This window comes from Agrobacterium rubi TR3 = NBRC 13261 (genome assembly GCF_000739935.1).
Lineage (GTDB): Bacteria > Pseudomonadota > Alphaproteobacteria > Rhizobiales > Rhizobiaceae > Agrobacterium > Agrobacterium rubi.
The window spans coordinates 1-52,489 of the sequence record NZ_BBJU01000018.1; the positions used below are offsets into that span (position 1 = coordinate 1).

The 52,489-nt window shown below is 58.0% G+C and carries 49 protein-coding genes; 22 read left to right on the forward strand and 27 right to left on the reverse strand.

Annotation, left to right across the window (positions count from 1 at the left end; all coding sequences use genetic code 11):
* Nucleotides 1–5: 5 nt before the first annotated feature.
* On the forward strand, nt 6–887 hold the full coding sequence (locus RRU01S_RS14965; protein WP_045231146.1) for a DMT family transporter: 882 nt from the start codon (nt 6–8) through the stop codon (nt 885–887).
* Nucleotides 888–1,105: 218 nt separating this feature from the next.
* Here the strand turns inward: RRU01S_RS14965 and RRU01S_RS14970 are convergent, their stop codons facing one another.
* On the reverse strand, nt 1,106–1,498 hold the full coding sequence (locus RRU01S_RS14970) for a cupin domain-containing protein (RefSeq protein ID WP_045231102.1): 393 nt from the start codon (nt 1,496–1,498) through the stop codon (nt 1,106–1,108).
* Nucleotides 1,499–1,750: 252 nt separating this feature from the next.
* Nucleotides 1,751–3,193, reverse strand: coding sequence for a DKNYY domain-containing protein (locus RRU01S_RS14975; protein ID WP_165572231.1), 1,443 nt, complete (start codon nt 3,191–3,193; stop codon nt 1,751–1,753).
* A 295-nt stretch (nt 3,194–3,488) separates the two neighbouring features.
* Between RRU01S_RS14975 and RRU01S_RS26210 the strand changes: the two genes are divergently transcribed.
* From RRU01S_RS26210 to vapC, 4 genes are all read left to right on the forward strand, one after another.
* Nucleotides 3,489–3,665, forward strand: a complete 177-nt coding sequence (locus RRU01S_RS26210; protein WP_164470674.1) for a hypothetical protein — start codon at nt 3,489–3,491, stop codon at nt 3,663–3,665.
* 99 nt (nt 3,666–3,764) lie between these two features.
* On the forward strand, nt 3,765–5,270 hold the full coding sequence (gene amn / locus RRU01S_RS14985) for an AMP nucleosidase (RefSeq protein ID WP_045231105.1): 1,506 nt from the start codon (nt 3,765–3,767) through the stop codon (nt 5,268–5,270).
* Nucleotides 5,271–5,333: 63 nt separating this feature from the next.
* Nucleotides 5,334–5,564, forward strand: coding sequence for a type II toxin-antitoxin system VapB family antitoxin (locus RRU01S_RS14990; RefSeq protein WP_045231147.1), 231 nt, complete (start codon nt 5,334–5,336; stop codon nt 5,562–5,564).
* Entirely contained in the window at nt 5,561–5,950 is a 390-nt protein-coding gene (gene vapC / locus RRU01S_RS14995; protein WP_045231106.1) for a type II toxin-antitoxin system VapC family toxin, read from the forward strand. The genes RRU01S_RS14990 and vapC overlap by 4 nt, the downstream gene beginning before the upstream one ends.
* On the opposite strand, the gene RRU01S_RS15000 is transcribed toward vapC, so the two are convergent.
* Nucleotides 5,951–6,853: a lysylphosphatidylglycerol synthase domain-containing protein gene (locus tag RRU01S_RS15000; protein WP_045231107.1), complete on the reverse strand. Its 903-nt coding sequence runs from the start codon at nt 6,851–6,853 to the stop codon at nt 5,951–5,953. It abuts the gene before it with no gap.
* 211 nt (nt 6,854–7,064) lie between these two features.
* Between RRU01S_RS15000 and RRU01S_RS15005 the strand changes: the two genes are divergently transcribed.
* Nucleotides 7,065–8,078 carry a glycosyltransferase family 2 protein gene (locus RRU01S_RS15005; RefSeq protein ID WP_045231108.1) on the forward strand — a complete coding sequence of 338 codons (1,014 nt, stop codon included), beginning with the start codon at nt 7,065–7,067 and terminating at the stop codon, nt 8,076–8,078.
* 3 nt (nt 8,079–8,081) lie between these two features.
* Here the strand turns inward: RRU01S_RS15005 and RRU01S_RS15010 are convergent, their stop codons facing one another.
* The 3 genes from RRU01S_RS15010 to RRU01S_RS15020 form a co-directional block, all read right to left on the reverse strand.
* On the reverse strand, nt 8,082–8,552 hold the full coding sequence (locus tag RRU01S_RS15010; RefSeq protein ID WP_045231109.1) for an OsmC family protein: 471 nt from the start codon (nt 8,550–8,552) through the stop codon (nt 8,082–8,084).
* 4 nt (nt 8,553–8,556) lie between these two features.
* Nucleotides 8,557–9,927: an aspartate aminotransferase family protein gene (locus RRU01S_RS15015; protein ID WP_045231148.1), complete on the reverse strand. Its 1,371-nt coding sequence runs from the start codon at nt 9,925–9,927 to the stop codon at nt 8,557–8,559.
* Between the two features lie 104 nt (nt 9,928–10,031).
* Complete coding sequence (locus RRU01S_RS15020; protein WP_045231110.1) at nt 10,032–10,943, reverse strand: diacylglycerol/lipid kinase family protein; 912 nt, start codon at nt 10,941–10,943, stop codon at nt 10,032–10,034.
* Nucleotides 10,944–11,174: 231 nt separating this feature from the next.
* Between RRU01S_RS15020 and RRU01S_RS15025 the strand changes: the two genes are divergently transcribed.
* Nucleotides 11,175–12,422 carry an MFS transporter gene (locus RRU01S_RS15025; RefSeq protein WP_045231111.1) on the forward strand — a complete coding sequence of 416 codons (1,248 nt, stop codon included), beginning with the start codon at nt 11,175–11,177 and terminating at the stop codon, nt 12,420–12,422.
* Nucleotides 12,423–12,458: 36 nt separating this feature from the next.
* Here RRU01S_RS15025 and RRU01S_RS15030 read toward each other — a convergent pair whose 3' ends face one another.
* Nucleotides 12,459–13,085 carry a TetR/AcrR family transcriptional regulator gene (locus RRU01S_RS15030; RefSeq protein WP_045231112.1) on the reverse strand — a complete coding sequence of 209 codons (627 nt, stop codon included), beginning with the start codon at nt 13,083–13,085 and terminating at the stop codon, nt 12,459–12,461.
* 79 nt (nt 13,086–13,164) lie between these two features.
* On the opposite strand from RRU01S_RS15030, the gene RRU01S_RS15035 reads away from it, so the two are divergent.
* The 4 genes from RRU01S_RS15035 to RRU01S_RS15050 all read left to right on the forward strand — a co-directional run bounded on the left by RRU01S_RS15035 (nt 13,165) and on the right by RRU01S_RS15050 (nt 16,133).
* The gene (locus tag RRU01S_RS15035) at nt 13,165–13,755 is read left to right on the forward strand and encodes an NAD(P)H-dependent oxidoreductase (RefSeq protein ID WP_045231113.1); all 591 of its coding nucleotides are present in this window, start codon (nt 13,165–13,167) and stop codon (nt 13,753–13,755) included.
* A gap of 299 nt (nt 13,756–14,054) precedes the next feature.
* On the forward strand, nt 14,055–15,428 hold the full coding sequence (mgtE, locus tag RRU01S_RS15040; protein WP_045231114.1) for a magnesium transporter: 1,374 nt from the start codon (nt 14,055–14,057) through the stop codon (nt 15,426–15,428).
* 97 nt (nt 15,429–15,525) lie between these two features.
* The gene (locus RRU01S_RS15045; protein ID WP_209806594.1) at nt 15,526–15,855 is read left to right on the forward strand and encodes a type II toxin-antitoxin system RelE/ParE family toxin; all 330 of its coding nucleotides are present in this window, start codon (nt 15,526–15,528) and stop codon (nt 15,853–15,855) included.
* Nucleotides 15,852–16,133 carry a helix-turn-helix domain-containing protein gene (locus RRU01S_RS15050; RefSeq protein ID WP_045231116.1) on the forward strand — a complete coding sequence of 94 codons (282 nt, stop codon included), beginning with the start codon at nt 15,852–15,854 and terminating at the stop codon, nt 16,131–16,133. The genes RRU01S_RS15045 and RRU01S_RS15050 overlap by 4 nt, the downstream gene beginning before the upstream one ends.
* A 33-nt stretch (nt 16,134–16,166) precedes the next feature.
* Here RRU01S_RS15050 and RRU01S_RS15055 read toward each other — a convergent pair whose 3' ends face one another.
* From RRU01S_RS15055 to RRU01S_RS15085, 7 genes are all read right to left on the reverse strand, one after another.
* Nucleotides 16,167–17,075 (reverse strand): homocysteine S-methyltransferase family protein, encoded by a 909-nt coding sequence (locus tag RRU01S_RS15055; RefSeq protein ID WP_045231117.1) that lies wholly within the window; start codon nt 17,073–17,075, stop codon nt 16,167–16,169.
* A 20-nt stretch (nt 17,076–17,095) separates the two neighbouring features.
* On the reverse strand, nt 17,096–17,785 hold the full coding sequence (locus tag RRU01S_RS15060) for an ABC transporter permease (protein WP_045231118.1): 690 nt from the start codon (nt 17,783–17,785) through the stop codon (nt 17,096–17,098).
* A gap of 9 nt (nt 17,786–17,794) precedes the next feature.
* Nucleotides 17,795–18,517: an ABC transporter permease gene (locus RRU01S_RS15065; protein ID WP_045231119.1), complete on the reverse strand. Its 723-nt coding sequence runs from the start codon at nt 18,515–18,517 to the stop codon at nt 17,795–17,797.
* A 15-nt stretch (nt 18,518–18,532) separates the two neighbouring features.
* The gene (locus RRU01S_RS15070) at nt 18,533–19,306 is read right to left on the reverse strand and encodes a transporter substrate-binding domain-containing protein (protein WP_045231120.1); all 774 of its coding nucleotides are present in this window, start codon (nt 19,304–19,306) and stop codon (nt 18,533–18,535) included.
* A 31-nt stretch (nt 19,307–19,337) separates the two neighbouring features.
* Complete coding sequence (locus RRU01S_RS15075) at nt 19,338–20,117, reverse strand: ABC transporter ATP-binding protein (RefSeq protein WP_045231121.1); 780 nt, start codon at nt 20,115–20,117, stop codon at nt 19,338–19,340.
* Nucleotides 20,118–20,303: 186 nt separating this feature from the next.
* Complete coding sequence (locus RRU01S_RS15080) at nt 20,304–21,140, reverse strand: undecaprenyl-diphosphate phosphatase (protein WP_045231122.1); 837 nt, start codon at nt 21,138–21,140, stop codon at nt 20,304–20,306.
* Nucleotides 21,141–21,285: 145 nt separating this feature from the next.
* A complete protein-coding gene (locus RRU01S_RS15085; protein ID WP_045231123.1) occupies nt 21,286–21,687 on the reverse strand; it encodes a winged helix-turn-helix transcriptional regulator in 402 nt (133 codons plus the stop codon).
* Nucleotides 21,688–21,790: 103 nt separating this feature from the next.
* Between RRU01S_RS15085 and RRU01S_RS15090 the strand changes: the two genes are divergently transcribed.
* The gene (locus RRU01S_RS15090) at nt 21,791–22,807 is read left to right on the forward strand and encodes a zinc-binding alcohol dehydrogenase family protein (protein ID WP_045231124.1); all 1,017 of its coding nucleotides are present in this window, start codon (nt 21,791–21,793) and stop codon (nt 22,805–22,807) included.
* Nucleotides 22,808–23,017: 210 nt separating this feature from the next.
* On the opposite strand, the gene RRU01S_RS15095 is transcribed toward RRU01S_RS15090, so the two are convergent.
* The 4 genes from RRU01S_RS15095 to RRU01S_RS15110 form a co-directional block, all read right to left on the reverse strand.
* A complete protein-coding gene (locus tag RRU01S_RS15095; protein ID WP_045231149.1) occupies nt 23,018–23,713 on the reverse strand; it encodes a pentapeptide repeat-containing protein in 696 nt (231 codons plus the stop codon).
* Nucleotides 23,714–23,918: 205 nt separating this feature from the next.
* Nucleotides 23,919–24,434 carry a GNAT family N-acetyltransferase gene (locus tag RRU01S_RS15100; protein WP_045231125.1) on the reverse strand — a complete coding sequence of 172 codons (516 nt, stop codon included), beginning with the start codon at nt 24,432–24,434 and terminating at the stop codon, nt 23,919–23,921.
* Complete coding sequence (locus RRU01S_RS15105) at nt 24,431–24,985, reverse strand: GNAT family N-acetyltransferase (protein ID WP_045231126.1); 555 nt, start codon at nt 24,983–24,985, stop codon at nt 24,431–24,433. Before RRU01S_RS15105 ends, RRU01S_RS15100 begins: the two co-directional genes overlap by 4 nt.
* A 24-nt stretch (nt 24,986–25,009) precedes the next feature.
* Complete coding sequence (locus RRU01S_RS15110) at nt 25,010–26,674, reverse strand: electron transfer flavoprotein-ubiquinone oxidoreductase (protein WP_045231150.1); 1,665 nt, start codon at nt 26,672–26,674, stop codon at nt 25,010–25,012.
* A gap of 412 nt (nt 26,675–27,086) precedes the next feature.
* Between RRU01S_RS15110 and RRU01S_RS15115 the strand changes: the two genes are divergently transcribed.
* The 4 genes from RRU01S_RS15115 (at nt 27,087) to RRU01S_RS15140 (ending at nt 30,514) form a co-directional block, all read left to right on the forward strand.
* Nucleotides 27,087–27,875 carry an SDR family oxidoreductase gene (locus RRU01S_RS15115; protein WP_045231127.1) on the forward strand — a complete coding sequence of 263 codons (789 nt, stop codon included), beginning with the start codon at nt 27,087–27,089 and terminating at the stop codon, nt 27,873–27,875.
* Between the two features lie 176 nt (nt 27,876–28,051).
* The gene (locus RRU01S_RS15120; protein WP_045231128.1) at nt 28,052–29,005 is read left to right on the forward strand and encodes a hypothetical protein; all 954 of its coding nucleotides are present in this window, start codon (nt 28,052–28,054) and stop codon (nt 29,003–29,005) included.
* Nucleotides 29,006–29,161: 156 nt separating this feature from the next.
* Nucleotides 29,162–30,232 carry a hypothetical protein gene (locus RRU01S_RS26215; RefSeq protein WP_165572232.1) on the forward strand — a complete coding sequence of 357 codons (1,071 nt, stop codon included), beginning with the start codon at nt 29,162–29,164 and terminating at the stop codon, nt 30,230–30,232.
* 78 nt (nt 30,233–30,310) lie between these two features.
* Nucleotides 30,311–30,514, forward strand: coding sequence for a hypothetical protein (locus tag RRU01S_RS15140; RefSeq protein WP_045231132.1), 204 nt, complete (start codon nt 30,311–30,313; stop codon nt 30,512–30,514).
* 1 nt (nt 30,515) lies between these two features.
* Here the strand turns inward: RRU01S_RS15140 and blaOXA are convergent, their stop codons facing one another.
* Complete coding sequence (gene blaOXA, locus RRU01S_RS15145) at nt 30,516–31,331, reverse strand: class D beta-lactamase (protein WP_045231151.1); 816 nt, start codon at nt 31,329–31,331, stop codon at nt 30,516–30,518.
* 237 nt (nt 31,332–31,568) lie between these two features.
* Between blaOXA and RRU01S_RS15150 the strand changes: the two genes are divergently transcribed.
* From RRU01S_RS15150 to RRU01S_RS15160, 3 genes are all read left to right on the forward strand, one after another.
* On the forward strand, nt 31,569–32,861 hold the full coding sequence (locus RRU01S_RS15150; protein ID WP_045231133.1) for an Hsp70 family protein: 1,293 nt from the start codon (nt 31,569–31,571) through the stop codon (nt 32,859–32,861).
* Between the two features lie 44 nt (nt 32,862–32,905).
* Nucleotides 32,906–33,781 (forward strand): uracil-DNA glycosylase, encoded by an 876-nt coding sequence (locus RRU01S_RS15155; RefSeq protein WP_045231134.1) that lies wholly within the window; start codon nt 32,906–32,908, stop codon nt 33,779–33,781.
* A gap of 150 nt (nt 33,782–33,931) precedes the next feature.
* A complete protein-coding gene (locus RRU01S_RS15160; RefSeq protein ID WP_045231135.1) occupies nt 33,932–34,120 on the forward strand; it encodes a hypothetical protein in 189 nt (62 codons plus the stop codon).
* Nucleotides 34,121–34,289: 169 nt separating this feature from the next.
* On the opposite strand, the gene RRU01S_RS15165 is transcribed toward RRU01S_RS15160, so the two are convergent.
* Complete coding sequence (locus tag RRU01S_RS15165) at nt 34,290–35,150, reverse strand: hypothetical protein (RefSeq protein WP_045231136.1); 861 nt, start codon at nt 35,148–35,150, stop codon at nt 34,290–34,292.
* Between the two features lie 274 nt (nt 35,151–35,424).
* Nucleotides 35,425–36,363, reverse strand: coding sequence for a DMT family transporter (locus RRU01S_RS15170; RefSeq protein WP_045231137.1), 939 nt, complete (start codon nt 36,361–36,363; stop codon nt 35,425–35,427).
* Between the two features lie 395 nt (nt 36,364–36,758).
* Between RRU01S_RS15170 and RRU01S_RS26700 the strand changes: the two genes are divergently transcribed.
* From RRU01S_RS26700 to RRU01S_RS15185, 3 genes are all read left to right on the forward strand, one after another.
* Complete coding sequence (locus RRU01S_RS26700; protein ID WP_045231138.1) at nt 36,759–37,868, forward strand: methyl-accepting chemotaxis protein; 1,110 nt, start codon at nt 36,759–36,761, stop codon at nt 37,866–37,868.
* A 291-nt stretch (nt 37,869–38,159) separates the two neighbouring features.
* On the forward strand, nt 38,160–40,808 hold the full coding sequence (gene pepN, locus RRU01S_RS15180; RefSeq protein WP_045231139.1) for an aminopeptidase N: 2,649 nt from the start codon (nt 38,160–38,162) through the stop codon (nt 40,806–40,808).
* 185 nt (nt 40,809–40,993) lie between these two features.
* Nucleotides 40,994–43,348, forward strand: coding sequence for a PAS domain-containing sensor histidine kinase (locus tag RRU01S_RS15185; RefSeq protein ID WP_045231140.1), 2,355 nt, complete (start codon nt 40,994–40,996; stop codon nt 43,346–43,348).
* A 67-nt stretch (nt 43,349–43,415) separates the two neighbouring features.
* Here RRU01S_RS15185 and RRU01S_RS15190 read toward each other — a convergent pair whose 3' ends face one another.
* From RRU01S_RS15190 to RRU01S_RS15215, 6 genes are all read right to left on the reverse strand, one after another.
* Entirely contained in the window at nt 43,416–44,534 is a 1,119-nt protein-coding gene (locus tag RRU01S_RS15190; RefSeq protein ID WP_045231141.1) for a metallophosphoesterase, read from the reverse strand.
* Nucleotides 44,535–44,662: 128 nt separating this feature from the next.
* Entirely contained in the window at nt 44,663–45,070 is a 408-nt protein-coding gene (locus RRU01S_RS15195) for a VOC family protein (RefSeq protein WP_045231152.1), read from the reverse strand.
* Nucleotides 45,071–45,108: 38 nt separating this feature from the next.
* Nucleotides 45,109–48,078 (reverse strand): bifunctional [glutamine synthetase] adenylyltransferase/[glutamine synthetase]-adenylyl-L-tyrosine phosphorylase, encoded by a 2,970-nt coding sequence (locus RRU01S_RS15200; protein ID WP_045231142.1) that lies wholly within the window; start codon nt 48,076–48,078, stop codon nt 45,109–45,111.
* A 67-nt stretch (nt 48,079–48,145) separates the two neighbouring features.
* The gene (locus RRU01S_RS15205; RefSeq protein WP_045231143.1) at nt 48,146–49,555 is read right to left on the reverse strand and encodes a sensor histidine kinase; all 1,410 of its coding nucleotides are present in this window, start codon (nt 49,553–49,555) and stop codon (nt 48,146–48,148) included.
* Nucleotides 49,556–49,564: 9 nt separating this feature from the next.
* Nucleotides 49,565–50,323 carry a response regulator transcription factor gene (locus RRU01S_RS15210; RefSeq protein WP_045231144.1) on the reverse strand — a complete coding sequence of 253 codons (759 nt, stop codon included), beginning with the start codon at nt 50,321–50,323 and terminating at the stop codon, nt 49,565–49,567.
* A gap of 258 nt (nt 50,324–50,581) precedes the next feature.
* The gene (locus tag RRU01S_RS15215; protein ID WP_045231145.1) at nt 50,582–52,144 is read right to left on the reverse strand and encodes a Do family serine endopeptidase; all 1,563 of its coding nucleotides are present in this window, start codon (nt 52,142–52,144) and stop codon (nt 50,582–50,584) included.
* Between the last annotated feature and the right edge of the window lie 345 nt (nt 52,145–52,489).

The window sequence follows — 52,489 nt, forward strand, 5'->3', positions numbered from 1 at the left end:
GCTACATGGATAACAGCCGGTCAACCGCCAAAGCGGCAGTATGGATGGTGGCATCTTTGTTGTTGATACTGCTAATGTCCGTTTCGGGGCGTATCATCACACTCGAGCTTGACGTCTTCCAAGTCATGGAAATGCGTTCCATCATCGCCTTTTTTATGCTGTTGCCGCTGGTTTATCGAGAGGGCGGAATCCGGGCGATGCGAACCAATATCCTGCCCAGGCACATCGGCCGCAACGTTGCTCACTACGTGGGACAATATGCATGGTTAATGGGATTGACGCTAATCCCATTGGCTCAAGTCATATCGATTGAATTCACTGCGCCTATTTGGGCTGCTTTCCTGGCTGCCATATTCTTGAATGAGAGACTGACATGGCGGAAGGGAATCGTCATCCTTTTTGGCTTGGCGGGCGTCGCGTTAATTGTGCGTCCGGGCGTAGCGCCTCTCAATCCAGGCCATTTGATAACGCTGGGAGCTGCCTTCGCGTTCGCAATCTCTTTCATCTCCACAAAGGCGCTAACGCGCTCCGACAGTGCTACAAAGATCATTTTTTGGATGCTCATAATCCAATCGATCATCGGCCTCGTTCCGGCACTGAACGTGTGGCTTTGGCCTTCGGCTTCAACATGGCCCTGGATATTCCTGTTCGCATTTGCTGGTTCATTTGCCCACTTTTGCATGGCGAAGGCCCTGGCTCATGCAGACGCCACAGTTGTGATGCCTATGGACTATCTGCGAGTGCCATTATCTGCCGTACTCGGGTATTTCTTGTATGCCGAGGCGATAGACGGCTTCACAGCAGTCGGCGCGGGTTTGATCCTGTTTGGTAATCTGTTCAACCTGCGACGACCTAACGCCGAGAGAATTGAATCCATACCGAGTTGATGGTTGAGAAATGCTGCGAAGTAAAGATCATCGCGGAAATGCCGACGCTTGTTCCCAATCTGAGTGGATCGCATACCATTCCTGTTGGCGGGCCATTCGCTTCAGCAAGGTAAGCCAAAAGAGGTCTCGGCGGCGATCTTGAGGTTTTTCGAAAGCATCTAGGCGACATTAGTTGGTGCGTTGACGGCGACAAGATGTCTGCTTTGGGCCAACAGCAGTCATCGAACCAGAGGCGTCTCAAGACCGTTCGGCAATGAAATCCATATGACGATTTGAGGCTCTGGCGAGTGCCGCGAGAGATGGCCCTTTCCGTGCGTGTCCTCCACCAGCACGAAGCTGCCAGCCGAAACGTGACGTACCTCGCCATCGCTGGTCTCGTACTCAACAGAACCGTCAAGTCTGACCGTCAACACGGGCTCGGGCACAGTGTGCCATGCGACCTCTCGCATTCCTGCCGGAATGTGCGTGATGCGGACGCGAGACGCTGGGTAGCTCGCGGTGACATCGAAAGGAGCGGCGTCTGGATGAACTGCCAGTTTAGTCGTGGGCAAATCGATTTCGTCGAAATGAGATTCGCCATCCGGCGAGGCGTAGATGCGCAGGCACTTCATCGATAGGCTTTCCTTCTCAAGGAAAATGGGCTTGCCAACGGGTATTCGTCTATCACGACGGGTGGACGGAATCTATTGCAGTAGGTCCAGAGCTGCTTCTGCCAAGCGTGGACGTTCCAACCATTTGGAAAAGTCTGCTTCACGACATATCAAAGTGAGACACCTTAGCATGGTGTTGATCGGCGGTTCATGCGGATATTGAGGTAAGGGTGGACGCCTGGGGAAACGAAACACAATAGCGTAGCGCTTTATTCAAAGCTTGTTTTTTCGAATTCTACCATCGTCGATCCGATAGCGAAAAGCTGCGTCCCTGGCGCCGCCGTTCTCGTCCGTCACCACAAAGGTTTTAGCATCTGTTGCTTTCTGTATGGCGCCGGTCACGAAGGAGAAAACCGCGTTCCCGTCGCTTCCCCAGAAGTCATTCAGTTTGACAAAGCTACGGCCCTCGATGCCGGAAACGCGTAGTGTGCCGTTGGATCGGTAAAGACCATTGTCGTCCGCGGCCCAGCAATTGGTCGGAGTTTCGCAGAGAAATCGGAAGCTGCCGACGTCCAGCTTTTTCTGGTGCTCGCCACGCAGATAGACCCGGCCAGCATCGGTGGCCCACACACCGCGCGCTCCGAAGGTTTGAAAACTTTTGGCATCAGCCTCATCAATAGCAACGAGGATGTCATCCGGGTACCCGAATGGCCAACTCGTACGGGCACACGCTTTGACGTAGACACGCTTGTGGTCCTTGGCCAACGGAACCACGGATCGGAGAACTTGAAAATTTCCCGGATCGGCGTGTTCGACCTTGTAACTGTTGAAATAGACGGCGTTTTTATCCCTGCCGAAAAAGCCTGTGATGGGTGTGAAGGACGCAATGTCCGCACCAGCAATCCGCCGCCAACGACAATATGCATTTTTTGCATCACGCCCATGATGGCTGTCCAACGGCTCGAAACTGGCTGCATCCGCACCACGCACGAGGTTGAAGGTCTCTTTGAACGTTCTTTGGGTGCCGGATGTCGTTTTGAAAAACACAGCGTTAGAGGTGCGATACCAGCCATCAGCTATCTGCTCGGCATCATCGGATTTGAACGGATAGTCAGGATGCCACCAGCCGATTGTATCGGGGCGGTGTTTGGCAAGCCAGTCCTTCAACAGCATGTTATGCTCTTTTAAGCGCGAAAACTGCACCCTTTCATGATGCTTGGAATTGTTGCTCAAACTCAATGTGTCGAACACGCAATATAGATCGTGCTTGTCTGTTACAAAGGCGCCATTGGCGATCAGACTGGCGGAATCGAGCCCATCGTAATGGAAAAAATGGGAGCTTGTTTTGACGTAAAGGCGATATTTGTCTTTTGCAAAATATTGGCTGATCTCCAAAAGAGAGAAACTGGACGGATCCGCCCCGGGAATGACCCGATCTTCGAGATAGACGTGGTCGCGATCCAGCCCGTAGTCCTCATCCAAAACACGAAATCCGTCGGCATCGCGTGTAACGAACTTCGCTTTTTTGTTGCGCTGGTGATACCACCAGATTCCTTTGATATCTCGCAGATATCCGGCAATCAGGTATCCGTCTCGAAACAGGCTGACGACCGCAAATCCCTGCGCTGAAACGCCACCCTTCACCTCGGTTGGCGCAACGCCTTCTTCTGCGCAAAACACGACTTTCCCTTGTTGGACGGCGAAGGTCGGGGGCATGATGGTCTCCGGCTTTTGGCTGGCATACTGTAAATGGCTTGGGTCGAAACGGGATGTCTGCAACTTGGGATGTATAATAAAAACACCCATGATCGGCAACGCCGCAATCCTCTGAACGCGTACTGGCGGCATACAAGCTTTGACGGGTGGATGTCTGTCATAGGTTGCCCAAGGCGAAGCACCCAGCCCCCATTAACCACCATGAACCCGACATGAACCTCCCCCTCAGCGTCGGTTCAGTCCCATCGTGGCAATGTCGTGTTCAAGATGAGGGAAGACCATGACGAAAAGGGGAATGGACATGACAATTCTGGTGCGCCGCTTTACGATTATCGTTGTGCTGATGGCGATTTTTGCCATGTCCTTTGCAGCCTTGGTGGTGAACCCCAACAGAAGCTTCCAGCGGGTCAATGTCGGCGCATCGATTGCCTGCCAGCACAGTCTCTCCAACCATTGCTCCATGACGCTGTAAACACGACGAGCAGCGGCTTCTGCTGAGGTTTTCCGCGTCTTTTTCAAATGCACATATTTCTGTCGCTTGCCTGTCGAAATTGGCTCTCTATAATAGGCCATGACAATAGCAAAGCACACAATCTCGCACCTCGCCTTCATCACGCCAGAGCCCATCGCGCCGCAGACTTTCACCGATCCGGTGGCCGCGGTGGACGCCTTGACAGCGCTTTATGAACGCAACACGAATTTCCTCATCAAGTCGTTCACCGACCTTGCACAGGGCGCGCAGATCACCGGCCGTTACCGCGCCTGCTATCCGCAGGTCAGCATCGAAACATCGAGCTTCGGCCACGTCGATTCGCGCCTGTCCTACGGCCACGTCACCTCGCCCGGCGTCTACACAACGACCATCACCCGGCCGCAGCTTTTCCGGCATTATCTGAAAGAGCAGCTCGGTCTTCTGATCAAGAACCACAGCGTTCACGTCACGGTCGCCGAATCGGCCACGCCCATTCCGCTGCATTTTGCCTTTGGTGAAGGCGCTTTCGTGGAGGCCTCTGCCGCGTCCTCGCTCGCCGATGTGCCGTTGCGCGATCTGTTCGACACGCCCGATCTCAACAACACCGACGACCTGATTGCCAATGGTGAATATGATCAAGTACCGGGAGAGCCTGCACCGCTAGCGCCGTTCACAGCGCAGCGCATCGATTATTCGCTGGCGCGCCTCAGCCACTACACGGCCACCAGCGCCAACCATTTCCAGAACTTCGTGCTGTTCACCAACTATCAGTTCTACATCGATGAATTTGCAGCATGGGCGCGCAAGTTGATGGCGGATGGTGGCGAAGGCTATACGGAATTCGTCGAGCCCGGCAACATCGTGACGTTGGCTGGTTCCGACCGCCCGATCACCGATATGACGCTGGGTCGTATGCCGCAGATGCCGGCCTACCACCTGAAGAAAAAGGGCCATGCGGGCATCACGCTTGTCAATATCGGCGTCGGTCCGTCCAACGCCAAGACGATTACCGACCACATCGCCGTGCTGCGCCCGCATGCGTGGCTGATGGTCGGCCACTGCGCCGGTCTTCGCAACAGCCAGCGGTTGGGTGACTACGTTCTGGCCCATGCCTATATGCGCGAAGATCACGTGCTGGATGATGACCTGCCCGTCTGGGTGCCCATTCCAGCCTTGGCTGAAGTGCAACTCGCGCTCGAAAGTGCTGTCGCCGAAGTCACCGGTTACGAAGGCTTCGAGCTCAAGCGCATCATGCGCACCGGCACCGTCGCCACCATCGATAACCGCAACTGGGAACTTCGCGATCAGGCGGGTCCCGTCAAGCGCTTGTCGCAATCACGCGCCATCGCGCTCGACATGGAATCCGCCACCATCGCTGCCAACGGCTTCCGCTTCCGCGTGCCCTACGGCACCCTGCTGTGCGTCTCGGACAAGCCGTTGCATGGCGAGTTGAAGCTGCCCGGCATGGCCACGGAATTCTACAAGACTCAAGTGTCGCAGCATCTGCAAATCGGTATCCGCGCCGTGCAGAAGCTGGCGGCTATGCAGACGGAGACGCTGCATTCGCGCAAGCTGAGAAGCTTTTACGAGACGGCATTCCAGTAGGATTTGCAGCACATAACGCCTTGGTGTATGATTTCGGCAATCGATACACCAAGGACGGTTGCCATGCGCACGAATATAGAGCTTGATGATATTTTGATGGCAGAGGCCATGGAGATGTCTGGCCTTTCCACGAAAAAGGCGATGGTACAGTGCGCTCTTGAAGAATACGTGCGCATCAGGAGGCAACACGACGCCATAGACGCTCTTCGCAGGATGGGATGGGACGGTGATATCGATGAGATGCGCGACGACTGGTCGCCCAGCGTCGATTGGGGCGTTGAAAACGGCAAATGATCGTTGTCGACACGTCCGTATGGATTTCACTCATTCGCCACGGAAGCAATGATGTCACGGAAAGGCTGCGCTCCTACATACCGCAGGGCCTGATCATGATTGGCGATATTATCTTGCTCGAAGTTCTTCAGGGCGCACAAAGCGATCGTCACGCTGAAATGCTGGAGCGGCAGTTTCGAGCTTTTCCCTGTGCGACCATGTCTTCACCCGCAATGGCCCTTAAAGCCGCGCAGAATTACCGGTACCTTCGTCAACGCGGAATCACCATCAGAAAAACCACCGATCTCATCATCGGCACTTACTGCATTGAACACGGTCACGTCCTGCTGCATTCCGACCGGGATTTCACACCTATGGCCGAACATCTCGGCCTGCGCATCGCCTGACTACCTGCGCATCGGCACGAACAGCGCCAGCGCCGTTCCAACCAGCGATGACAGCATCACCAGCAGGTGCACGTTGACTGCCGCCTGGCCAAGGGATGAGAGCGCCATTGGATCCGTCGATGCGCCAAAGCCGAGTGCGCCGGCGGTGATGCCGGCCGGGTAGGTTCCGACGCCGCCGGGTGCGTGAACCGGAAGTACGGAAGACAGTTCGCCACCCAGTGCACCGCCGAAGCCTGCGGGCAGGCTGATCTTGCCCATCAGCGTCAGGACCCAGGCCAGAACCGCGATCTTGACGAACCAGTTGATGATGGTGGCACCCCATGCCCGCATGAAGGCAACGCCATCGATGGGCAGTCCCGCCTGCATTTCATGGATAATGCCCTGCGCTTTTTTCGGTGCCATACGCCGCGCGATGTCGAAAATCCAATGTCTTATGGCGAAGGCGATAACGGGCAGAGCCAAGAACACGATCCACAGAGCCCACACCACCAGTGACCGCTTTTCCAACGCAAGTCCTACCCCTGCTGCCGCGAGAAGAGCGTGCAGATCGAACAGCCGCATCACCAGCAGGGCAGATGTTCCGCGCGCCAGTCGCACATCGAATTCCTTCCGCATCAGCAGCGGAAAGCTGGTCTCGCCCGAGCGAAATGGCAGCATGATGTTGAGAAGATTGTGGATCTGGACCACACGAAACAGGCGTGCGAACTGGCCGTGCGTTTCCTTCGGAAAATAATCGTAGATACGCCATGTCCGCAGGACGTAGGTTGACATTAGAAGTGCCAACGCAACACCGATCGCGCCGAGCCCCGCCTCCTGCCACAGTGCAAAAATCGTCCCCCAACCCCACATCCAGTTGATGAATGCGGCATAGATGGCGATGACGAACGCCGTGACAATGGTCATAGAGTGCCATGCGAACCGGGCAGGCTTCAATTCGAATTCCTATCACATTCCAACGCGGTCTCATCTCCGCATATTGTCCGCACTATTCTCTTCACTTGGCGTTGCAAACAAGACCTGCCGGCGAAACTTTCTGGTCTTTGTTGAAAATGCGGAAAAACGTCGTTAGGACAAAGCCCGAAATCCCGCTTCACAGACAAACGGAACCATTGCCGTGCCGATACCTGCCGCCATTTCAACAGAGGTTCTTGCGGCAGACGCATTGGAGCTTTCGCTGGTCGTGCCCATTTTCAACGAGCAGGAAAGCATCGTCCCGCTCATCGAGCGCATCATCGAAGCCATGGCGGACTACGCGCCGTCATGGGAACTCATTCTGGTGGATGATGGTAGCACCGATGCGACGATCGCCAATGCAAAGGACTTTCTGCAACGCACCGATCTCAGGCTCGAGCTGAAGATCGTCGCGCTTCAGCGCAATTTCGGCCAGACCGCTGCCATGCAGGCCGGTATCGACACGGCGCGCGGCCGGTTGATCGCCACGCTCGATGGTGATCTCCAGAACGACCCCAAGGACATCCCGATGCTCGTTTCCGAACTGGAGCGTCGTGAACTCGATCTTCTGGTCGGCTGGCGCAAGAACCGGCAGGATGGGCTGGTGCTGCGCAAGATACCCTCATGGATCGCCAACCGGCTGATCGGCAAAATCACCGGCGTGCGCCTGCATGACTACGGATGCAGCCTGAAGATTTACCGGTCATCGATCATCAAGCAGGTGAAGCTGATGGGTGAGATGCACCGCTTCATTCCGGCCTGGGTGGCAGGGGTCGTGCCCAGCACCCGCATCGGCGAAATGCCCGTCACGCACCATGCCCGCCAGTTCGGCGCATCGAAATACGGGCTTTCCCGCACGTTTCGGGTCATTCTCGACCTTCTCTCGGTCATGTTCTTCATGCGCTACAAGGCGCGGCCCGGCCACTTCTTCGGCTCTTTGGGGCTTGGGGTGGGCGCGCTGGCCAGCATTATCCTGACCTATCTCTTCATCGACAAGTTCATTCTCGGCAATGATATCGGCACAAGACCGATGCTGATGGTCGGCGTCGTGCTGTTGTTATCGTCGGTCCAGCTCATCACGACAGGCATTCTCGCGGAAATGATCGCCCGGCTGTATTACCGGGACGATCTGACACCGAATTACATTGTGCGCGAAACCTACCAGCGGCCAGAATAACGCCTATGCTTGTTTGACCGACGCTTCCACGCGGATCGGGAAATTCACGGAGTTGGCGATGAAGCATTTGTCATGGGCTTCTTCGTGTAGCTCCATTGCCGTCTGCGCATCGCCCTTCGAGATGGTCACAACCGGCTTCAGCACGACCTCCGTGAACTGCCCTGCCCCGTCTTTCCGCAGCACCATCGTGCCCTCCGCGTTGTCCACATAGTCGGTGACGACGACGCCTGAGACGGCGCAGAAATGCAGATACCAGAGCTTATGACAGGCCGAGACGGAGGCGAGCAGCAGCTCTTCCGGATTCCAGCGGGCCGCGTCACCACGAAAGGCAGGATCGGAGGAGCCCGCAATGTCAGGCTTGCCGTCGGCTGAGATCAGGTGCGATCTGTCATATTCGCGGTAGCCGGAGGTGCCGGTACCCTTGTTGCCGGTCCAGGTGATCTGAACCTTGTAGTGATGTTCATGCTCTGCCACGTGTTTACGCCTTTGCTGTCTGCGCCAAGTGGTCCAGCCCCTTGCGCAATATCTCGATGATCTGATCGACTTCCGACCGGCTGATGGTGAACGCTGGCGATGCCAACATGCGGTCGCCGGTGGCCCGCATCACCAGCCCATTCTCTAGGCAATGGTTGCGCACCATCGTGCCGATATCGTCTGGCTTTTCGAAACGTTTGCGGGTTGATTTATCAGCCGTCAATTGCAGCCCGCCGATGAGGCCGACATTGACCGCTTCGCCAACCGTTTCATGGTCGAGCAGACTTTGCCAGCCCTCCCGGAAATAAGGGCCGATATCGTCGCGCACCCGTTCCACCAGTCCCTCATCTTCGATGATGCGAAGATTTTCGAGTGCTGCCGCCGCACAGACCGGGTGGCCGGAATAGGTGAAGCCGTGGTTGAAATCACCGACCTTGGTCAGCATCACCTCGGCCACTCGGTCTGAGACAAGTACACCGCCGATGGGCAGATAACCGGATGAAAGCCCTTTCGCGATGGGCGCCAGATCCGGCTCGTAACCGAAATGCTGATAACCGAACCAAGACCCCAGCCGCCCGAAGCCGCAGATCACCTCGTCCGACACCAGAAGAATGTTGCGCGCCTTGCAGATCCGCGCGATTTCCGGCCAATAGGTCTCCGGTGGCACGATGACGCCGCCCGCGCCCTGAATGGGTTCGGCCACGAAAGCGGCAACATTCTCCTCGCCCAGCTCATCGATCTTGGCATCCAGTTCTCGCGCCACCTTCAGGCCGAATTCGGCAGGCGTGAGATCGCCGCCTTCGACATACCAATAGGGCTGACCGATATGAGAGACGCCGTCGATGGGCAGATTGCCTTGCTCATGCATCCACGTCATACCGCCCAGCGACGCGCCCGCCACGGTGGAGCCGTGGTAACCGTTTTTCCGCGCGATGACGTGTGTTTTCGTTGGGTGTCCCAGCGCTTTCCAATAGACGCGTGCCATGCGGAACCATGTATCCGTCGCCTCTGAACCGGAATTGGTGAAGAACACATGGTTCATATTCGGCCCGGCATGCGACACGATCTTCTGTGCCAGCAGGGTCGCCGGGGGCGTGGTGGTGCCGAAAAAGGCGTTGTAGTAAGGCAGCTCGTTCATCTGCCGGGATACAGCGTCGGTGATTTCGCGCCTGCCGTAACCGATATTGACGCACCACAGACCCGCAAACGCATCCAAATATTTCTTGCCAGTACTGTCGTAGATGAACACGCCTTCGGCACGCTCAATGATGCGGGTGCCGGATGCGTTCAGCTTGCCCATGTCGGAAAAGGGATGCAGGTGATGAGCGGCGTCGATGGCGGCGAGGTTCGATAGTGTGACGGCATTATCGTTCATCGCGGCATGCACTCCCATTAACATAAGGAGGTAGCATGGCCGGGACGGCGACATTTTGCAAGGCCGCCGTAACGTCTATCAAAAGCAGTGTCGGGCCAATAATATCAGACGCTTGCGAAATCTTTTGCGACGATCACCTTCAACTCGCCAGCGTGAATTTTCAACAGCACGTCTTTTTTCATCGACAGCAACTCACCGTCCATGACGCAGCGCACATCGTGGCGTCGCCTGGGGAAATGCAGTTCCGCTTCGGTCACCGCCATCGCTGTGACGGCCGCGTTTTCCTTCAGCTTCCCACGTACGATATCGATGGCAAGACGGGTCACACCGGATGGCGTCAGAGCTTCGGCAATATAGAGCCCCAGCTTGCCCTGAGTAATGTCATCGGCCACCAGCAGCGGGCTTTGGCCGAATTCATTGTTGGATGCGGAGATGGCGCAAGCGCGGCGGTGCTGCGTGACGCCGTCGACAGTAAATTCCATGTCGAATTTCGGCGGGTTGAGAACAACACCGATGGCAGCGCGAATATTGGCGCGGATTTTGCCCAGACGGGACGCATATTCCATCTTGTCGCGATAACGCACCATGCGGGCATGCAGGCCAGCAGAAAACTGGTGCACGAAGGGACGGCCATTGGCGCTGGCAATATCGACATTGTGGACGTGCCCCTGCGCCAACGTATCCACCGCCTGCCAGATATCAAGCGGTAGCTTCAGAGAGCGGGCAAACAGGTTCATGGTACCGGCGGGCACGACACCCAGCGCAATTCCGTGTTTCCAGGCTATGCCGGCTGCAGCCGAAATCGTGCCGTCGCCACCGCCTGCAATCAGGCCATCGAGACCCTTGTCATCGGCAGTTCGTTCCATCTCGGCCACGATGTCCTTGCCGGAAACGAGGCGGCATTCGATGTCGTGACCGGCATCTGAGAAAACCTTTTGCGCATGCGCGCAATAGGCGTCCATGTCGGTGGTCTTGAAAGTACCGCCGTCACGGTTGAAAATCGCCACCAGTTTCATATGCGTATCCAGCCCCCGTTACGCCCAAGCGCGCCACCTAAATGGTATAGCGCCAGTTCCGTTCCGTACACCTTTGCGTGAGTCGGATATTTTGCCGAATCAGAGGCTACCGCAATGCACAACTTCATGGTATGCGTGAGATAAGGTCATTTTGGTGGCCATACATCTCCAGTCAGGGCAGGCCGAGACATCGGTTTGCCCTTTTTTTCTTCGTTCCCATCGCAGAAATTCATGACCCATATTTGCCCTACCGAAAACTGCTCCGAAGCGGATGCCGATGTCGTTGCGCCATTGCCTGCAGCAACGCTCACACCCCTCTCCATCGCCCTCATCGAAATCGCGCTTGCAGCCGGTGGCTTCGGCATCGGTACCGGTGAGTTTGCCATCATGGGCCTGTTGCCGGATGTCGCGACGAGCTATGGGGTGACCGTTCCGCAAGCAGGCTATGTTATTGCAGCCTATGCGCTGGGTGTCGTCATCGGCGCGCCGATCATCGCGGTTCTCGCCGCACGCATGACACGGCGCGTGCTGCTGCTGGCTTTGATGAGCGTCTTTGCGGCGGGCAATATTCTGAGCGCCATCGCGCCCGATTTCACCACCTTCACGGTGTTGCGCTTCATCACCGGCCTGCCGCACGGCGCCTATTTCGGCGTGGCTGCGCTGGTCGCCGCCTCCATGGCGCCCATCCATAAACGCGCCCGTGCCGTGGGCCGCGTCATGCTGGGGCTGACCATCGCCACGCTGCTCGGCACGCCGCTTGCCACCTTCTTCGGCCAGATGTTTTCCTGGCGCGCCGCGTTCCTCATGGTCGGCGGCATCGCACTTTTGACGGTGGCCCTGCTCTGGCTCTTCCAGCCGCGCGACAAGGTGCAGGAAGGTGCCAGCATCTGGCGTGAGCTCGGCGCTTTCAGGCGCGGCCAGGTCTGGTTGTCGCTCGCCGTCGCTTCGGTCGGCTTCGGCGGCATGTTTGCCGTCTTCAGCTACATCGCCAAAACCACCACCGATGTCGCCATGATGCCAGTTGCCACCGTGCCCATGGTTCTGGCGCTGTTCGGCATCGGCATGAATGTCGGCAATGTCGTTGGGTCACGCATGGCGGACCTTTCGCTCAACGGCACCATCGGCGGCATGCTGGCCTTCAATGTGGTGCTGATGGCACTCTTCGGGCTGACCGCACACAATCCCTACATGCTGTGCATCTGCGTCTTTCTCATCGGCTGCGGCTTTGCCGCCTGCCCTGCGGTGCAGACACGACTGATGGACGTGGCAGCCGATGCCCAGACGCTGGCCGCTGCCTCCAACCACTCCGCCTTCAACATCGCCAACGCGCTCGGCGCATGGCTGGGCGGCCTCGTCATCGCCATGGGTTACGGCTATGCGTCGACGGGATATATCGGTGCGGTTCTGTCGCTGGGCGGGCTCATCGTGTTTGCCGTCGCTGTGGCGCTGGAACGACGCGAAAAGATGCTTGCCCAGTAGGCTCAAGAAAGCGGAAAACCGTTTCTTAGAAAACGTTCAAGCCTTTGGGGCCGTGCCCGCGCCCCTCTCGACCATCGCAACAATCGTCGCAAACAACTCGTCGGTTGCTTCCTGCGCGGTGATGTTACCGTTGGTGGCAGCGTTGGAGAGCGCCTCTGCCGCACCCAGCATGGCCCATAGGGCTGCCGAAGGAATCACGCCCTTGGGCGCGTAGGGAGCAAGCAGTGCTCTGCATTTTTCAAGAAAACCCTGCTCATATTGCTTCTTGATTTTCGCGAGTTCGGGAGAGCCTGTAAGAGCCGCGACGATGCCCGGTATTTCCCGCCCCTGACGGGACACGCAGTTGACGTAGGACGACGCGATGACTGTGGCGATATCGGCCAATCGCGCCTCGCAGGCCCTCAAGGCCTCGTCCATGATGGCGGTCTGGTTTGCGTCAAATTCCTGATAGAGCTGCGCCAGAAGCCCTTCCCGGCTTCCAAACTGGTCATAGACGACAGGTTTCGTGACGCCTGCCTTTTCCGAGAGACGCCCGAGCGTGAGAGCATTGGCCCCTTCGTCATGGATGAGTTTCCAGGCCACGTCCATCAATTGCCGGTGCCGCTTGTCCCTCGTCAGGCGTATGCGCCGCGCGGACTGTTCTTTTTCGTGACTGCTTGACATCCACTATATACCATTAGTAACTTACTGATAGTATATAGTGCGAACTCCCTGTTCGCAACCGTCAAAGAAAGTTCTCTCCATGCATGCCGTCATCGTCACCTCGCATCCGAATCCTAGCTCCTTAACCAACGCGATCGCCGCGCGTATAGCAGAGGGCATTACCAAATCACCGGGCGGGCATTCCCACGAGTTTGCGCATCTCGCAGCCGAAGCTTTCGATCCGCGCTTCACACAGCATGATATCGCGCTGATGCTCGGGCAGGCCACGCCCATCGCTGATGTCGCCGCCGAACATACGCGGCTTGATCGCGCCGATGCGCTCATTATCGTTTATCCCGTTTACTGGTGGTCCATGCCTGCTCAACTCAAGGGCTGGATCGACCGCGTTTTCACCAATGGCTGGGCCTATGCCGACAATGGTGACGGAAAGATCATCAAGAAACTCGATAGGCTAAACGTGCATCTGATTGCCATCGGCGGTGCCGATATGCGCACCTATGCACGCCACGGTTATTTCGGCGCGATGCGAACGCAGATCGACCACGGCATCTTCGGTTACTGCGGCGCAAAGGTCGTGACATCAGAGCTGATGGTACCTGATCAAGCAAATGATTTCGCTCATCATCTCGATACAGCCTATAACCTTGGCACTAAGATTTTTCCTGCATAGCCTCGGCGCTCAACCCCGATAATGAGGGTGCCTGACAGGCGCCCCATTCACCACAAATCTACCTTGCCAAAATTTCATAATTGGCCCGCTTGACTCGGCCTTTTTTCAGGCGCAACAGATATCACATGCGCAGGTCAAACCATCGATCTGGCGCAGATATCCACGGAGCATCATTAGATGTCTAGCGACAGTAGTAGTCGATTGCCTTTGCCGAACACGGCGAGACGTGCACTGATCTGACTCCTGTCGGCTCACCACGTTCCGCCGTGATCGGCGGATCGACTGGAAGGTGAGCAATCATGAACTTTCACAACCTCTCTGAAAGAGCCAGCAAGGCTGCCCGCATTCTGCGCAGCGGCAGCATTGGCCCAACCACAATTGCAGAACGCGTCGATCAGCTGAACACGCTCGACGTGCCAGAAGCTGTCGATGCTTTGCTGAAACTGCCCCAGGCAAAAGCCGTTGCCGTTCTAGATCGCCCTGAACTGCATCATGCAGCCGAGATCATCGCCCTGATACCGCTGGAACAGGCTGCCCGCTTCGTCAACCTCATGTCGGATGACCGCGTGGCAGACGTGATGGCCGAAATGGACGACGAGCCACGCGCCAAGCTGTTTTCCCGGCTGGACCGCGCCACGGCCACAGCCATCCAGCACCTGATGACCTATCCGCCCCGCACGGCTGGCTCCATGATGACCACGGAGTTCGTCAGCGTGCCGGACCGCTGGACGGTGGAGCAGACGCTTGCACACATCCGCATCGTCGAGCGTTCCCGCGAAACGGTCTACGCCATCTATGTGCTGGCCGAAGACGGAACCCTGACCAAGGTCGTCACCCTGCGCAGCCTTGTGACGGGCGAACCCACCGCATCCATCCTCACCGTCGCATCCAAGGAAGGCATCACCTACGCCGACCCCATGATGTCGCAGGAGGATGTTGCACGCCTCATCCGCAAGCATGACCTTCTGGCCATTCCTGTCGTGGATGAGCACGTCCACATTCTGGGTATCGTTACGGTGGATGACGTCATCGACACCATGATTGCCGATACGACAGAAGACGCCCACAAATTCGGCGGTATGGAAGCACTCGGCAAGCCCTATATGACGATGGGCTTTACGGACATGATCCGCAAACGCGCCGGCTGGCTGTCTGCCCTCTTCCTTGGTGAAATGCTGACGGCCAGCGCTATGCAGCATTTCGAGGGAGAGCTGGAAAAGGCCGTCGTACTGACGCTGTTCATCCCGCTCATCATGTCCTCGGGCGGCAACTCCGGTTCGCAGGCCACATCGCTCATCATCCGGGCGCTGGCGCTGGGCGAACTGAAGCTCTCCGACTGGTGGAAGGTGCTGCTGCGTGAATTGCCAACAGGCCTGACACTCGGTGCCATCCTCGGCGCCATCGGCTTCCTGCGGCTCACCATCTGGCAGCAGGCTGGGTTCTATGATTACGGCGAACACTGGCTGCTGGTTGGCTTCACCGTCTTCTGCGCGCTCATCGGCATCGTCACCTTCGGCTCGCTCGCAGGCTCCATGCTGCCATTTCTGCTGCAACGCCTGCGCCTCGACCCCGCCAGCGCTTCCGCCCCCTTCGTGGCAACACTGGTGGATGTGAGCGGCCTCGTCATCTACTTCTCGGTGGCGTTGGCGATCTTGAGCGGGACGCTGCTGTAAGGCGGAAAAAAGTGTTCCGGTTGCGTCTTTCGCGCCTCCGGGACACCCTTCATAAACGGCTTGCGAAAAGTATATAATTTTTTGTATAATCCGCGATATGAAGACAATAAGGTTTCGTGGCAGCGCCCTTGGTGACTTACGTGCGTTTCCGGAAACGGCGCGGCGGGAAGCCGGTTATCAACTGGATAAAGTGCAAAACGAGCAGATGCCCACCGATTGGAAGCCGATGGCGACTGTCGGAAAGGGTGTTCAGGAAATACGGATCAGAGATGAAAGCGGCGCGTTTCGCGTGATCTACGTCGCGAAATTCAGCGATGCAATCTACGTCCTGCATTGCTTTCAGAAGAAAACCCAAAAGACCAGCAAGGCAGATATCGACCTGGCAGCAAAACGTTACGGCGATCTGGTGAAGGAGTTAAGCCAATGAGCAGTGAACCGTTTGAAAGCGTCTGGGATGCCATCGAGGACACGACCGGCGAAGCGGAAAATATGAAGCTGCGCTCCACGCTGATGATGGCACTCGAGCGGCAGATCAAGGAAAAGGGCTGGACACAGGCGGAAGCGGCTCGCAAGCTCGGCGTCACGCAACCGCGCGTGTCCGATCTCTTGCGTGGCAAAATCAATCTGTTCGGCCTGGATACGCTGGTCAACATGGTGGCTGCGGCTGGCCTGCATGTTGAAATGCAGGTTCTGGACGCTGCGTGAACGGACGAATGCACACGCAGCGCTACGAGCAGATTACCGCGCCCTAAGCGCACCCGCAACCGTGTGAATATGCGCAGCCCCGATGCCGCAGCAGCCGCCGATCATCGTCGCACCGGCATCGGCCCATTCGCAGGCGAAACGGGAATAGGCGTCGTCGGTCAGATCCGCGCGGGTGCCGTGCAGGCCTTCATTGGCGGCGGAATCGCCCTGTTCGCCCTCAAAAGCGTTGGCATAGACGCCGATATCGATGGCAACGCCCTTGTCCTTAAAGACGGAGGCGGCGGTTTCCACGGCGGATTTCATGACTTCCGGTTTGCTGCAGTTGAACAGCAGCGCGGCAGCGCCTGATCCGGCTGCCCATTCTGCCGCGGCGCGCACGGTTTCGCCGGAGCGAAGCTGCGGTTCGCCGCCATCCACCTGCGCAGCATCGTCATTCAGCGTGAAGGAGACCCAGAAGGGTTTGCCGGTCTCAGAAACGGCCTGACGCACCGCTTCGCCCTCGGCAATCAGGCTCAGCGTTTCGCCCAGCCAGACATCGACATGGGGAGCGAGGTTTTCCACGAGAACCTTGAGGTAATCCTGCACGCGGGCTGCGTCGAAATTCTGTGGCTCATAGGAGCCGAAGATGGGTGGCAGGCCACCGGCGACGGTGACCTTGCGGCCTGATGCATCCGCCGCCTCACGGGCCAGCTTGCCCGAAAGCGCAATCAGCGATGCGCCTTCGCTACGGAAGCGTCCCTCGCCGATGTGAAACGGCACCAGCGCATAGGAATTGGTGGTGACGACATCGGCACCGGCCTCGATAAATTCCGCATGCACCTGGCGCACGATGTCTGGCGCGTCGATCAGCGCCAGGGCAGACCATTCCGGCTGCTTCAGTTGCGCACCCAGACGCTGCAATTCACGGCTCATGCCGCCGTCGAGAATACGGATATCGCCCATGTGGAACTCCCTAGATAATGTTACCGCCGCTGCGGTACCTGCGCTTCGACAAAGCCGAAACAGCGCACGATGATGGCGGTGAGGATGAGATAGAAAATGGTGACGACGAACAGCGGCTCATAGACCAGGAGCGTATCCTGTCGCACTTTGTAGGCCACGGCGTAGAGGTCCATGACGGTGACGGTAAAGGCGAGCGGCGTTGCCTTCAGCTGCATCACCACCTCGCCCGCAATGGTCGGCAGGGCGATGCGGATGGCGCGCGGCAGCCATATGCGGCGGATCAGTGTGAAACGGCTCATGCCGAATGCCCGGCCCGCCTCAAGCTCGCCCTTCGGCACCGCCAGCAGCGCGCCGCGCAGGACTTCGGCCTCATAGGCCGCATAGTTCAGCGTGAAACTGACGGCAGCAAAGAAGAAGCCTTCGCGCAACACCGGCCACATGAAGCTTTGCCGCAAACCGGGGATCATCGGCAGCAGAGAACCGACGCCGTAATAGAGCAGCCAAAGCTGGATGAGCAGCGGCGTGCCGCGAAAGAAGGTGCAATACCCTCGCGCCAGCACTCGCGTCACCCTGCCGCCGCTGACTTGCGCGAAGGCAAGGCCGATGGCCAGGATGAAGCCGAGGACAACGGAGACCACGAGCAGAGCGACCGTCTGATAGGCACCGGATAAAAGCAGCGGCCAGTATTTTTCGAGCCAGGAGAAGTCCATGATCTTCCCCTAACCCAGAGCCGGTTGGCCGCGCCGCACCCGGCGTTCGATCAACGAAAAGACGAGATTGGAGACGAGCGTAATCGCCAGATACAACAGCGCCGCCGCCATGAAGAACAGGAAATACTGCTTGGTGCTGGCCCCGGCCAAACGTGTCGCCAGCGCCAGTTCCTGATAACCGACGACGGCCACCAGCGCGCTGTCCTTGGTCACCGCGAGCCAGAGGTTCGCCAGCCCCGGCAGCGCATTGGGAATGAGTGCGGGCAACACAACACGGCGGAAGCGAAGAAATGGCGACATGCCAAAGGCCCGCGCCGCTTCGATCTGACCACCCGGAATGGCAAGGATTGCGCCGCGCAGAACCTCGGTCATATAGGCGCCCTGCACGAAGCCGAGAACGGCAATGGCCGCGACGAAACCGTTGATTTCCAAGGGCGGCATTCCGGCCCATTGCAGCAGCCGGTTCAGGCCATCGGTGCCTGCATAGTAGAGCCCGACAATCAGAATGAGTTCCGGCACGGCCCGGATCATCGTGGTGTAGAAACTCAGCACCACACCCAGCGCCCTGTTGTCGGAAAGCTTGCCCAACGCACCGGCCATTCCGATGACGATACCTATGAGATAGGCACCGGCAGAAATGGCAAGCGTGGAAACGGCACCGGTCAACAGCGTACCGCCCCATCCCGGAGGATAGGGCGACAGAAGTTGAACCATGGTTTCAATGCTTGCCATCAACTCGACCGAGACTTACTTCGCGCCGTAGATGTCGAAGGTGAAGTATTTCTTGGTGATCTCGTCATATTTGCCGCTGGCACGAACGGCAGCCAGTGCTGTGTTCAGCTTCTGCTTCAGCTCGGTGTCGTCCTTGCGCAGACCGCCTGATACTCCCAGACCCAGGATTTCCTTGTCATCGGCCACATTGCCAGCGTCCGCGCAGCAATCCTTGCCCGCATCGCTCTTCAGGAAGGCATCGAGAACAAGCGAATCACCGAAGACGTAGTCGATACGACCGGCAGCCAAATCCTGAAAGGCTTCGTCCAGCGTCTGGTAGGTCTTCTCGTCGGCCGCATCCTTGAAATACTTGGCATAATAGGCCGACTGGATGGTCGAGACCTGAATGCCAATCGTCTTGCCCTTCACGTCTTCCGCCGTAGCACCTGGCTTGCCGTCCTTGGCACCGATCAGCTTGCTCGGGGTGTTGTAGTATTTATCGGTGAAGGTAATGACCTTCTGGCGCTCTTGCGTATTGGACATGGACGACCAGATGACGTCGAACTTCTTGGCCTCGAGTGCCGGAATAAGCCCATCCCAGGACAGCTCAACGATGGAGCATTTTTCCTTCATTTCCGCGCAGACGGCGTCCATCAGGTCGATTTCCCAGCCCTGCCATTTGCCGGATGCATCCTTGGCGAAGAATGGCGGGTAGGATTCGTTCATGATGCCGAAGCGCACATCGGCGCTGGCGGTGAAGGCAGACAGCGCGAATGCCGATCCGGCAAGCAACGTGGCGAACAGTTTCATGGAAAATCTCTCCGGTTAAAACGATGATAAATCAGTTGGCGATGGCGCCGGTAAAGTCTCGGGTGCGGGTGCTGATCGGGTTTCCGAACACCTGATCCGGCGTCCCCTCCTCTTCCACGCGGCCCTGATGCAGAAACATGACGTGGTTGGACACATCGCGCGCGAAACGCATCTCATGCGTCACAAGCAACATGGTGCGGCCCTCTTCGGCCAGATCGCGGATCACCTTCAGCACCTCGCCCACCAGTTCCGGGTCGAGCGCGGAAGTCGGTTCATCAAACAGCATCACGGCGGGTTCGACGCAGAGCGCACGCGCAATCGCCGCACGCTGCTGCTGGCCGCCGGAGAGGAACGCCGGATAGGCGTCCTTCTTGTCGTAAAGGCCAACCTTGTTGAGCAGCGCTTCCGCCTTCTCGATCGCATCCTGCCGCTTCACGCCCATCACATGCACGGGTGCTTCGACGATGTTTTCCAGCACCGTGCGGTGGGACCAGAGATTGAAGTTCTGAAACACCATGCCAAGCCCGGTGCGCAGGCGTTCCACCTGCCGCCAGCTTTTCGGCACGGCCTTGCCATCACGACCGATCTTGACGGAGACTTCCTCGCCATTGACAGTCACGCGGCCACGGTCGGGCATTTCGAGAAAGTTGACGCAGCGCAGAAACGTGCTTTTGCCGGAGCCGGAGGAGCCGATGATCGAGATCACGTCACCCTTGCGGGCGTTCAGCGAAATGCCTTTGAGAACCTTATGCGTACCAAAGCTCTTGTGGATGTCCTCCACCGCCAAAGCGTAACCGCCTTCAATACTCATCAACGGGTCCCGACTGTCCTTGTTGCGGATGGATACTTATAGAAGCAAACGAAAAATACCGTGCAATAAACGGCTCTATTGCACATCCGCGGTGAAAAATCATTCCACGGGAAAGATTTCAAGGAAAATCGTCAATCGATCCTCGGCCCTAGAGCCGAGGATAGGACATGGCCGCGTCCTCGCTACTTACGCCGCGCTGATCACGCCGGTGGAGAGCAATACCAGAAGCAACACGCCCAGACCCACGCGGTACCAGACGAACGGCATGTAGCTTTTGCTCGATACCAGCTTCAGGAAGCCGACGATGACGGCATATCCGACGATGAAGGAGATCAGCGTGGCCAGTGCTGTGGGACCCCAGCCCACCGGGTTAACTTGGCCGATGCTCTTGTAGAGCTGGTAGAAGCCGGAACCGAACACGGCGGGGACGGCGAGAAGAAAGGAATAGCGTGCTGCCGCTTCGCGTGTATAGCCGAGCAGCAGGCCCGCCGTAATCGTGCCGCCGGAGCGGGACACGCCGGGGATCAGCGCCATGGCCTGTGCGAAACCGAACAGAATGCCATCGCGCCAGATGAGCTTGTTCAGCGGGTATTTCTTCTTGCCGATCTTATCCGCATAACCAAGGATGATGCCGAAGACGATCAGCATGACGGCGGTGATGTAGAGATTGCGCAGCGAGGTTTCGATCGCATCCTTGAACAGCAGGCCCAAGAGCACGATCGGAACTGAGCCGATGATGATGAGCCAGCCCATGCGGGCATCCGCAGCATCGTAGCTGCCGCCAAGGCGCAGGTTCTGGCGAAGCCACGCCATGGCAATGCGCATGATGTCGGACCAGAAATAGACCAGAACCGCCAGTTCGGTACCGATCTGAATAATGGCGGTAAAGGCAGCGCCCGGGTCTTCACCCGTTCCCAGAAACTCCCCGGCGATCCGCAGATGCGCGCTGGAAGAAATCGGCAAAAATTCCGTAAGACCTTGAATAAAACCGAGAATCGCGGCCTCGATCCAACCAATACCCATGCTTGTCGTCCCTGACTGAGAATCACTGCCGCGACGCTATGAAGCAATCCGGGCAGATCAATGTTGCGGTGCAAAATTTATTTCTGCGCAAAAAAGTCCTGAAATCCGTAAAGCTGCCAATCGATGCGCGCAATAGGCCGCCTTGTTATTCGGCGGCCGCCAGCGGCTCGATGATATCAGTGGGAGATGTCACACGCTTTTCGCCATCCTTGCAGACCACGTACGCATCACCCCAAGCTTTCAGGGCTGAGATCACCGGTTGCAGGGTGAGGCCAAGCGGCGTCAGCGTATAATCCACGCGCGGCGGCACCACGGCAAAGACCTTGCGGGAAATCAGCCCGGCCTCTTCCAGCTCGCGCAACTGCTTGGTCAGCATGCGCTGCGTGATGCTTGGAATATGGCGGCGCAACGCGTTGAAGCGCAACGTGCCCTCATTCATAAGGCGGTACAGGATCACGCCTTTCCATTTTCCATCCAGAAAACTCAGCGTTGACTCCACCGGACAGCCGGGAAAATTTCCGATCAATTTGGCGCGGGGTCGGGACATCACAGTATCCTTTTTGTACGTATATACAAAAAATGTGCATTCTTGCAGGTCTCGCCCATATCTATCAAATAGAGGCGACAGCAACAAGCAAAGGAGAAACGCCATGCGTGCTATTGGTTACAAACAGGCAAAACCCGTGACGGACGCAGACGCGCTGATCGACTTCGATTTGCCCGTGCCAGAGGCCAAGGGGCGCAATCTTCTGGTCGAGGTCAAAGCCGTCTCCGTCAATCCTGTCGACACGAAGGTGCGCCGCAACCAGCCGCCGGAAAATGGTGGGACGCGTGTTCTGGGCTTCGATGCTTCGGGCATCGTCAAAGCGGTCGGCGAAGGTGCCACCCTGTTCAAGCCGGGTGACGAGGTGTTTTACGCCGGTGCCATCAACCGCCCCGGTTCCAACAGCGAATTTCATCTGGTCGATGAACGCATCGTCGGCACCAAACCCAAAAGCCTCAGCTTCGAGGAGGCCGCTGCCCTGCCGCTTACCGCGATTACCGCTTATGAGGCGCTGTTTGATCGGCTGAAGGTGAAAGACCCTGTGCCCGGCTCGGCCAACGCCATCGTCATCATCGGTGGTGCAGGCGGCGTCGGCTCCATCGCCATCCAGTTGGCACGCCAACTGACCGACCTCACCGTCATCGCCACGGCCTCACGCCCGGAAACCAAGGAATGGGCCAAATCACTCGGCGCACATCACGTCATCGATCACAGCCAGCCGCTTGCCCCACAGGTCGAAGCGCTCGGCCTCGGCGCACCTGCTTTCGTCTTTTCCACCACGCAAAGCGATCTCCACGCCGCCGACAGCATCGCCCTCATCGCGCCGCAGGGACGGTTCGCGCTGATCGATGATCCCGCCAATGGCTTCGATGCCATGCCCTTCAAGCGCAAAGCCATCTCCATCCACTGGGAGATGATGTTCACCCGCCCGGTCTTCGAAACAGTCGATATTCTCGAGCAGCACAAGCTGCTGAACCACGTGGCCGAACTGGTAGATGCGGGCAAGATCAAGACAACGATGACCGAGGTTTTCGGCACCATCAACGCCGCCAACCTCATCAAGGCGCATGCGTTAATCGAGAGTGGGACTGCAAAGGGCAAGATTGTGCTTTCGGGGTTTTGAACCTCACAGGGTGCCGCACAACCCCTCACCTGAAAAATCTATGACTTAGCTTCCAGCTCAGATCATGATTTTTCTTCCTCTCCCACAGGGGGAGAGGTAATCCGCAGCGGCGCGGCCATTTTATCTCTCCCCTTGTGGGAGAGAAAGCGATTTCAACACCTTAAGCTTGCTTAAGTGTTAGAAATCGCAAGTGAGGAGTTGCGCTCCACCTCAATCCTCGTCCGGATCCTCCGGGCAAGGCCATTCCGTCGGCGTCGTCAGCCCTTGCGGCAATTTGGTCTTGGCATCACCGCAGGCGATGTCGATCTGCTTCTGGTCGATACCCGTGGCCGTGGAGAGGTCCAACCCTTCGATGCGGGTCAGCAGCAGAAACGCGTTTTCGAAATCGATCGGCCCGGTGAAAGTCGCGCCTTCGAAGCGGGCGCGCGACAGGTTGGCCATGGTGAATTTCGTGCCGGTCAGCATAGCACCTTCGAAATCCGCCCGGCCAAGTTCAGCCTTGGTGAAATTCGTGTTGACCAGCTTGGCGTTCTGGAAATTGGCGCGCTGCATTTCGGCATTGTCGAAGCGAGCATTTTCGGCGTTGGCATCGCTGAAATCGCTGCGGTAAGCCTCGACCTTTGTCATGTTGCTATCCTGCAATTGCGAGGATGCAAGCGACGAGCGGATGAGCTTTGCTTTTTCCATATTGGCCTTGTTGAAGGACGAGCCGCGCAGGTCGGTATAGGTGAAATCCGTCCCCCGCAGGTCGGCGCCATCCAGAACACTGCCGCCCAGCATCAGCAGGCGCTTGTTGCACTCGCGCCAATCGACCTCGGCACTGGCTTCGGCGCGGCAGCTTGCTGCCTGGCTGTGCGCGGCGGGCATCATCACGCCGGCAAACACCGTCAAAGCCAAGCTGCACATAAGGCGCGGCCTGCGCAGCGAAAGAGGTCCATCTGCCAGTATCTTCATCATCTGCTCCCACACCGACCTTGCAACCGTATCCATCGACACGGGTCGGCATCCTCCCATACAGGTATGACATCATCGTTCATCCTGCAAATACCAAACTTGAAGCCCATGCTCTTGGTCAAGATCAACACCGCACTTTTTCTTGGAAAGAACGGTATCAGACCTTGTGCCTCTGGCTCGATATCAAAGCCCAGCGTTCATGATCGCACCACACGCCGCCGATTTGAAGGTAGGATGGAGAGTAACCCTCTTTTGTAAAGCCGATACGGCGCACGAGATTGATGGAGGCCTTATTTTCGGGCTGAATATTGGCCTCGAGTCGATGCAGGCCAAGCTCATCGAAGGCGTGATGGGTCACCTGCCGCAGCGCCTCGGACATCAGCCCGCGACGGGCAAAATCCACCATGCCGTAATAACCGAGATAGGTGCTGCGAAACACACCCCAGACGATCTGCGTCAGGTTGAACACACCGACGATGCCGCGGCTATCACCATCGCGCGCAACGAACGCCGCACTCGGGCCGGTCAGCAACTGCCCGAACCAGGCATCGAAGCCACTCATATCAGTAAAAGGCTGGACCCACGGCGCGTGATAGTCGCGGCTGCGGATATTCGCCTCAATGATATCCTGCGCGTCCGAGCGCTTGACGGGGTGGATCGAAACTTCGGTCATGGCAAATCATGCAGTCCTGTTTCAGTTGGTGCAGCGCTGCTGCGCAGGTCCAGAAGCATTGCCACGCGACGGGCGGGATCGAGGCCATCGGCGATCTGGCGGTCCAGCCGCTCCTGCACGAAGGGCGGTGTCTCCCATGGCTCCAGAATGCGAAACCCGAGCTTCGTATAGAACGGCGCATTGAAGGGTGCAAAACGATCGGTGGTCAGCACCGCATATTTCTGTCCGGCCTCACGCCCCTTGTCGAGCAAGGCAAGCATCAATGCGCGACCGATGCCTCTGCCCTGCGCGGAACGCTCGACATCGATCTCGATGACATAGAGATAGCTGCCGACAGGCCGCCCTGCAGCAAAGCCTGCAACGTGCCCGGTTTCACTCGTCTGCGCGACCAGCAAAAAGCCCTGATCGAGACTTTGGCGAAGAATGATGTCGGCAGATGCGTAAGGCTGCGATGTCACACCACAGGCTTTTGCCCACACCACGAAGGCATCGAGTTCGATTTCCGTCAGCCGCGCAAGCTCATCGACCCGCGCGGCACGTATCATGACCATGGAATTTTCCTTGCGGAAACGGCATCACATATTGGCGTAAACCGGCCCCTCGCCGCCCTGCGGCGGCACCCAGTTGATGTTCTGGTTGGGGTCCTTGATGTCGCAGGTTTTGCAGTGGACGCAGTTTTGCGCGTTGATGACATAAGTGGGCTCGCCGTCCTTCTCCACCCACTCATAGACCCCGGCGGGACAGTAGCGTGTCGAAGGACCGGCGTAGACATCGTGTTCGGATCGCTTCTGCAGGTCCATATCCTTCACCTGCAGGTGCACCGGCTGGTCTTCCTCGTGGTTGGTGGAGGATATGAATACGGAAGACAAACGGTCGAAGGTCAGGACACCGTCTGCCTTTGGATAGGCGATTGGCTTGTGGAACTTGGCTGGCTCCAGGCTTTGCGCGTCTGTCTTGCCGTGTTTCAATGTGCCGAACAGCGAAAGGCCGAGCAACTGGTTGGTCCACATATCCAGCCCGCCCAGCGCCACGCCGATGGCTGTGCCGAATTTCGACCACAGCGGCTTGACGTTGCGCACGCGTTTCAGATCCTTGCCGATGTCGCTGCCGCGCCATTCGTTTTCGATCTCGATGACTTCATCATTGGCACGGCCCGCGGCGATAGCATCTGCCAGCCTGTCCGCCGCCATCATGCCTGACAGCACGGCATTGTGGCTGCCCTTGATGCGCGGCACGTTGACGAAACCGGCGGAACAGCCGATCAGAGCGCCGCCGGGGAAGGTCAGCTTCGGCACCGACTGATAGCCGCCCTCGGTAATCGCACGCGCGCCATAGGACAGGCGCTTGCCGCCTTCGAATGTCGGGGCAATCGCCGGATGCGTCTTGTAACGCTGGAATTCCTCGAAGGGGTAGAGGTAAGGGTTTTTGTAGTTCAGGTGAACCACGAAGCCGACGGCAACGAGATTGTCCTCCAGATGATAAAGGAACGAGCCGCCCCCCGTCTTCATGCCCAGCGGCCAACCGAAGGAGTGCTGCACGAGCCCCGGCCTGTGGTTCTCCGGCTTGACCTGCCACAGTTCTTTGATGCCGATGCCGAACTTCTGGACGTCGCTATCCTTGGAGAGCTCGAATTTCGCAATCAGCTGCTTGGCCAGCGAACCACGCACGCCCTCGCCGATCAGCACATATTTGCCATGCAGTTCCATACCGCGCGTAAAGGCCGGGCCGGGTTCGCCGTTACGCTCCACGCCCATATCGCCGGTAGCAACGCCGATTACGGCGCCAGCGTCATTGTAAAGCACTTCGGTCGCCGCAAAGCCGGGATAGATTTCAACGCCCAGCGCTTCCGCTTTTTCCGCCAGCCAGCGACAGACCAGACCAAGCGAGACGATGTAATTGCCGTGGTTGTTCATCAGCGGCGGCATGGCGAAGTTGGGGAGACGGATGGAGCCAGCGGGGCCCAGCAGCAGGAACTGGTCGTCCTTGACTTCCGTCTTGAAGGGATGTCCCTCCTCTTCGCGCCAGCCGGGCAGCAGACGGTCGATACCGATGGGATCGACCACCGCGCCGGAGACGATATGCGCGCCGACTTCCGCGCCCTTTTCCAGCACGACGACGGAAAGTTCAGGATTGACCTGCTTCAGCCGTATCGCCGCCGAAAGACCCGCAGGTCCCGCACCAACGATGACAACGTCGAATTCCATCGATTCGCGTTCCGGCATTTCCATCGCGTCCGTCATATCCATCCTCTCAGCTCACCGGTCCCATCCGGCGTTGTTTTTCTAACGTGCCAACCACCGCAGGGTTCACAACCCCAGCTACACCCGCCTGCTTTTCAGGCACTGTCTCAATTCTTCTTCGCAAAGCACAAAGCCGTTGTCGAGGTTGAAACGCGGCAAATCCTGTTCAGGCTTATTACATTATCGAGCGCGACGGTAATATCTTACTCTTACGTTCACGTAAATTAACGGGATTTGTGAAGTGGTCAAGATGGCGGGCGGAAAGCTTTCTGCAAGATGAATGTTGAGTAAGGTTCGCACCGCTTTGCTAACGGTCGTTCTCTTCGCACTCGTCGAAATAAATCCGCGCGCACCTTCAAAACCAGGACCACCGCCCCTATAACCGCAAGCAGCATCTTTCAGGAGGATACCCATGGATTTCGGCATTTCCGGCAAACGCGCGCTCGTACTGGCATCGTCTCGTGGCCTTGGTCTTGGCATTGCAACGGCACTGGCGAAGGAAGGCGCGCATGTGCTTCTGGTCGGGCGCACCAGCGAAAAGCTGGCGGCAAACGTCGATGCCATCAATGCGCTGGGCAAGGGCAAGGCCGACTGGGTGCAGGGCGATCTTTCGCAGGAGAATTTCGTGGCCTCCATGGTCGAAGCCGTTCAGACCAAGCTTGGCGGCATCGACATTCTCGTCAACAACACCGGCGGCCCGACGCCCGGCACGGCGCAGGACATTACCGTCGACAAGCTTGAAACTTTCTTCCAATCCATGGTGCTGCGCGTCATTGCGCTGACCGGCGCATTCCTGCCGCAGATGAAGGAGCAAGGCTGGGGCCGCATCCTGACAGTCGCCTCATCCGGCGTGTTCGAGCCAATCCCAAACCTTGCGCTTTCCAACACTTTGCGCGGCGCGCTGGTGGGCTGGAACAAGACGCTGGCCACGGAAATTGCGGGTTCCGGCATCACCGCCAACATGCTGCTTCCGGGACGCATCCACACCGACCGTATCGATGAACTCGACGGCGCCAATGCCAAGCGGCTGGGCAGAACCGTCGAGGAGGTGCGCGAAGCATCGCTGAAAACCATTCCCGCTGGACGCTTGGGTGCAGTCGAGGAATTTGCCGCCGCCGGTGCCTTCCTTTGCTCTCAGCCTGCAAGCTACATCACCGGCACCATGCTGCGGGTGGATGGCGGCGCGGCGAAGTCCCTCTGATCTTGATCACAATCGAAAGTCCGCCCGGCCGATGCCGGGCGCGCTGCCGTTACTGTATTCGAATGCGGCAAATAGTGGCGTAACTTGGCTCCGCAACGTCCACACAAGCTTAAACACATATCTCCCACGTATATGGTGCCAGCAATGCTTTGGCTCCAATATTCACGAGGGGATCCATGCATACAATTATTTTGGCGAGATACAGCGAAGCTCTTGAATGGATCGTTGATATCCCCGTGGATTTTCGCGTTATCATTTACAACAAGGGTCAAGAGATCACCTCGCCAACGGTGCTGGCACGCGCGGACGAAATCGTGGCGCGACCGAATGTCGGGCGTGAGTCCGAGACATATCTTCACCATATGCGCACCCGTGCGACGGATGATCGCTTTTTTACCGTGTTTTCGCAGGGAGACCCGATCACCCATAGCCCCGATTTCATCGACCTTTTGAGAAACTGGCGCAGATGGGACGATGTTCAGGCGCTGTCGTGGCAATGGCTTGCAGACCGCAACATTCCGCCCGCGGATAATCTGGCGCGATATCGCGAATATTTCCCGCTACATCTTCGCGTTCGGCCTGAAACATTTTCCCTGTTCGACTGGGTCGCGCTCGAATTCACCGATGTCGGCGCGTGGAACATGGGCCTCGTCTACAAGACACTGGCGGGCATTTCCCCCAACACCGGCAATATAGCAGCGCATGCGCTTCGACAATGGAAGCTGGACGCCCTTGCGGAAGAGGCCGAACGTCACACCGTCGGCGTGTTTTCCTATGGCGCGATCTTTGCCGTGCGCAATGACTATGTGGCCAGACTATCCGCGGAATCCAGGGATGCCATGTACGAATTTTCGGTCGGTGCTGCCGCCGCCAACGGCTATATTCTGGAGCGCATGTGGCTGCACATTTTCGGAACCGGCTTTTATCGCCGTATGCCCTTCATGGACCAACATGCCAGCGCGCTGAACCTGCCAGGCGCAGATGACGAAACCCGCATTCGGATTTCCCATCTCGTTTTGAATCTCGTCGATCACGGCATGTCGATGAGCGAGGTTGGCAACTTCGTGCAGGACGCCATGCGCGAGCGTTTGACGGCATTGAAGGCAGGCGGCGACCAGCCTGCCAGCTGACGTGTTATGGCGCTCACAAAAGTAAATAATTATTGACCATCATCCACTCTTTAAGGGGATGCCCCAGCATTTGATTAAAATTGGATGACGCCAATACACTGAAATTTTGGGGGCTGTGTCTTAGCTGGTTGGCCAATATCAACTTTGGCACGCCCCATGTTAGAAGCACTCTTCCCACCGAAATCGACACCGGCCACAAGCAGCCCCAGCGGGCAATCGTCCAGCACGCAGCCAGCCAGCAGTTCGTCGGGCACGACAACGAGCAGCGGCTCCTCGTCCTCAACTCCGGCAAGCCAGAGTTCGACAGCGCCTGCAAGCTCCACCCAGCCTGCGGCAAGCACACCTGCCCCTGTTGCGGAAGACGATACCGATACCGACGACGGCACCTATTCGCCGTCTCCCTCGCAGCCAACGGCCAGCGATACGCAACCCGCCGAAAGCCAGCCGACAACGGGCGAAACCACGTCTTCGCCCGCCCCGGCCGCGTCGCCAGTGGAATCCTCAAGCGATGAACAAGAGCAACCCATAGCATCGGCACCCACCACTGGCGAAGAGTCGCCAGTCTCGTCCACACCAGCAGATGACAGCGCACCGGCACCTTCAGCAGAGACGGAGACCGAGGCCACACCTGCACCGACAGACTCATCGGATAATCCGCCCGTGGCATCTGAACCACCTGCCGAAAACACAGCGCCTGAAGAGACGGACATATCGGAACAGCCGCAACCCAGCGATCCGCAGCCTGTTGCCGATGAACCGACAGCAGACAACGACAATGCTGCTGAAACCGGCGAATCCACGCCGGTTGAGCAAGGCGACACCAACACCGCCGCGCCCGCACAAGGCAACAACGGCTCTGCGCCGCCGTCTGCCGCCGCGCCGTCCAATACCCAGCCTGCCCCATCCGGCGCGACGCCGGTTGTATCTGCGCCGGTCATAGTGCGGCAGCCTGCATCACCTGATGTTTCAGTTCACGCTGAAAAACACTTTAAATTCGACGCTGTGGAAGCCAGATCATCCTTGCGTCGCCTTGCCGATGAGGAAGAGGCCGCCGCAGAAATTGCCCGCAGCCGTGCGGCCGAGGTGCAGAAAGACCGCATCCTGCGCGGGCTTCTCGATGCCATCGCCAACACCGATCCTGCGGTCGTCAAGAACACGTTGCTCAATGAGACCGACGCGGAAGAGCCAAAGGCAAGCCTTGTCGAGACCTATTACGCGCAAGCCTGATTTTGGCCGCTGAAGCGCATGGTCATTCAAACCTCTTCGGAGTAAGCTCCGGGGAGGTTTTTTCTGTCGAGGCGCATCATGCACATACTTCGGATTTCTTTGACCATACTCGGCGCATTGGTGGCCCTGATCGGCCTGATCTGGATTGGGCAGGGTAGCGGTTACTTCCCCTACCCCGCCTCCAGCTTCATGATCAACCAAAGCCCCTGGATGCTGCGCGGCGCATTGGTGCTCGTTGCGGGCCTCGTGGTGATCTGGGCCTCGCGACGCTTCATCCGCTAGGTCATTTCACCAGCTTCGGCAGGTCGGCAATCAGCGCATCACGCGTGGCGAAGCTGATCGGCTCCTCGCTTTTCCAGTCCTTGACGTTGAGCGTGGCAAACACGACCTGCCGGTCGCCCTTCTGCGCCCAGCCGACGAACCAGCCCAGCCAGTCATCGCCATCGAACTTGCCAGCCTTGGTGCGCATGCGGCCAGAACCGGTCTTGCCATGCACCTGCCAGCCATCGGCTGCGGCAAATGTGGGGATGATGGCCTTGGTCTTGTTCATTGCCTCAGCGGAAACCGGCAGTTTGCCCGTCACGAACCGGCGAACGAAGTCCACCTGCTGGTCGCCGGTAATCTTCAGCGATGACATCAGCCATGCTTCCGTCAGCCCGTCCGTTCGGCCTTTGACGCCCTTCACATCCGCATTGCCGTAATCGAAACGACGGACATAATCGGCAAACTTCTGCTCGCCCAGACGCCGCGTGATTTCCTGCGAGTACCAGACGATGGAATCGCGCTCCCAAATGGTCGGGTCGGTCGCTTGCTGCTCGCGCTTGGGTCGTTTCCATTCCGTCTTGTAGTCCCAGCGAGGGTTTGTCTCGTCCTTCAAAATCCCCGCATCATACCCCATAATCGCCAGCGGCAGTTTGAAGGAGGATTGCGGAGCGAAAGCCTTGTCGCAGGCACCTTCACGATGCAGGGCTTTGCCGCTGGTTGCGTCCAGGATAACCGTGCACTGCACCGGCTCTGCTGCCCGTGCTGGCAGAACGTGGAGATAAGATGCTGAAACAACTGCACAAAATGCTGCTGCCAAACCCGTTTTGAAGGCCATACGCCACTCTTCCTCGCTGCTGTATTCGATACTCACCCCGGCACCGTAAAAGAGCAATGCGAATGGCATTATTGCGGCAGACGCTGAGAAAATACTGGGGCCGCGCTTGCCATTCACACGTCGCTATGCGATCACGCGCCCTCCTCAAAACAGGCGGACGCCTTGCGCGTCTCATTCTTGACCGAACGCCGACTGGCTTGCGGCAAAATCTATCATTGATCTTAAGGACCATGCGCAATGACACGGACACTCGGCCTCGATTTCGGCACGACCAACACGGTCATGGCTCTCTCAGACAGCGGCACGAACAGCCATTCGATGCGATTCACCAGCAGTGCCGGTACCGCAGACAGCATGCGCACAGCGCTGTCCTTCATGAAGGACCGCAGCATGGGCGCCGCCGCCCTCCATGTCGAAGCGGGTCATGCCGCCATTCAGCAGTTCATCGACAATCCCGGTGACTGTCGCTTCCTGCAATCCATCAAGACATTTGCCGCCTCCTCGCTGTTTCAGGGCACGCTGGTGTTCGCCAAGCGCCAAAGCTTCGAGGATCTGATGGAGGTCTTTCTGCGCAAGCTGAAGTCCTATGCGGGCGATGAGTGGCCCACCGATATCTCGAGCGTCATCGCCGGGCGGCCGGTGCGCTTTGCCGGCGCCAATCCCGATGAAGCCCTGGCGCTGGCGCGCTACAATGATGCGCTGACCCGCGCCGGTTTTCCGGAAATCCACTATGTCTACGAGCCCGTCGCTGCCGCCTACTATTTCGCGCAGAGCCTGAAGAAGGACGCCAATGTTCTGGTCGCCGATTTCGGCGGCGGCACCACCGACTATTCGCTCATCCGCTTCGAGACCCATGGCGGCAAGCTGTCGGCCACCCCCATCGGCCATTCGGGCGTTGGCGTCGCAGGAGACCATTTCGACTTCCGCATGATCGACAATCTGGTCTCGCCCGAGATTGGCAAGGGTAGCAAGTTCAAGAGCTTCGACAAGGTGCTGGATGTTCCCGGCGGTTACTACGTCAACTTCGGACGCTGGAACCAACTCTCCATCTTCAAGACGACCAAGGAATTTGCCGACTTGAAATCGCTGGTGCGCTCGGCGCTCGAGCCTGAAAAGCTGGAGATGTTCGTAGAACTCGTCGAGCATGACGAAGGCTATCCGCTCTATCAGGCCATTTCCGCCACCAAGATGGCACTGTCTTCCAGCGAAGAAGCCGAGTTCAACTTCTCGCCACTGGGCAAGGCCGGTCGCAAGATGGTCAAGCGCTCCGATTTCGATCAATGGATCAGCGATGATCTTGCGAAGATCGAAGGCGCACTGGATGAAGTGCTGGAGAAAACCCAGACCGCGCCAGAGGCCATCGACAAGGTGTTTCTGACCGGCGGCACCTCCTTCGTGCCAGCCGTGCGCCAGCTCTTCACGCGGCGCTTCGATGCCGACAAGATCGAAACCGGTGGCGAGTTGTTGTCGATTGCCCATGGTCTGGCGATGATCGGCGAAAGCGGTGATATTGAGCGCTGGACAGCGTGATAACAGGGGTTACGCCACGCCGAGACTTGAGGTAGTTTTCGCCCATGATCTCGGCTCACGACCTTTCTGCGGCAGAACTGGCGGCGCTCCTGCATTTCCATGCGGATGCGGGCGTGGAATGGCTGCTGGAAGACAGTCCGCTGGATCGATTCGCGGAGTTTTCCGCAACCCGCCAGAGCCGACCGGCTCAGCGCGAGGCGCAGCCTCAGCCTCAGCAGAGTGAAGCGCCGCAGCGCGCCGCTCCATCCAAGACGCCATCGCGCACAGCCGCGCCACCACCCGCTCCTGCGATCCAGACCAATGTGGCGATGCCGGACGATCAGGCGATTGCGGCCGCTCGTTTTGCGGCGGAAACGGCCCGCTCCTTGCCGGAACTCAAAACCGCGTTGGAAGGCTTCAACGGCTGCAATCTGAAAAACAGCGCCCGCAATACTATTTTTGCCGAAGGTGACCCCTCCTCCGGCATCATGGTCATCGGTCCCATGCCGGATGCGGATGACGACCGCGAGGGGCAGCTTTATGTCGGCAAGACCGGCCTGCTGCTGGACCGGATGCTGGCCGCCATCGGACTTAATCGCACCAATCTTCTGTTGAGCAATGTCGTGCCGTGGCGCCCGCCGGGCAACCGTTCGCCATCCGGCCCGGAAATGGAGATTTGCCGTCCCTTCATCGAGCGGCAGGTGGCGCTGGCCGAGCCAAAGGTACTGTTGCTTTTGGGCAACTTCACCGCCCGTTTTTTCTTCGGCGGCACAGGAACGATCCATACATTGCGCGGACAGTGGCGCGATGTCGCATCCGGCCACGGCATCGTGCCCGCCATCGCCACCCTGCACCCGCAGGAACTTTTGAACGCACCGGCCAGTAAGCCCTTGGCTTGGCAGGATTTATTAGCATTTCAGGCACGCATCCGCGAAATATGAATGCTTCCTTTTTGATCAATATGAATCATTTATGAAGATAGCCATGCAAATGGCGCATAACAGCGGCGCGCTTGCGTTTCTTGCCGAATCTCTACCGCACTGCAATAAGTCATCTCGTCTTGGGAGGAAACGGTTTAAGGAACCAAGGCAATGACCACTCGCTTCCGTCCGGTTCACTCCGGCTTCGAAACACTCCGGCTCGCAGGCCTCGGCCCGCGCTCCAGCAATGGCTACCACCGCTTTGGTGGCACCAACGAACAGCTGACCGCTCGCGCGTCCACACAGCAGGTTCGCACGACACGTCCTTCGGCAGTCTTTGCGGATTTCCGCGAGCGCTGATCTAAACAGTCTTCAGGTTTGACCCTCGAAGACTCTATAATCCGACGCTTTGCAGCGCCTTTCCGATGGAGAGGCGCTTTTGCGTTTCGGGGTAAAATGTAGCCGTCTCTTCTGGCTGGTCACCGGCGCACAAGCAGGCGTGCCTCTCTGTAACAAGAGGCACGCACCATTATTCCGGCAAAGTGTCCTTCGCAGCGTCGCAAGCCGCCAGAAACGCATCATTCACGTAGACGAATTTGATCGCTTGCCAGCTGCAATACTCATCCAGAAAATCGCGGGAGAACCACATGCCGCTGCGCAGGCTGTCGTCGTGCCAGCCCATCGTGCCCTGCTCGGCCGCCTTGTTCAGCAGACGCTGTAGATGTGTCCGTGACATCATGAATTCGGATGCCATGGCGCGCGCGTCGACAAAGCCGATATCGATGCGATCGCATTGCCGGTCTGCATCTTCGATGCGACTGATGAATTCGTCCATCACCAGCGCGCCCGCTTCTGTCCACAGGAACAGGCCGACACGCGCGGGCGGATCGACCCACTCCTTGTCGAGCAGGCAGTTGCGCGCCGCGCGCGGCTGCGCCAGCGCCATCAGCTCCGGCTGCGCCATCATCGTTGCTGCGCGCGTTCCGCCATCCATCCCGTCGAGTGCGGCCAGGTTTGCCACATACCACATCAGCATATTTTGCTGGCTGATCGCTGTTGCCCTGTAGCGACGTGGACGCACGGTCGTCGGGCCAACCTTCTCGATGTACCGATAAATTTCCAGCTGATCGAGATAGTTCTGCACGGTGTTGCGGCTGGCTATGCCGTTATCCGTCACCAGTTCGCGCAGCTGCGCCACCGTAAATCCCCGTGGGGCCGTCTCCAGATTGAGCGCCATGCCCGCCTGTGTCAGCAACCACTTCTGATGCGCCGACAACAGCCGCGCAATCCTGGGATTGTCGTTATAGGCCGCACGAAGATTGCGCGCGAGCCCGCGTATGGCGCCCAGCAAGTGTGGATGCGCCGTGAGTTCCGCATGCGTATAGTTCATGACATATCTCGCGACAAAGACGGGTTTTCCGCCATAACACGACGACCGGTTGCCACTTCATTTTTATTGCGTCGCATGACTGCGCTGTCCGTGACAGACAGCCACGCACAGTCAGGCCTTCCGCGTTTTGCCCCAAACACGATACGCCACCCCAAAATTTGACCCCTACAAAATGCTGGATATCACATTCACGTTCAAATTGAACAAAGCTTTAGGAAAAAACGAGTTTATCAGCTTTTTATTCTCAGTCAGCAGAAATGCCATTTTTTGGCATTCAACCCTGCGGTGTCGACGCTTTTCGTGCGGCCTTGCGCGCCAGACCCAACTGATGCTCACGAAAAATGATGAAGATACCGGCGCACACGACGATGGCGGTGCCGATCAACATGCTGACTGTCGGAATATCGCCGAACAGAATATAGGAAACGGCAATCCCGAACAGGATCGAGCTGTATTCGAACGGCGCGATGGTGGAGACCTCCGCGTGGCGGTAGCTTTCGGTCAGCAAGATTTGAGCGATTCCACCAGCGATCCCGCAGGAGATCAAAAGAATGGTCTGTTTCATATCCAGCCATTCCCAATCGAACGGCAAGCTGAGGGCAGAGAGTAGCGCGCCCGTCAGCGAGAAATAGAGCACGATCGTCGCCGTCTTTTCCGTCACCACCAGCTGGCGCACCTGCACCATGGCGAGCCCGCCCAGCACGGCACCGGCCAGCACCGCCAGCGCGCCGATCCCCTCACCGGCAGCAAAGCCGCCCTGCTGCAACAGCGTCAGCTTCGGCCACAGGATGATGACCACCCCCGTCATGCCAACGAGCACCGCAGACCAGCGGTAGACACGCACCTGCTCCCCCAAAAGCAGCGACGCAAAGACAACCGCCATCAAGGGCGATGCATAACCGATGGCGATGAACTCCGGCAGCGGCAACATCGTCAGCCCGTAAAAGCCGCACACCATCGAGAGCACGCCAAGGCAACCGCGCTTGAAATGACCGGCAAGGTTTTGCGTGTAGAATGCGCGCGGAAGGCTGCGCAGCCATGCGAGATAGATGACGATGGGAACGATGGCGAAGGCCGAGCGGAAAAAGCTGATCTGACCTGCCGGAATATCCGCCCCGGCCGCCTTGATGCAGGTCTGCATCACCAGAAAGAACGCAACAGAGATCAATTTGAAGCTGATGCCCCGGATGGGGTTGTAAGCGGCGGCACTCATCGGAAACTGACATTCATGGGCCCACGGGGACGTGAACCGGTTTCATCTCACAGGCCAGAGGCTGACGCTGCATATCTGTGACGATGACTATCAGATATTTCCGTCGATTCCGACATAAACTCCAGATTGAGCATTCGCCCCATCACTTTTCATGCAACCGCTTGCCCAAAAGCCACGACCTGGCCCATCGATCTCAAAAAGTGCTTTAAATATATGCAGATGCTGTATTGGCAATCACACAATAGAGAATTTCGACTCTACTTATTACAACTTGTCGAAACCAAATATTAACCAGAACATATTCTAAATACATCACGCAGAACATTCAGTTTTCCGTCCCAGAACGCTGAAAAACCAACTCATTTCAATATCCAAGCAGAACAGACGATACGATCATGAAACCAGCTTTGCGAATCCTGGACAAAAATTCACTGCCACCGGCAACGCCCCGCAGCATGCGTATCGTCACGGATGGAATGTCGAACGATCTACGGCAGTTCAGCACAGATAACACCCATATCGTCAAGCAGATCCGACTGTTGGCCATCAATGCGCTCATCGAAGCGGCCAGAGCGGGTGAAGCCGGCAAGGGTTTTTCCGTGGTGGCGAATGAAGTGCAACGACTGGCGCAGATCGCCTCGGACATTTCCTCCACCTTCGAGCACAACGTCTTGAGCCGCATCGGGCTCAGCCGTGATATGGCGGAAGCCCTTGTCGAGGAAATGGAAGGCGTGCGCCTGATGGACATGGCCCAGACATTGGTCCAGCTCATCGTGCGCAATCTGTTTGAGCGCACCGCCGATGTGCGGTGGTGGGCGACCGATACAGCTTTGTGGCAAGCGCTTGAGAGCAATGACAAGGCAGATGCCGCTTTCGCTTCCGAACGGCTGGGCGTCATATCCCGCTTCTACACCGTCTATATCGACCTCGTCATGACGGATCGCCGTGGCATGGTGATCGCGTCTGCCAATCCACGCTACAAATCCGCTCTGGTGGGTCGCAACCTCACGCTTGAACCGTGGTTCATCGCGGCATCGCAATGCCGCAGCGGTGACGAATATATCGTCGATCAGGTCAAGAGCAGCCCGCAGCACGATGACAGAGACGTTCTGGTCTACGCCACCGGCATCCGCGAAGGTGGCAAGAACGATGGGGCCTTGGTGGGAACGCTTGGCGTCTATTTCGATTGGCAGGAACAGGGGCGCGCCATCGTCGAAAAGGAGGCAAACCTACCGCCACCGGTGGCCGAACGCACCGTGGTCCTGTTGCTCGATGGCGATATGCGCGTGATCGCCAGCAGCGATCCGGCATTGCGCTTTACGCACTACCCACTTCAGAACCCAGGGAATGCCATGCGCGGCAGCTACTATACGGGCGGCACCATCGTCGCCTTTGCCAAAACCTTCGGCTATGAGGATTATGACGGTCTTGGTTGGTACGGCGTCGTCATCCAGCAGACCGAAAGCGAAGACGCCATACGCAACAGCCTGGGGCTGAAGGCGTGAGGCGAATATGCGCCAGGCTGCCGTAATAGAATTGCTAACCAAGCAAATATTTTATTATAATATAATTCTGAAAGGACGATAATTTCAGCAATCGTTCAACATTTAATGGAATGATGTCCCAATGCGAGACACAGTCATTGGTGACAATTGAACCGTTCGTCTGGCAAGAAAATACGCGGGACATCATGTTTTGCGAGTTGCACATGAACGTGACCGACTTCAATTCGACTTTCAGGTGGCATACGGCATGAAACCTGAGACGTGGCAGACAAGGTTCATTCAGGAATAGTCATGCGAACAGACACGGGCCAGATCGTTCACCTGGCGGATTATCGCCCCACCGATTTCGTTCTCGAACGAGTTGACCTCACTTTCGAACTCGATCCGCAAAATACAAAGGTCGAAGCGCGACTGATTTTTCATCGGCGCGAAGGTGCCGATACATCGGCGCCGCTCGTTCTTGACGGCGACGAGTTGACACTATCAGGCCTGTTGCTGGACCAGATCGACATTCCCGCTGCACAATATGATGTGACGCCGGACAGTCTGACGATCCGCGACCTGCCAGCGGCAGAGCCGTTCGAGATTTGCGTAACGAACTACATCAACCCGGAAACTAACACGAAGTTGATGGGTCTTTACCGCACCAACGGTGTCTACTGCACCCAGTGTGAAGCCGAAGGCTTCCGCCGCATCACCTATTTCCCCGATCGTCCCGACGTTCTGGCGCCCTACACCATCACCATCATTGCCGCCAAGGAAGGCAACACCTTCCTGCTGTCCAACGGCAATTTCCTCGGCGGCGGCAATTACGATGAAGGCCGTCACTTCGCGGCATGGTTCGATCCGCATCCCAAGCCAAGCTATCTCTTTGCGCTGGTGGCAGGCGATCTGGGCCTCATCGAAGACACCTTCACCACCATGTCCGGTCGTGATGTCGCGCTGAAGATTTACGTCGAGCACGGCAAGGAGCCGCGCGCGGCCTATGCCATGGATGCGCTGAAACGCTCCATGAAATGGGACGAAGAACGCTTCGGTCGCGAATACGATCTGGATATCTTCATGATCGTCGCCGTGTCCGATTTCAATATGGGCGCCATGGAGAACAAGGGCCTCAACGTCTTCAACGACAAATACGTGCTGGCCGACCCGGAGACCGCGACCGATACCGACTACGCCAATATCGAGCGCATCATCGCGCATGAATATTTCCATAACTGGACCGGCAACCGCATCACGTGCCGCGACTGGTTTCAGCTGTGCCTGAAGGAAGGCCTGACCGTCTATCGCGATCAGGAATTTTCCTCCGACATGCGCTCGCGCCCGGTCAAGCGCATCGCCGATGTGCGCCACCTGAAATCCGAACAGTTTCCGGAAGACAGCGGCCCGCTGGCACATCCGCCACGCCCCGACAAATATCGTGAGATCAACAACTTCTATACGACGACCGTCTATGAGAAGGGTGCAGAGATCACCGGCATGATCGCCACCATTTTAGGTGCCGATGATTTCCGCAAGGGTATGGACCTCTATTTCGAACGCCATGATGGCGACGCTTCCACCGTCGAAGACTTCATCAAGTGCTTCGAAGAGGCAAGCGACCGCGATCTGTCGCAGTTCTTCCGCTGGTATATCCAGGCTGGCACACCGCTGGTCAGCGCTTCGACCAGCTACGACGCCGCGTCGTCCACCTTCACGCTGTCGCTGGAACAAACCGTTCCGGCAACACCTGGCCAGACCAACAAGCAGACCCTGCACATTCCGCTCTCCACGGCGCTCATTCTCGACAACGGCCAGATTGCCGAACCGTCGACGGTCGAAGGTGGTGATTACCGGGATGGCGTGCTGCATCTGACCGAGCGCAGCCAGACCTTTACCTTCTCGGGCATTCCATCGCGTCCGGTGCTGTCTATCAACCGCAGCTTCTCGGCACCGATCAATCTGCATCTGGAGCAGTCCGCCGAAGATATGGTGCAGATTGCCCGCCACGATACGGATATGTTCTCTCGCTGGCAGGCCCTGGCAACCTTGGCCATGCCGAACCTCATCAAAGCCACGCAGGCGGTTTTGAACGGCACCGAGACCCAGTTCGACGAAGCCTTTATCGCCACTCTTATCGACATTGCCGGTGATGACGCTCTGGAGCCCGCATTCCGCGCCCAGGCGCTGGGACTGCCGAGCGAAGCAGACGTTGCCCGCGAGATCGGCCGCAACAACGATCCGAACGCCATCCACACGGCCCGCAACGCCGCCATGGAGGCCATTGCCAAGGCTGGCGTGGAAACCTTCACGTCGTTGTTCACCGCCTTCGAAGACAAAGGCCCCTACTCTCCTGATGCCGCAAGTGCCGGTCGCCGGTCGTTGCGCAACATCGCCATGGGCTATCTGTCCTTTGCCGAGCCGACACCGGAGCGGGCGTCCGCGGCATTTTCCGCCGCCACAAACATGACCGATCTTGCCCATGCGCTCAGCGTCCTGACACAGCGCTTCCCGGATGCGCCAGAAACCGCAGAGGCACTCGCGACATTCGAGAGCCGCTTTGCCGACAATGCGCTGGTGCTGGACAAGTGGCTGTCCATTCAGGCGGCCATACCCGGTGACGGTGCGCTTGATCGCATCAAGTCGCTGACGGACTCGAAGCATTTCATCGCCACCAATCCGAACCGCGTTCGTTCCCTCATCGGGACCTTCGCCTTCGGAAACCCGACCGGGTTCAACCGTGCCGATGGTGAAGCCTATCGCTTCCTTGCCGAACAGATCGTCGGCATCGACAAGCGCAACCCGCAGCTTGCCGCGCGCATGCTCACATCCATGCGCTCCTGGCGCTCTCTGGAGCCAGTCAGGGCCGATCATGCACGCGCCGCATTGACTGTCATCGAGCGGTCTCCAGCGCTCTCCACAGACGTTCGTGACATCGTGGAACGCGTGCTGAAAGCATGAGCTGAGATGAGTTTGGCGACTTCCATCGGGGTCGCCAGACCTGCTCCAAAAAAATACAGAGTCCGTTCAACGGCTTAAAATTCTTTTAACCATAAGCTCTGGACAAGCCGAATCAGCTTTGATTCACTGGTGTCAGATTCGAGCGGCGGCGCTTCGAGTGACACGAGGGACATCAAGGCGGGATAATGACGAACGTGCGGCGGGCGACTGCAGGCGATGAACGCTTGTATGCCAAAATATGCGATGTAGCTGCATGGGGAGACAAGCTTTCTGGTTTCATGGTGGGGGTTACCACCTGGCCAAAGAGCCGACTTCAGTTACCCCAACTGGAAACACTTCTTAAGCGGCTGATACCGGTCCTCATTTTAGCTTTTCTGATTGTCGTTGCGGCCTCGCGTATTCTTGGCATCGTAGCGGAATCAGGACGCATGGAGGAATCGGCGCGCCAGGCAACGGCACTTTCGGCGCTTGCGGCAAAGGCGGCGCTCATGGGCGACGAAGTCCTTTTCGCCACGCAGGACCGCACGGCGGCCGAGACTCGCCTTGGACGGGCTTTTCCAGCAGGGGGCCTCAACAACAACACCCTGCTTTTGATCGCGGGCAATGACGGCCGGATTTTTGCTGGTATCGGCAACGAAGCCTCCAGCTATCTGGGGACATCGCTCACCGGTCTGCTGCCGGAAATCGCCATTGTCCGGCGTTTCCCGGATGCGCCCGGCACCGTCGAGACCGATATCGAAGGTACACCGCATTACGCCACCATGCTGCCGCTGGGTACCGATGGCGGCATGATCATCGCAGCCCGTTCGCTGGAGCCGATCCGCTCCTTCTGGCGCAGCGAAGTGGCCATGAACGTCACGCTGTTCACCGGCATCTCCGCCATCCTGCTCGTCATTCTCTATGCCTATTACATGCAGGTGAAACGGGCGCGCACGGCAGACGAAATCTTCCTGGAATCGAACCTGCGCGTCGAAACGGCGCTATCACGCGGACGCTGCGGCCTTTGGGATTTCGATCTTTCCACACGCCGCATGTTCTGGTCCACGTCTCTTTATGAAATTCTCGGCCTTCCACCCAAAACCGAACCGCTGTCCTTCAGCGATGCGGCCCGCATGATGCAGTCGGAAGACGGCAATCTCTACGAGCTGGCCCGCTCCGTCGGCTGTGGCGAACTGCGCCAGATCGACCAGGTGTTCCGCATGCGCCACGCCCATGGTCACTATGTCTGGCTACGTGCCCGTGCCCAGGTCATCCACACCTCCGCAGGCCCGCGCGTCATCGGCATCGCCATGGACACCACCGAACAGCACCGTCTGGCCCAGCGTTACGCCGAAGCCGACCAGCGTCTGGCGGACGCCATCGAGAGCACGTCCGAAGCCTTTGTATTGTGGGACAAGAACGACCGTTTGGTCATGTGCAATGCCCACTTCCAGCAAGCCTATGGCCTGCCCGACAGCGTGCTGGTTGCAGGCACCGAACGCTCCGTCGTCAACGCAGCTGCCTGCCGCCCCGTGGTGGAGCGCCGCGTCGCAGACCCGGACCAATCAGGCCTGTCACGCACAATGGAAGTCCAGCTGGCCGATGCCCGTTGGCTGCAGATCAACGAACGACGCACCCGTGACGGCGGTCTGGTGTCCGTCGGTACCAACATCACACTTCTCAAACGCCACGAAGAACGCCTGCGCGATTCCGAAAAGCGACTGATGGCGACAATCGGTGACCTGTCGTCCTCCCGCCACAAGCTGGAGCGTCAAAAGACCGAGCTTTCCGACGCCAATGCGCTTTATCAGGCGGAAAAAGAACGTGCCGAAGCGGCCAATACTGCGAAATCCGAGTTCCTCGCCAATATGAGCCATGAGCTGCGTACTCCGCTCAACGCCATTCTCGGTTTTTCGGAAATTCTTCTCAACGAGATGTTCGGCCCCGTCGGATCGCCGAAATATTCGGAATATGCTCGCGATATTCATGACAGTGGCAAGCATCTGCTCCACGTCATCAACGACATCCTCGATATGTCGAAGATCGAAGCCGGCCATATGCGGATCAACTGCGAGAAGGTCGATCTGGCACCTTTGGTCGAAGAAACGCTGCGCCTCACCGCCATTCAGGCCGCGCAGAAGAACATCTCCATCCAGCAGCGCGTGTGTGCGGACATGCACATGGCCGTCGATCGTCGCGCCATGAAGCAGATCATGCTCAACCTCCTGTCGAATGCGGTGAAATTCACCGGTGAAGGTGGACGCGTGGAGCTTCGCACGCATGTGCATCAAAGGGGATTGATGCTGACCATCGCCGATACCGGCATCGGTATTCCCAGCACATCCATCAACAAGATCGGCCAGCCCTTCGAACAGGTGCAGAGCCAATACGCCAAGAGCCAGGGCGGCTCGGGCCTTGGCCTCGCCATCTCCCGCTCGCTGGTCAAGCTGCATGGCGGCTCGATGAAAATCCGCTCCTGCGTCGGCAAGGGTACGGTGGTCGCGCTGATGATACCGCATGCGGAGACGGTGCAGCCGCTGGCATCGGCATCGGTCCACTGAACACAAAAAAGCGGGCCTCACCATTCAAGGTGAGGCCCGCCGTTTTTAAATACTGCATACAGTAAAATCAGGGCGCGCGACGAAGCGTAAAGCGCGTCAGCTCCGATGGTTTACCCAGCCGTAGCGCAAAGCCCGGCCATAGCGCAGTGCCGTTGTTGACGTAGAGCTGCATGCCACCCACCTGATAGAAGCCAGACACGAAGCCATTATTGGCACGCGCAACGAGCTTGTGCAGACCCAACACCATGCCGCCATGGGTATGGCCGGACAGCTGCAACGCCACGCCCATCTTCGCATTGCGCGCGGCTTCCTTAGGCTGGTGGTCGAGCAGGATGATGGGCGCCTGTTCCGGCGCACCGCGCAGCGCCGCTGCAATATCCGGCTGCGGGAACGGTGTTCTGGACGACGACAGATCGGTAACGCCCGCGATCACCAGCTTTTCGCCATTTCTGTCGAGCACCGTGTGCCCGTTGATCAGCGTGGTCATGTTGAGACCCTGGTAGTATTTCATCCACTCCTCATAGCCGAAGAAATACTCGTGGTTCCCCGCAACGGTGATCACCCCATCGCGCGCTTTAAGATTTGCCAGCGGTGCAATATCGCCGCTGCGGGCCTGAATGCTGCCATCGATCAGATCACCTGTTATCACGATCAAATCGGGATTGAGCGCGTTGGTTTTCTCCACCACTGATTTTGCCCACTCGGCAGAGAACAGCCGACTGATGTGGAGGTCGGTCAGTTGCACCATCTGATAGCCGTCGAAGGCCGGTGGCAGACCCGGAATGGCGACTTCGATATCCTTCAATGGCGGAACACGGATGGCCTGGCTGACGGCAAAAGCCGAAAGGCCGAGTGCTGCCAGTCCCATCGCGTAGCGAACGCCGGCCGGCACCGCCGGAAAATGGCCCTTGAACGGCCATACCACCAGCGAGATGATATCGAGCGCGATCTGCAGGAATGCCAGCAGAATAATGGTGCCCATCAGGACGTTGAAGGCGATGACCAGCGGCCGGAAGAATTCAGGAGAAAAGACCGATCCCGAAGAGAGACGGTTGAACAGGTGATATTGCGATGCGATCAGAAGGATCAATGCGATAACGGCTTTGACGGACCACAACCACGGCAGCGGCTGAAGAAATCGCACGGCAACGACCAGCCAGGGAATTCCGAAAATCAGATGAAACATGAATATGCCTTTGTGTTTGATCCTGTTTACGAGCGCGACATGCAAACGGATCAACCCACTCCTGAGATGGATCGATCCGTACTGCCACGCCAAAACCTGAAACAAAGATGGTGCCTGGAGACGAATGCTCAAGGCACGGAGACGTTCTTCCTCACATCATAGCAAACAAAGGCGATCTTGTTGCCATCGGGGTCGCGAACATAGGCGGCGTAAAAACCTTCGCCGTAATCCGGGCGCAGGCCCGGCGCGCCCTCATCCGATCCACCATTTGTCATGGCAAGTCCATGCAGCCGATCAATCGTATCGGAACCATCGATCACGAACGCCGTCATCGTGCCGTTGCCAACGCCAGCCGTGCCACCATCGAAGGGATAACCCGTTGCGAAACGTGGTGCGTTGACATCGCTCTTGTCACCCCAGAACGAGACCTGCTCGTCTTTGTAACACTGCTTCAGTCCCATCTCGGTAAAAATCGGATCGTAGAACAGCACAGCGCGGTCCAGATCCGTCGTGCCAACCATGGTGTATCCAATCATCTGCTCATCTCCAGCTTGAGGTTGGTACATCCTATAATTTAGTCCTTTGTCGCCACAACCGCTGAAAATGCCTTCCGCACAGTTTTCGACAGTCGCTTCACCTCACCTTCCAGCGTGCCGATATCAGGGCAATCACCGGCACGGCAGACGAGGTCGATCAGCCCGGCAGGCGCTTGCTTCGGTTCGAAATCGCTGTCGATGCATAGGCGGATGATCTGGGAAAGTTCGGTGAAGAGGTTGAGCGCGGCCATGCAGTCGTCATAGGTCTGCGGCTCCATCGCGCCTGCCGCGACGCGTTTCCAAACATCCGCCGTGCTTTCCCCGGCCACATGCGGCGGCAGGTCCTTTGCGGGCGCAACCAGCGTCAGATATTGCGCGATGAACTCCAGATCGACCAGACCGCCGGGGATCAGCTTGAAATCCCAACTATTGGCAGGCGGCTTTTCCTCGCCGATCAGCTTGCGCATCTCGGCCACGTCAGCCGCAATCTTCGCCACATCCCGCTTCTGCGAGAGAACGGATGCAATGATGCGTTCGGCATCCTCAATCAGCGAGGCATCACCGCAGATCAACCGTGCGCGGGATAGCGCCAGATGTTCCCATGTCCAGGCTTCCTCGCGCTGGTACTTCTCGAAGGTGGAAATGCGCGTCGCCACCGGCCCCTTATTGCCGGAAGGTCGCAGCCGCATATCGACTTCGTAGAGCACACCTTCCGCAGTCGGCGCTGATAATGCCGAGATCAGCCTTTGCGTGACGCGGGTAAAGTATCGGACGGCATCCAGCGGCTTCGCCCCATCGGATTCAGACGCCGCATCATCATAATCATAGAGCAGGATGAGATCGACATCGGAGCCCGCCGTCAATTCGAACGAGCCCAGCTTCCCCATACCGACGACAGCAACGCGACCACCCGGATATATGCCATGCGCCGCCTCCATCTCGGCCATCACCGCCTTCACCGCTGCCTCTATCACAAGATCGGCAAGATAGGTGAAGGCGCGCGCCGCCACCTCACCCCGTATCGCACCCGTCAGCAACCGCACACCGATCAGGAAGCGCTGTTCGGCAGCAAAGATGCGCAGCCGATCGAGAATGTCTTCATAGTGCCGCGCCGGTGCCAGAAACCCCTGCATGCGTAGGCCGAGATACTCGCGCGTCGGGATTTCCGTCATCAGCGCCGGGTCCAGCATGCCATCGAAAACATGCGGGCGCGCAGCAATGATCTCCGCAAGTCTTGGCGCAGACGACATGATCGTCACCAGCAGAGACAGCAGCGCCGGGTTATTGCCCAGCAGCGAAAAAAGCTGAATTCCGGCAGGCAGGCCGGACAGGAAATTGTCGAACCGCAGCAGTGCCTCATCGGCCCGCTTACTCTTGCCAAAAGCTTGCAACAGTTCCGGCGTCAGCTCCGTCAATCGCTCCCGTGCCTCGACGGATTGCGTGGCGCGGTAGCGGCCATTGTGCCACGTCCGAATGACGCCCGACATGGATTCGGGGCGCTCGAAACCAAGCCTTGCCAGCGTCTTCAGCGTATCAGGGTCATCCTTCTGGCCGGTGAAGACCAGATTGCCGCTTTCGCCCGAAAGCTTGGTTTCCTGCTCGAACAGCGCCGAATATTTCCGCTCCACCAACCGCAGCACCGTCTCCAGCTTTTCGGAAAACGCCTTGGTATCGGCAAAGCCCAGCATGAAGGCGATGCGTTTCAGCTCCGCCTCGGTATCGGGCAGAATATGCGTCTGCTCATCACGCACCATCTGGATGCGGTGTTCCACTTCACGCAGAAACCAGTAGGCATCCGTCAGCTTATCGCGCGTGCTGGCATCGATCCACTTCGCCTCCGTCAGTGCCGCCAACGCTTCCTGCGTCGAGCGCACCCGCAGCGGTGCCATCCGACCGCCTGCAATCAACTGCTGCGTCTGCGCGAAGAATTCGATCTCGCGAATACCGCCGCGACCGAGTTTGATGTTGTGCCCCTTCACCGCAATCGCGCCATGGCCCTTATGCGCATGTATCTGCCGCTTGATGGAGTGGATATCGGCAATCGCCGCATAATCCAGATATTTGCGAAACACGAAGGGTGTCAGTTCCCGCAGGAAGCTTTCACCCGCCTTGATGTCCCCCGCCACCGGTCTTGCCTTGATATAGGCCGCACGCTCCCAGTTCTGCCCCCGTCCTTCATAATAGGTCAGCGCAGCCTCGACGGGTATGGCCAGCGGCGTGGAGCCAGGGTCAGGGCGCAGCCGCAAATCGGTTCTGAAGACATAACCATCCGCCGTCCGCTCCTGCATGATGCGGATCAGCCGTCGCATCATGCGTCCAAAGATTTCCAACGCATCCAGCGGGTCGGGGATGATGCCGGAGGAAGGCTCGAAGAACACGACCGCATCGATATCGGATGAGTAATTCAGCTCCTGCGCACCCAGCTTGCCCATGCCCAGCACGATCAGGCCAGAGCCCTCACTCGGCGCATCCTCATTCTTTAGCGTCAGCTTGCCACTATGGTGGTTGGCCAGAAGCAGATGGTCGATCGCCGCCGCCAGACTGGCATCGGCCATATCGCTCAGCCATCGTGTCGTATCTCTTGCCACAAAAATCCGTGCCAGATCGGCAAGTGCCGCGATAAAGGACAGTCGTCGCTTGGCAATCCGCAGCCGGGCCATCACCTCAGCCTCACTCGGCAGGGCGCCCTCATCATCCGGTCGCCAGCAATTGCGGGCGTCTTCGACCAGTCGCGCCAGCGTTGCATCCAGCGGTCCAGATATCGCCAGCGTCAGCAATCCCTCATCGGCGACTGCCGCGTCCCGCAAATAGGGTGACAATGACAATGCCTGCGCCACAAAATCCTTGAGCGGCCTGTCGCTCGCAAGAAGCGCTGCGACATCTGGTTCGCTCTTGCCGATATCCTTCAGGGTAGAGAGAACGGATTTCAGCTCCGTCTGCGTATAAGGACGGATCACCCCCGGCTGCACGTCTTCCAGCCGTCTTTCGACGGTTGCGGCTTCTTGCACTGTCTCTCTCCCTTACACGCTGAATGCCGATCTCACGGAATCGGCTTCATTGTTTTTGGGTAAGACCTTACGGTGTGGAAACGGGAAAAACCATCGAAACAGTCAGGCCGGGTGCCTCGGCATTCTCAGGATCAGTATCGGAAAGCTGCAGCGACCCGCCGTGCAGCTCCATTACGGCCTCGACAAGCGACAAGCCCAGACCCGTTCCGGGCTTGGAGCGGCTTTCGTCCAGCCGCACGAAACGCTTGATGACCTCGTCACGCTTGGCTGCGGGAACACCGGGGCCATTGTCTGCAACCGAAAGCACGATCCCCTCGTCCTGCCGCGCCAGCCGCACGGCCAGCGCCTTCTTGCCCTCATGCCCGCTGGCGTATTTGATGGCGTTGTCGATGAGATTGGTCAGCGCCTGACCGATGAGTTCGCGGTTACCCTGCACGATCAGCCCCGGCGCAATATCCGCCGTCAGCGTCAAGCCTTCCTCATCGGCCACCGGCTCGTAAAGTTCGGCGCTATCCTCGGCAATCGCAGAAACATCCACATCGCTCATCTCAGCGGCAATCGAACCGGCCTCGACACGGGAAATCATCAAAAGAGCATTGAAGGTGCGGATCAGCTGATCGGATTCGGCAATGATGCCTTCCAGCGCTGCCCGGCGCTTGCCGTCATCCCGGTCTTCCAGCGCTTCGGTCGCCTTGTTGCGCAGGCGCGTCAGCGGCGTTTTGAGGTCATGCGCGATGTTGTCGGAAACCTGCCGCAGCCCTTCGTTCAGCTTCTCGATGCGTCCCAACATGGCGTTGAGCGAGCCCGAGAGCCGGTCGAATTCATCGCCGGAACGTCCCTGCGGCAGGCGCTGCGAAAGGTCGCCCGCCATGATCTTCTTCGTCGCATCCGACATGCGGTTGAGACGTTTCAGCGCATTACGCCCGATGGCAAACCAGATCAGAACCGCACCGCCACCCATAATCGCCAGCGCCACCATCAGCGCATTGCGCACCAGCAACCGGAACTTCGTCGGCTCGCCCAGATCGCGACCGACCAGAATGCGAAGTCCATTATCCAGACGGAAAATACTGGCCGTAGCGAGATGCTTCACGGCATCGCCGCTTTCGGAATAGCGCTCGTAACCGAACGGCAATTCGGTCCAGCCCTCACTGTCGAAAACACCTGGCTGCACGGAGGCGACGTTACCCGCCAGAATTTCACCATTCGGCCCGGCAATCACATAAAGGCTCGCCCCCGGCTGGCGCGCGCGGCGCTCCATCATCCGCAGCAGCGGGTTGATGCCACCGCGATTATAAACGCGCTGAACGTCGTTGACCTCCTGCTGCACGGCATCGCGCGTCTGCTGGTTCAGCAAACCCTCGGACAGCGCGGTGACATAGAAAACCAGGAAAGCGGCGCAAAGCGCGAAAAGCAGGATATAGAGCGCCGAAAGGCGCACCGCCGTCGAGCTGAACAAAAGACGAAGACGGGCCATGAGGCGGCGTTACCCCTCGTCCTTCATCATGTAACCGGCGCCGCGAATGGTTTTCAGCAGCGGCTTGTCGAAGTCCTTCTCGATCTTCGAGCGAAGGCGCGACACATGCACGTCGATGACATTGGTCTGCGGATCGAAATGGTAGTCCCACACATTTTCGAGCAGCATGGTACGCGTCACCACTTGGCCCGCATTCTTCATCAAATATTCCAGCAGGCGAAACTCGCGCGGCTGAAGGAGAATTTCCTTGCCGCCACGGCGCACATCGTGGGAAAGACGGTCGAGTTCCAGATCGCCGACACGGTAGATCATATCCTGCTCAGGCTTGCCCTTGCGGCGACCCAGCACTTCGATACGCGCCAGCAACTCGCTGAAAGCATAGGGCTTCGGCAGATAGTCATCGCCACCGGCGCGCAGACCCGTCACGCGGTCGTCCACCTGCCCCAGCGCGGACAGGATCAGCACCGGCGTTTCGATGCCACGACGGCGCAGCTCGCTGATGACGGATAGGCCATCACGGCGCGGCAACATGCGGTCGATGACCATCACGTCATAGGCATTCTCGACGCCCATAAACAAACCGCTCTCGCCATCGCTGGCGTGATCGGCCACAATGCCCGCTTCCCGGAACGCCTTCGTCATATAGGCCGCAGCTTCCAGATCGTCTTCAATAACAAGAATCTTCATGTGCGGGACAATAGCGTCCTCGACCTTCGCCACACAACTGGAAACAGTGGGGTTGCTATCGTTATGCAGATTGCTTTCCATATGTTTCGGCTCCTGGGTGCTAGCAGACGATCGAAGTGAAACCTTATGCCGCCTTTTCAACCGTCACCCCGCACTTGGATAGCGGGGTCCAGTGCGATCAGGTCTCTGATCGCTTAAGACTCTTCTGCCGCGCAGACGCGCGGCGGCTGGATCCCGGCTCAAGGCCGGGATGACGGAGAGAATGAGACGCACTCCGCAAAATATTTCGCCTTTAAAAGTGATACCGGGTGTCTACACACCCGGTATCCTATTCGCTCATCAACCCTGGTCGATATCCAGCGCGATGAAGCGGCTGCCATCGTCGGTCTGGATCTGGAACAGCGCCTTGGAGCGCCCATCCTTCTTGGCCTGCTCGAGAATTTTCTCGACATCGGCTGCCTTCGCCACCTGCTGGTTGTTTACAGAGGTGATCTTCTCACCGGTCTTCAAGCCACGCGCTGCGGCATCGGAGTCGGGGTCGACATCGGTAATGGCGAGCCCGTTGCCGTCGTCAGCCGGTGCGACCGATAGGCCGAGGCTCGACAGTGCCTTCTCGCTGGAGGACTGGCCGCCCTTGTCGTCGTTCTGGCTTGCCGTTGCCTTGGAAGCATCGTCGCTCGCCAGATCGCCCAGCGTTACGCTGACCGGCTGCGACTTGCCACCGCGCCACAGCGACAGCTCGACCTTGGTGTTCGGCGCCATGGCACCGATGCGGCGTGACAGATCGCGGGCATCCTTCACCGTATCGCCATTGATCGCGGTGATGATATCACCCTGTTTAATGCCAGCCTTGTCACCCGGCGAACCGGCCTGCGGGGCAACAACCAGCGCACCACTCGCCTCGGAAAGACCGAGCGATTCGGCAATATCCTTGCTCACAGGCTGAATCTGCACACCAAGCCAGCCGCGCTCGACCTTACCGTCCTTGATCAGGTCCTGAATGACGTCCTTGGCGACGGAAGCAGGAATGGCAAACGCGATACCGACGTTACCGCCAGATGGAGAGAAGATCGCCGTATTGATGCCGATCACCTCGCCATTGAGGTTGAACGCCGGGCCACCGGAGTTGCCACGGTTCACGGCAGCATCGATCTGGAGATAATCGTCATAGGGGCCAGAGCCGATATCACGGCCACGGGCCGAAATGATACCCGAGGTCACCGTACCGCCGAGGCCGAACGGGTTACCCACGGCAACCACCCAGTCACCAACGCGGATTTTGCTGTCATCGGCAAACTGCACATAGGTAAACTTGCGGTTCACATCCACTTTCAGCACGGCCAGATCGGTGCGGCTGTCGCGACCGACCAGCTTGGCATCCAACTCGGTGCCGTCATTCATGACAACCGTATAGGCAGAACCATCGTCAACAACGTGGTTGTTGGTCACGATGTAACCGTCTTCAGAAATGAAGAAGCCGGAGCCCTGAGCCGTTGGACGCAGTGGACCCTTGCCATCACGGTGAGCCTTCGGGCCACGGTCGGCGCGCTTGTCGTCACCGGAGCCGGGGCCACCGAATTCTTTAAAGAAACGCTTCAGCGGGTGGTCATCGGGAAGCTGGTCGAGACCACGACCGCCGAAATTGAACGAGTAGCCGCTGTTATCATCGGAAGCAGGCTGCACATTGGACTGCACACGCACCGAAACGACAGCAGGGGAGACCGCGTCAACGACATTGGCAAAGCTCGGCACCTGCGGCGCGGTCACTTCAACGGGTGCTGCAAAAGAATGAGCGATTGGCCCGGCCACACCGGTCGTCAGCATCAGAGCCGCCAGACCACCAACAGCGGAAGACTTGAGAACGGTCTTCAACGAGGGACGTCCGTTTTGCGAATTCAACATGGAACTTACCTTCTTTCTTCATTCAGACTAGAGCCCCGGTGGATCGGGGAAGCGGTGGATGACCAAAGATATAGGTCGCTCTACCTTACAGCGAAGTGTCTGGTGCGTGAAAAATCGGTAATGTTGGGGGATTTGCGGAAGAACGCGTTATCAAGGACAAGTAAATCATTGAATTTAAATGCGTTTTATCTTTACTGCAAGCTGCCACAATATAGGGCTGAGTGTGTGGCTTACCCCCCTCTGTCCTGCCGGACATCTCCCCCACAGGTGGGGAGATCGGCTTGTGGAGGCCTCTCGCCCATCTTGAAGGCTGCGGATAGAGTCTGGCGCATGCGTCTAGCCAAT

Excerpts from the sequence above, each read along its gene's own strand:
- RRU01S_RS15205 (WP_045231143.1), bottom strand. The coding sequence starts at position 49,555 with ATGGCCCGTCTTCGTCTTTTGTTCAGCTCGACGGCGGTGCGCCTTTCG.
- RRU01S_RS15045 (WP_209806594.1), top strand. The coding sequence starts at position 15,526 with ATGAAGACAATAAGGTTTCGTGGCAGCGCCCTTGGTGACTTACGTGCG.
- RRU01S_RS15000 (WP_045231107.1), bottom strand. The coding sequence starts at position 6,853 with ATGACCATTGTCACGGCGTTCGTCATCGCCATCTATGCCGCATTCATC.
- RRU01S_RS15085 (WP_045231123.1), bottom strand. The coding sequence starts at position 21,687 with ATGTCCCGACCCCGCGCCAAATTGATCGGAAATTTTCCCGGCTGTCCG.
- RRU01S_RS15120 (WP_045231128.1), top strand. The coding sequence starts at position 28,052 with ATGCATACAATTATTTTGGCGAGATACAGCGAAGCTCTTGAATGGATC.
- RRU01S_RS14990 (WP_045231147.1), top strand. The coding sequence starts at position 5,334 with ATGCGCACGAATATAGAGCTTGATGATATTTTGATGGCAGAGGCCATG.
- RRU01S_RS15185 (WP_045231140.1), top strand. The coding sequence starts at position 40,994 with ATGACGAACGTGCGGCGGGCGACTGCAGGCGATGAACGCTTGTATGCC.
- RRU01S_RS26700 (WP_045231138.1), top strand. The coding sequence starts at position 36,759 with ATGAAACCAGCTTTGCGAATCCTGGACAAAAATTCACTGCCACCGGCA.
- RRU01S_RS15080 (WP_045231122.1), bottom strand. The coding sequence starts at position 21,140 with ATGGGTATTGGTTGGATCGAGGCCGCGATTCTCGGTTTTATTCAAGGT.
- RRU01S_RS15100 (WP_045231125.1), bottom strand. The coding sequence starts at position 24,434 with ATGACCGAAGTTTCGATCCACCCCGTCAAGCGCTCGGACGCGCAGGAT.
- amn (WP_045231105.1), top strand. The coding sequence starts at position 3,765 with ATGACAATAGCAAAGCACACAATCTCGCACCTCGCCTTCATCACGCCA.
- RRU01S_RS14975 (WP_165572231.1), bottom strand. The coding sequence starts at position 3,193 with ATGCCCCCGACCTTCGCCGTCCAACAAGGGAAAGTCGTGTTTTGCGCA.
- RRU01S_RS14970 (WP_045231102.1), bottom strand. The coding sequence starts at position 1,498 with ATGAAGTGCCTGCGCATCTACGCCTCGCCGGATGGCGAATCTCATTTC.
- RRU01S_RS15150 (WP_045231133.1), top strand. The coding sequence starts at position 31,569 with ATGACACGGACACTCGGCCTCGATTTCGGCACGACCAACACGGTCATG.
- pepN (WP_045231139.1), top strand. The coding sequence starts at position 38,160 with ATGCGAACAGACACGGGCCAGATCGTTCACCTGGCGGATTATCGCCCC.
- RRU01S_RS15065 (WP_045231119.1), bottom strand. The coding sequence starts at position 18,517 with ATGGCAAGCATTGAAACCATGGTTCAACTTCTGTCGCCCTATCCTCCG.
- RRU01S_RS15170 (WP_045231137.1), bottom strand. The coding sequence starts at position 36,363 with ATGAGTGCCGCCGCTTACAACCCCATCCGGGGCATCAGCTTCAAATTG.
- RRU01S_RS15140 (WP_045231132.1), top strand. The coding sequence starts at position 30,311 with ATGCACATACTTCGGATTTCTTTGACCATACTCGGCGCATTGGTGGCC.
- RRU01S_RS15055 (WP_045231117.1), bottom strand. The coding sequence starts at position 17,075 with ATGGGCGATATCCGTATTCTCGACGGCGGCATGAGCCGTGAATTGCAG.
- RRU01S_RS15210 (WP_045231144.1), bottom strand. The coding sequence starts at position 50,323 with ATGGAAAGCAATCTGCATAACGATAGCAACCCCACTGTTTCCAGTTGT.
- RRU01S_RS15165 (WP_045231136.1), bottom strand. The coding sequence starts at position 35,150 with ATGAACTATACGCATGCGGAACTCACGGCGCATCCACACTTGCTGGGC.
- RRU01S_RS15110 (WP_045231150.1), bottom strand. The coding sequence starts at position 26,674 with ATGACGGACGCGATGGAAATGCCGGAACGCGAATCGATGGAATTCGAC.
- RRU01S_RS15025 (WP_045231111.1), top strand. The coding sequence starts at position 11,175 with ATGACCCATATTTGCCCTACCGAAAACTGCTCCGAAGCGGATGCCGAT.
- mgtE (WP_045231114.1), top strand. The coding sequence starts at position 14,055 with ATGAACTTTCACAACCTCTCTGAAAGAGCCAGCAAGGCTGCCCGCATT.
- RRU01S_RS15060 (WP_045231118.1), bottom strand. The coding sequence starts at position 17,785 with ATGGACTTCTCCTGGCTCGAAAAATACTGGCCGCTGCTTTTATCCGGT.
- RRU01S_RS15190 (WP_045231141.1), bottom strand. The coding sequence starts at position 44,534 with ATGTTTCATCTGATTTTCGGAATTCCCTGGCTGGTCGTTGCCGTGCGA.
- RRU01S_RS15050 (WP_045231116.1), top strand. The coding sequence starts at position 15,852 with ATGAGCAGTGAACCGTTTGAAAGCGTCTGGGATGCCATCGAGGACACG.
- RRU01S_RS15115 (WP_045231127.1), top strand. The coding sequence starts at position 27,087 with ATGGATTTCGGCATTTCCGGCAAACGCGCGCTCGTACTGGCATCGTCT.
- RRU01S_RS26215 (WP_165572232.1), top strand. The coding sequence starts at position 29,162 with ATGTTAGAAGCACTCTTCCCACCGAAATCGACACCGGCCACAAGCAGC.
- RRU01S_RS15090 (WP_045231124.1), top strand. The coding sequence starts at position 21,791 with ATGCGTGCTATTGGTTACAAACAGGCAAAACCCGTGACGGACGCAGAC.
- RRU01S_RS26210 (WP_164470674.1), top strand. The coding sequence starts at position 3,489 with ATGGACATGACAATTCTGGTGCGCCGCTTTACGATTATCGTTGTGCTG.
- RRU01S_RS15195 (WP_045231152.1), bottom strand. The coding sequence starts at position 45,070 with ATGATTGGATACACCATGGTTGGCACGACGGATCTGGACCGCGCTGTG.
- RRU01S_RS15030 (WP_045231112.1), bottom strand. The coding sequence starts at position 13,085 with ATGTCAAGCAGTCACGAAAAAGAACAGTCCGCGCGGCGCATACGCCTG.
- RRU01S_RS15070 (WP_045231120.1), bottom strand. The coding sequence starts at position 19,306 with ATGAAACTGTTCGCCACGTTGCTTGCCGGATCGGCATTCGCGCTGTCT.
- RRU01S_RS14965 (WP_045231146.1), top strand. The coding sequence starts at position 6 with ATGGATAACAGCCGGTCAACCGCCAAAGCGGCAGTATGGATGGTGGCA.
- RRU01S_RS15020 (WP_045231110.1), bottom strand. The coding sequence starts at position 10,943 with ATGAAACTGGTGGCGATTTTCAACCGTGACGGCGGTACTTTCAAGACC.
- RRU01S_RS15075 (WP_045231121.1), bottom strand. The coding sequence starts at position 20,117 with ATGAGTATTGAAGGCGGTTACGCTTTGGCGGTGGAGGACATCCACAAG.
- RRU01S_RS15105 (WP_045231126.1), bottom strand. The coding sequence starts at position 24,985 with ATGGTCATGATACGTGCCGCGCGGGTCGATGAGCTTGCGCGGCTGACG.
- RRU01S_RS15155 (WP_045231134.1), top strand. The coding sequence starts at position 32,906 with ATGATCTCGGCTCACGACCTTTCTGCGGCAGAACTGGCGGCGCTCCTG.
- RRU01S_RS15035 (WP_045231113.1), top strand. The coding sequence starts at position 13,165 with ATGCATGCCGTCATCGTCACCTCGCATCCGAATCCTAGCTCCTTAACC.
- blaOXA (WP_045231151.1), bottom strand. The coding sequence starts at position 31,331 with ATGGCCTTCAAAACGGGTTTGGCAGCAGCATTTTGTGCAGTTGTTTCA.
- vapC (WP_045231106.1), top strand. The coding sequence starts at position 5,561 with ATGATCGTTGTCGACACGTCCGTATGGATTTCACTCATTCGCCACGGA.
- RRU01S_RS15015 (WP_045231148.1), bottom strand. The coding sequence starts at position 9,927 with ATGAACGATAATGCCGTCACACTATCGAACCTCGCCGCCATCGACGCC.
- RRU01S_RS15160 (WP_045231135.1), top strand. The coding sequence starts at position 33,932 with ATGACCACTCGCTTCCGTCCGGTTCACTCCGGCTTCGAAACACTCCGG.
- RRU01S_RS15215 (WP_045231145.1), bottom strand. The coding sequence starts at position 52,144 with ATGTTGAATTCGCAAAACGGACGTCCCTCGTTGAAGACCGTTCTCAAG.
- RRU01S_RS15095 (WP_045231149.1), bottom strand. The coding sequence starts at position 23,713 with ATGTGCAGCTTGGCTTTGACGGTGTTTGCCGGCGTGATGATGCCCGCC.